Source organism: Lysinibacillus sp. FSL P2-0066 (genome assembly GCF_037969495.1).
GTDB lineage: Bacteria > Bacillota > Bacilli > Bacillales_A > Planococcaceae > Lysinibacillus > Lysinibacillus boronitolerans.
On sequence record NZ_CP150202.1, the window covers coordinates 468530 to 526200 of the forward strand.

65 protein-coding genes, 1 riboswitch and 1 other annotated feature (1 of these 67 cut by a window edge) are annotated in these 57671 nt (G+C 37.4%); of the genes, 48 read left to right on the top strand and 17 right to left on the bottom strand.

Annotation, left to right across the window (positions count from 1 at the left end; genetic code table 11):
- Positions 1-266: 266 nt before the first annotated feature.
- The 11 genes from MKZ14_RS02240 to MKZ14_RS02290 all read left to right on the top strand — a co-directional run bounded on the left by MKZ14_RS02240 (position 267) and on the right by MKZ14_RS02290 (position 11743).
- On the top strand, positions 267-1850 hold the full coding sequence (locus tag MKZ14_RS02240) for a glutathione ABC transporter substrate-binding protein (RefSeq protein ID WP_333006194.1): 1584 nt from the start codon (positions 267-269) through the stop codon (positions 1848-1850).
- A 66-nt stretch (positions 1851-1916) separates the two neighbouring features.
- The gene (locus MKZ14_RS02245; protein ID WP_016993406.1) at positions 1917-2840 is read left to right on the top strand and encodes an ABC transporter permease subunit; all 924 of its coding nucleotides are present in this window, start codon (positions 1917-1919) and stop codon (positions 2838-2840) included.
- A gap of 13 nt (positions 2841-2853) precedes the next feature.
- Positions 2854-3750: an ABC transporter permease subunit gene (locus MKZ14_RS02250; protein ID WP_052125378.1), complete on the top strand. Its 897-nt coding sequence runs from the start codon at positions 2854-2856 to the stop codon at positions 3748-3750.
- A gap of 11 nt (positions 3751-3761) precedes the next feature.
- Complete coding sequence (locus MKZ14_RS02255; protein WP_036078171.1) at positions 3762-4754, top strand: ABC transporter ATP-binding protein; 993 nt, start codon at positions 3762-3764, stop codon at positions 4752-4754.
- Positions 4747-5712 carry a dipeptide ABC transporter ATP-binding protein gene (locus tag MKZ14_RS02260; protein WP_036078174.1) on the top strand — a complete coding sequence of 322 codons (966 nt, stop codon included), beginning with the start codon at positions 4747-4749 and terminating at the stop codon, positions 5710-5712. The genes MKZ14_RS02255 and MKZ14_RS02260 overlap by 8 nt, the downstream gene beginning before the upstream one ends.
- Before the next feature lie 18 nt (positions 5713-5730).
- A complete protein-coding gene (locus MKZ14_RS02265) occupies positions 5731-6609 on the top strand; it encodes a sugar phosphate isomerase/epimerase (RefSeq protein WP_036078176.1) in 879 nt (292 codons plus the stop codon).
- A gap of 13 nt (positions 6610-6622) precedes the next feature.
- Positions 6623-7681 carry a Gfo/Idh/MocA family oxidoreductase gene (locus MKZ14_RS02270; protein WP_016993402.1) on the top strand — a complete coding sequence of 353 codons (1059 nt, stop codon included), beginning with the start codon at positions 6623-6625 and terminating at the stop codon, positions 7679-7681.
- A 1-nt stretch (position 7682) separates the two neighbouring features.
- Positions 7683-8564 carry a sugar phosphate isomerase/epimerase family protein gene (locus tag MKZ14_RS02275; protein ID WP_026023428.1) on the top strand — a complete coding sequence of 294 codons (882 nt, stop codon included), beginning with the start codon at positions 7683-7685 and terminating at the stop codon, positions 8562-8564.
- A gap of 14 nt (positions 8565-8578) precedes the next feature.
- On the top strand, positions 8579-9730 hold the full coding sequence (locus MKZ14_RS02280) for an ROK family transcriptional regulator (RefSeq protein ID WP_016993400.1): 1152 nt from the start codon (positions 8579-8581) through the stop codon (positions 9728-9730).
- A gap of 18 nt (positions 9731-9748) precedes the next feature.
- Positions 9749-10750, top strand: coding sequence for an asparaginase (locus MKZ14_RS02285; RefSeq protein ID WP_016993399.1), 1002 nt, complete (start codon positions 9749-9751; stop codon positions 10748-10750).
- Positions 10751-10762: 12 nt separating this feature from the next.
- A complete protein-coding gene (locus MKZ14_RS02290; protein WP_333006193.1) occupies positions 10763-11743 on the top strand; it encodes a BadF/BadG/BcrA/BcrD ATPase family protein in 981 nt (326 codons plus the stop codon).
- A 58-nt stretch (positions 11744-11801) separates the two neighbouring features.
- Here the strand turns inward: MKZ14_RS02290 and MKZ14_RS02295 are convergent, their stop codons facing one another.
- The gene (locus MKZ14_RS02295) at positions 11802-12968 is read right to left on the bottom strand and encodes an FtsW/RodA/SpoVE family cell cycle protein (RefSeq protein WP_339280599.1); all 1167 of its coding nucleotides are present in this window, start codon (positions 12966-12968) and stop codon (positions 11802-11804) included.
- Between the two features lie 244 nt (positions 12969-13212).
- On the opposite strand from MKZ14_RS02295, the gene MKZ14_RS02300 reads away from it, so the two are divergent.
- The 3 genes from MKZ14_RS02300 (at position 13213) to MKZ14_RS02310 (ending at position 17997) form a co-directional block, all read left to right on the top strand.
- Positions 13213-14883, top strand: a complete 1671-nt coding sequence (locus tag MKZ14_RS02300) for a methyl-accepting chemotaxis protein (RefSeq protein ID WP_016993396.1) — start codon at positions 13213-13215, stop codon at positions 14881-14883.
- A gap of 350 nt (positions 14884-15233) precedes the next feature.
- Positions 15234-16187, top strand: a complete 954-nt coding sequence (locus MKZ14_RS02305; RefSeq protein ID WP_004225462.1) for an L-threonine 3-dehydrogenase — start codon at positions 15234-15236, stop codon at positions 16185-16187.
- 190 nt (positions 16188-16377) lie between these two features.
- Positions 16378-17997, top strand: coding sequence for a long-chain fatty acid--CoA ligase (locus tag MKZ14_RS02310; RefSeq protein WP_333006191.1), 1620 nt, complete (start codon positions 16378-16380; stop codon positions 17995-17997).
- A gap of 42 nt (positions 17998-18039) precedes the next feature.
- Here MKZ14_RS02310 and trpB read toward each other — a convergent pair whose 3' ends face one another.
- Together trpB and MKZ14_RS02320 are read right to left on the bottom strand one after the other, a co-directional pair.
- Positions 18040-19203: a tryptophan synthase subunit beta gene (trpB, locus tag MKZ14_RS02315; protein ID WP_016993395.1), complete on the bottom strand. Its 1164-nt coding sequence runs from the start codon at positions 19201-19203 to the stop codon at positions 18040-18042.
- Between the two features lie 58 nt (positions 19204-19261).
- Positions 19262-19461 (bottom strand) — a binding site (T-box leader).
- A 68-nt stretch (positions 19462-19529) separates the two neighbouring features.
- Positions 19530-20012 carry a QueT transporter family protein gene (locus MKZ14_RS02320; RefSeq protein WP_016993393.1) on the bottom strand — a complete coding sequence of 161 codons (483 nt, stop codon included), beginning with the start codon at positions 20010-20012 and terminating at the stop codon, positions 19530-19532.
- A 6-nt stretch (positions 20013-20018) separates the two neighbouring features.
- Positions 20019-20063, bottom strand: a riboswitch (PreQ1 riboswitch).
- A 321-nt stretch (positions 20064-20384) separates the two neighbouring features.
- Here MKZ14_RS02320 and MKZ14_RS02325 point away from each other — a divergent pair.
- The 3 genes from MKZ14_RS02325 (at position 20385) to MKZ14_RS02335 (ending at position 23308) form a co-directional block, all read left to right on the top strand.
- A complete protein-coding gene (locus MKZ14_RS02325) occupies positions 20385-21407 on the top strand; it encodes an ABC transporter substrate-binding protein (RefSeq protein WP_333006190.1) in 1023 nt (340 codons plus the stop codon).
- Positions 21408-21492: 85 nt separating this feature from the next.
- On the top strand, positions 21493-22482 hold the full coding sequence (locus tag MKZ14_RS02330; RefSeq protein ID WP_333006189.1) for an ABC transporter permease: 990 nt from the start codon (positions 21493-21495) through the stop codon (positions 22480-22482).
- A 31-nt stretch (positions 22483-22513) separates the two neighbouring features.
- Complete coding sequence (locus tag MKZ14_RS02335; protein WP_036078189.1) at positions 22514-23308, top strand: ABC transporter ATP-binding protein; 795 nt, start codon at positions 22514-22516, stop codon at positions 23306-23308.
- 100 nt (positions 23309-23408) lie between these two features.
- Here MKZ14_RS02335 and ilvA read toward each other — a convergent pair whose 3' ends face one another.
- Entirely contained in the window at positions 23409-24671 is a 1263-nt protein-coding gene (ilvA, locus tag MKZ14_RS02340; protein WP_258859124.1) for a threonine ammonia-lyase IlvA, read from the bottom strand.
- Between the two features lie 300 nt (positions 24672-24971).
- Between ilvA and MKZ14_RS02345 the strand changes: the two genes are divergently transcribed.
- The 3 genes from MKZ14_RS02345 to MKZ14_RS02355 all read left to right on the top strand — a co-directional run bounded on the left by MKZ14_RS02345 (position 24972) and on the right by MKZ14_RS02355 (position 27187).
- Entirely contained in the window at positions 24972-25715 is a 744-nt protein-coding gene (locus tag MKZ14_RS02345; RefSeq protein WP_016993388.1) for a TerC family protein, read from the top strand.
- 141 nt (positions 25716-25856) lie between these two features.
- The gene (locus MKZ14_RS02350; protein WP_333007006.1) at positions 25857-26285 is read left to right on the top strand and encodes a hypothetical protein; all 429 of its coding nucleotides are present in this window, start codon (positions 25857-25859) and stop codon (positions 26283-26285) included.
- The gene (locus MKZ14_RS02355; RefSeq protein ID WP_339281000.1) at positions 26225-27187 is read left to right on the top strand and encodes an IS3 family transposase; all 963 of its coding nucleotides are present in this window, start codon (positions 26225-26227) and stop codon (positions 27185-27187) included. Before MKZ14_RS02350 ends, MKZ14_RS02355 begins: the two co-directional genes overlap by 61 nt.
- Before the next feature lie 72 nt (positions 27188-27259).
- Here the strand turns inward: MKZ14_RS02355 and bshB2 are convergent, their stop codons facing one another.
- The 3 genes from bshB2 to MKZ14_RS02370 form a co-directional block, all read right to left on the bottom strand.
- On the bottom strand, positions 27260-27949 hold the full coding sequence (bshB2, locus tag MKZ14_RS02360) for a bacillithiol biosynthesis deacetylase BshB2 (RefSeq protein ID WP_016993387.1): 690 nt from the start codon (positions 27947-27949) through the stop codon (positions 27260-27262).
- 13 nt (positions 27950-27962) lie between these two features.
- On the bottom strand, positions 27963-28313 hold the full coding sequence (locus MKZ14_RS02365) for a YojF family protein (RefSeq protein WP_333006386.1): 351 nt from the start codon (positions 28311-28313) through the stop codon (positions 27963-27965).
- 562 nt (positions 28314-28875) lie between these two features.
- Entirely contained in the window at positions 28876-29157 is a 282-nt protein-coding gene (locus tag MKZ14_RS02370; protein ID WP_016993385.1) for a hypothetical protein, read from the bottom strand.
- A 195-nt stretch (positions 29158-29352) separates the two neighbouring features.
- Here MKZ14_RS02370 and MKZ14_RS02375 point away from each other — a divergent pair, with 195 nt between their 5' ends.
- Positions 29353-29901 (top strand): acyl-CoA thioesterase, encoded by a 549-nt coding sequence (locus MKZ14_RS02375; RefSeq protein WP_016993384.1) that lies wholly within the window; start codon positions 29353-29355, stop codon positions 29899-29901.
- A gap of 43 nt (positions 29902-29944) precedes the next feature.
- On the opposite strand, the gene thiD is transcribed toward MKZ14_RS02375, so the two are convergent.
- Positions 29945-30775, bottom strand: coding sequence for a bifunctional hydroxymethylpyrimidine kinase/phosphomethylpyrimidine kinase (gene thiD, locus MKZ14_RS02380; RefSeq protein WP_274771469.1), 831 nt, complete (start codon positions 30773-30775; stop codon positions 29945-29947).
- Between the two features lie 176 nt (positions 30776-30951).
- Between thiD and MKZ14_RS02385 the strand changes: the two genes are divergently transcribed.
- The 5 genes from MKZ14_RS02385 (at position 30952) to MKZ14_RS02405 (ending at position 33894) form a co-directional block, all read left to right on the top strand.
- Positions 30952-31629: a uracil-DNA glycosylase gene (locus tag MKZ14_RS02385; RefSeq protein WP_016993382.1), complete on the top strand. Its 678-nt coding sequence runs from the start codon at positions 30952-30954 to the stop codon at positions 31627-31629.
- 75 nt (positions 31630-31704) lie between these two features.
- Entirely contained in the window at positions 31705-31881 is a 177-nt protein-coding gene (locus tag MKZ14_RS02390) for a hypothetical protein (protein WP_016993381.1), read from the top strand.
- Entirely contained in the window at positions 31881-32147 is a 267-nt protein-coding gene (locus MKZ14_RS02395) for a YwdI family protein (RefSeq protein ID WP_016993380.1), read from the top strand. Before MKZ14_RS02390 ends, MKZ14_RS02395 begins: the two co-directional genes overlap by 1 nt.
- Before the next feature lie 27 nt (positions 32148-32174).
- The gene (locus MKZ14_RS02400; protein WP_016993379.1) at positions 32175-32555 is read left to right on the top strand and encodes a DUF423 domain-containing protein; all 381 of its coding nucleotides are present in this window, start codon (positions 32175-32177) and stop codon (positions 32553-32555) included.
- Between the two features lie 163 nt (positions 32556-32718).
- On the top strand, positions 32719-33894 hold the full coding sequence (locus tag MKZ14_RS02405) for a M20 family metallopeptidase (RefSeq protein ID WP_312124036.1): 1176 nt from the start codon (positions 32719-32721) through the stop codon (positions 33892-33894).
- A gap of 84 nt (positions 33895-33978) precedes the next feature.
- On the opposite strand, the gene gerQ is transcribed toward MKZ14_RS02405, so the two are convergent.
- Positions 33979-34314 (bottom strand): spore coat protein GerQ, encoded by a 336-nt coding sequence (gene gerQ, locus MKZ14_RS02410; RefSeq protein WP_004227629.1) that lies wholly within the window; start codon positions 34312-34314, stop codon positions 33979-33981.
- A gap of 22 nt (positions 34315-34336) precedes the next feature.
- Positions 34337-34762, bottom strand: a complete 426-nt coding sequence (locus MKZ14_RS02415; RefSeq protein WP_004227631.1) for a cell wall hydrolase — start codon at positions 34760-34762, stop codon at positions 34337-34339.
- A gap of 246 nt (positions 34763-35008) precedes the next feature.
- On the opposite strand from MKZ14_RS02415, the gene MKZ14_RS02420 reads away from it, so the two are divergent.
- Entirely contained in the window at positions 35009-35179 is a 171-nt protein-coding gene (locus MKZ14_RS02420; protein WP_016993377.1) for a hypothetical protein, read from the top strand.
- 256 nt (positions 35180-35435) lie between these two features.
- Entirely contained in the window at positions 35436-35618 is a 183-nt protein-coding gene (locus MKZ14_RS02425) for a hypothetical protein (protein WP_016993376.1), read from the top strand.
- A 43-nt stretch (positions 35619-35661) separates the two neighbouring features.
- Here MKZ14_RS02425 and hemQ read toward each other — a convergent pair whose 3' ends face one another.
- Positions 35662-36411: a hydrogen peroxide-dependent heme synthase gene (gene hemQ, locus MKZ14_RS02430; protein WP_016993375.1), complete on the bottom strand. Its 750-nt coding sequence runs from the start codon at positions 36409-36411 to the stop codon at positions 35662-35664.
- Between the two features lie 156 nt (positions 36412-36567).
- Here hemQ and MKZ14_RS02435 point away from each other — a divergent pair, with 156 nt between their 5' ends.
- Positions 36568-37401, top strand: coding sequence for a lipoate--protein ligase family protein (locus MKZ14_RS02435; protein WP_274771477.1), 834 nt, complete (start codon positions 36568-36570; stop codon positions 37399-37401).
- 36 nt (positions 37402-37437) lie between these two features.
- On the opposite strand, the gene MKZ14_RS02440 is transcribed toward MKZ14_RS02435, so the two are convergent.
- Positions 37438-38088 (bottom strand): RsfA family transcriptional regulator, encoded by a 651-nt coding sequence (locus MKZ14_RS02440; protein WP_004227650.1) that lies wholly within the window; start codon positions 38086-38088, stop codon positions 37438-37440.
- Positions 38089-38322: 234 nt separating this feature from the next.
- On the opposite strand from MKZ14_RS02440, the gene MKZ14_RS02445 reads away from it, so the two are divergent.
- Positions 38323-38547, top strand: a complete 225-nt coding sequence (locus MKZ14_RS02445) for a DUF1450 domain-containing protein (RefSeq protein ID WP_004227652.1) — start codon at positions 38323-38325, stop codon at positions 38545-38547.
- Positions 38548-38750: 203 nt separating this feature from the next.
- Positions 38751-40058: an HD domain-containing protein gene (locus tag MKZ14_RS02450; RefSeq protein WP_036078208.1), complete on the top strand. Its 1308-nt coding sequence runs from the start codon at positions 38751-38753 to the stop codon at positions 40056-40058.
- Positions 40059-40136: 78 nt separating this feature from the next.
- Here MKZ14_RS02450 and MKZ14_RS02455 read toward each other — a convergent pair whose 3' ends face one another.
- Positions 40137-40322 carry a 2-hydroxymuconate tautomerase gene (locus MKZ14_RS02455; RefSeq protein ID WP_004231516.1) on the bottom strand — a complete coding sequence of 62 codons (186 nt, stop codon included), beginning with the start codon at positions 40320-40322 and terminating at the stop codon, positions 40137-40139.
- 166 nt (positions 40323-40488) lie between these two features.
- Here MKZ14_RS02455 and MKZ14_RS02460 point away from each other — a divergent pair, with 166 nt between their 5' ends.
- Entirely contained in the window at positions 40489-41007 is a 519-nt protein-coding gene (locus MKZ14_RS02460) for a YwhD family protein (protein ID WP_016994179.1), read from the top strand.
- Between the two features lie 351 nt (positions 41008-41358).
- Here the strand turns inward: MKZ14_RS02460 and MKZ14_RS02465 are convergent, their stop codons facing one another.
- Positions 41359-43413, bottom strand: a complete 2055-nt coding sequence (locus tag MKZ14_RS02465) for a PBP1A family penicillin-binding protein (protein ID WP_333006389.1) — start codon at positions 43411-43413, stop codon at positions 41359-41361.
- A gap of 315 nt (positions 43414-43728) precedes the next feature.
- Between MKZ14_RS02465 and speB the strand changes: the two genes are divergently transcribed.
- Positions 43729-44601 carry an agmatinase gene (gene speB / locus MKZ14_RS02470; protein WP_004231519.1) on the top strand — a complete coding sequence of 291 codons (873 nt, stop codon included), beginning with the start codon at positions 43729-43731 and terminating at the stop codon, positions 44599-44601.
- A 47-nt stretch (positions 44602-44648) separates the two neighbouring features.
- On the opposite strand, the gene MKZ14_RS02475 is transcribed toward speB, so the two are convergent.
- Positions 44649-45854: a site-specific integrase gene (locus tag MKZ14_RS02475; protein ID WP_333006390.1), complete on the bottom strand. Its 1206-nt coding sequence runs from the start codon at positions 45852-45854 to the stop codon at positions 44649-44651.
- 75 nt (positions 45855-45929) lie between these two features.
- The gene (locus MKZ14_RS02480) at positions 45930-47180 is read right to left on the bottom strand and encodes a hypothetical protein (RefSeq protein ID WP_333006391.1); all 1251 of its coding nucleotides are present in this window, start codon (positions 47178-47180) and stop codon (positions 45930-45932) included.
- Between the two features lie 143 nt (positions 47181-47323).
- Here MKZ14_RS02480 and MKZ14_RS02485 point away from each other — a divergent pair, with 143 nt between their 5' ends.
- The 6 genes from MKZ14_RS02485 (at position 47324) to MKZ14_RS02510 (ending at position 50541) form a co-directional block, all read left to right on the top strand.
- Positions 47324-47527 (top strand): hypothetical protein, encoded by a 204-nt coding sequence (locus MKZ14_RS02485; RefSeq protein ID WP_333006392.1) that lies wholly within the window; start codon positions 47324-47326, stop codon positions 47525-47527.
- 20 nt (positions 47528-47547) lie between these two features.
- Positions 47548-47817, top strand: coding sequence for a hypothetical protein (locus MKZ14_RS02490; RefSeq protein ID WP_333006393.1), 270 nt, complete (start codon positions 47548-47550; stop codon positions 47815-47817).
- Positions 47818-47875: 58 nt separating this feature from the next.
- Positions 47876-48193 carry a hypothetical protein gene (locus tag MKZ14_RS02495; RefSeq protein ID WP_333006394.1) on the top strand — a complete coding sequence of 106 codons (318 nt, stop codon included), beginning with the start codon at positions 47876-47878 and terminating at the stop codon, positions 48191-48193.
- A 39-nt stretch (positions 48194-48232) separates the two neighbouring features.
- Positions 48233-49225, top strand: coding sequence for a DnaD domain protein (locus MKZ14_RS02500; protein WP_333006395.1), 993 nt, complete (start codon positions 48233-48235; stop codon positions 49223-49225).
- Between the two features lie 181 nt (positions 49226-49406).
- Positions 49407-50015: a hypothetical protein gene (locus tag MKZ14_RS02505; RefSeq protein ID WP_333006396.1), complete on the top strand. Its 609-nt coding sequence runs from the start codon at positions 49407-49409 to the stop codon at positions 50013-50015.
- A gap of 58 nt (positions 50016-50073) precedes the next feature.
- Complete coding sequence (locus MKZ14_RS02510) at positions 50074-50541, top strand: ERCC4 domain-containing protein (RefSeq protein WP_333006429.1); 468 nt, start codon at positions 50074-50076, stop codon at positions 50539-50541.
- Positions 50542-50624: 83 nt separating this feature from the next.
- Here the strand turns inward: MKZ14_RS02510 and MKZ14_RS02515 are convergent, their stop codons facing one another.
- Complete coding sequence (locus MKZ14_RS02515; RefSeq protein ID WP_333006397.1) at positions 50625-50903, bottom strand: group-specific protein; 279 nt, start codon at positions 50901-50903, stop codon at positions 50625-50627.
- Positions 50904-51081: 178 nt separating this feature from the next.
- On the opposite strand from MKZ14_RS02515, the gene MKZ14_RS02520 reads away from it, so the two are divergent.
- The 9 genes from MKZ14_RS02520 to MKZ14_RS02560 all read left to right on the top strand — a co-directional run.
- Positions 51082-51375, top strand: coding sequence for a hypothetical protein (locus MKZ14_RS02520; protein WP_333006398.1), 294 nt, complete (start codon positions 51082-51084; stop codon positions 51373-51375).
- A 474-nt stretch (positions 51376-51849) separates the two neighbouring features.
- Positions 51850-52464: a BRO family protein gene (locus tag MKZ14_RS02525; RefSeq protein WP_281115431.1), complete on the top strand. Its 615-nt coding sequence runs from the start codon at positions 51850-51852 to the stop codon at positions 52462-52464.
- A 200-nt stretch (positions 52465-52664) separates the two neighbouring features.
- Positions 52665-52976, top strand: coding sequence for a hypothetical protein (locus tag MKZ14_RS02530; protein ID WP_281115430.1), 312 nt, complete (start codon positions 52665-52667; stop codon positions 52974-52976).
- A gap of 22 nt (positions 52977-52998) precedes the next feature.
- On the top strand, positions 52999-53430 hold the full coding sequence (locus MKZ14_RS02535; protein WP_333006401.1) for a hypothetical protein: 432 nt from the start codon (positions 52999-53001) through the stop codon (positions 53428-53430).
- A gap of 4 nt (positions 53431-53434) precedes the next feature.
- Positions 53435-54064: a hypothetical protein gene (locus MKZ14_RS02540; RefSeq protein ID WP_333006403.1), complete on the top strand. Its 630-nt coding sequence runs from the start codon at positions 53435-53437 to the stop codon at positions 54062-54064.
- Between the two features lie 55 nt (positions 54065-54119).
- Positions 54120-54935: a hypothetical protein gene (locus MKZ14_RS02545; protein WP_333006404.1), complete on the top strand. Its 816-nt coding sequence runs from the start codon at positions 54120-54122 to the stop codon at positions 54933-54935.
- A gap of 65 nt (positions 54936-55000) precedes the next feature.
- Positions 55001-55192, top strand: coding sequence for an XtrA/YqaO family protein (locus MKZ14_RS02550; RefSeq protein ID WP_333006405.1), 192 nt, complete (start codon positions 55001-55003; stop codon positions 55190-55192).
- Between the two features lie 135 nt (positions 55193-55327).
- Positions 55328-55579 carry a hypothetical protein gene (locus MKZ14_RS02555; protein WP_333006407.1) on the top strand — a complete coding sequence of 84 codons (252 nt, stop codon included), beginning with the start codon at positions 55328-55330 and terminating at the stop codon, positions 55577-55579.
- On the top strand, positions 55580-57671 hold the 5' portion of the coding sequence (locus MKZ14_RS02560; RefSeq protein WP_333006408.1) for a hypothetical protein. It continues 116 nt past the right edge of the window; 2092 of the gene's 2208 nt are visible here — the first part of the coding sequence; the start codon lies at positions 55580-55582; its stop codon lies beyond the right edge, outside the window.

Consider the following 57671-nt stretch of genomic DNA (forward strand, 5'->3'; position numbering starts at 1 on the left):
GGGAATATTTTTTTAATCACTTATTTTCAGCAGTGGAATAAATATACCTTGTATTTTGAACTATACTTTCTGAGTTAAAAGCAATTGTGATAGTTGAGGAAGCAATATCTTTCCTGAATTGAATTGTCTAATCTTAAGAAAATATAGTTTATTTTTTGCCTATTTATTTTCATCAGTGGAGAAAATAAATTCATTTTGGTAATTATATTTCTTAATTTAAGTTATAAGAAATATTTTTATATATTTTTACAAAGGGAGTAGATGAGATGAATTATGTTAAAAAATTGGTTTTTGTAATTCTATGTACATTGCTTTTAGCGGCATGCTCAGAGAAAGACAATTCTAACGCATCAAATACTGGGGACAAGTCTACTACAGAATCAGGTACAGCTAGTTCAAAAAATGAACTTGTTATCGCTGTAAATGAAAACTTTATTTCAATGGATCCGCATAACACTGGGGATACAAATTCGAGTTCTGTACAGGAGACAATGCTAGAAGGATTGTTAGGCTTCGATGCAGATGGTCAAATTATTAAGGTTTTAGCAGATGATTATTCAATTAGTGAAGACGCTCTTGTCTATACGTTCAAACTTAAAGAAGGGGTTACTTTCCATGACGGGGAACAGTTTAATGCTGAGGCTGTAAAGGCCAACATTGAGCGAATCATGAATGATGAAAGCTTACGTTTATATTCTCGTGGTTTTAGCTTAATCAGCAATGTTGAAATTCTAGGCGACTATGAAATTAAGGTTACTTTAAAAGAACCTTATGGACCTATGATTACTCGATTCGGAGTTGCCAAAATGATTAGTCCAAAAATGATTAAAGAAAATTCAGCAGATATACCTAAAAAACCTGTTGGTACAGGACCATATAAATTTGTTGAATGGGTACAAGGAGATCATTTAACAATTGAGAACTTTGACGGCTACTGGGATGGAGGAGAACGTGTTGCTAAAATCACCTATAAACCAGTGCCAGAAAATGGCTCACGTGTAGCGATGCTAAAAGCGGGTGATGCACAGGTTATCTATCCAGTGCCAGCACAAAATATTGATGAGCTTTCTAATAGTAAAGATGTAGAGGTAAATAAGGTCCCTTCTACAATTGCACACTACGTTTCATTAAATACCTATAAAAAACCTTTGGATGATATTAAAGTTCGACAAGCCTTTAACTATGCGGTGGACAAGGATGCTTATTTAAAAGTGGTGAATGCTGGGCTAGGTTTACCATTAGACTCCATTATTTCTTCCAAAACCGTTTATTATAAGCAGCAAAAAATGTATGAACACAATATTGAAAAGGCAAAAGCATTATTGGCTGAGGCAGGCTATCCTGATGGCTTCGATATTGAAATTTGGGGGAACACAAACTCAGATACGATGAAGGGTATGCAGTTTATTCAACAACAGTTAGGTCAAATCGGTGTAAAAGTAGAAATTAAATCAATGGAAGAAGGTACTTTATCAGACGAAATCTATGGTGCACAAACACCAGAGGATGCGAAATTACAAATGTGGTATGTGAGCTGGTCAGCCTATGCTTCGGATATAACGAATGCGACAAAGCCTCTTTTCCATAGCGTATCATTCCCACCGAATGGTGCAAATACAGCTTACTATCATAATACAGAGGCAGATCAATTAATGGATGAAGCTAACTCCATTTCAGATGTTGATCGCCAAGCTGAATTATATGAAAAGTTACAGGAAATTGTTTATCAAGATACACCTTGGATTTTCTTAGGGGTAGATGAGGTTGTATATGGTGTACGTTCAAATGTCAGCGGTGTGCAAGTAAACCCTACAGGTGGACTTGATGTGAAGAATGCCAAAGTCGAGTAATGAACAATAAAAGGAATTGATAGTCGTCAATTCCTTTTCTATAAAAATAGAAAGGAGGAAGGTAGCATGTGGAAGTATATAGCAAGAAGAACTGTTGAAATGATACCAATATTAATCGTCATTTCCATATTAACATTCTTATTTATTCATTTCATACCAGGTGACCCTGCAAGGTTAGTAGCTGGGAAGGATGCCACGCTAGAAGATGTTGAAAACGTACGCCATGAGTTAGGTTTAGATAAACCCATTCTTAAACAATACGTGGATTATATGAAAAATCTTGTGACGGGTGAGCTTGGAACATCTTTAACAACAGGACTACCTGTCATAGATATGTTTAAAACAAGGTTTATGCCTTCTCTTCATCTTACTTTCCTTTCCATGTTTTGGGCTACATTAATGGGTTTGGTAATTGGTGTTGTTTCAGCCATCAATAAAAACAAATGGCCTGATTATTTTGGAATGGTAACGGCTGTTTCTGGTATTTCAATTCCAGGATTTTGGCTGGGCTTATTATTGATTCAATTATTTTCCGTGCAGCTAGGGTTATTTCCAACAGGTGGATTAGATGGCTTTTCTAGTTATATTTTGCCGTCCTTGACCTTAGGGGCTGGCATTATGTCAATGATTGCTCGATTTACTCGCTCTTCTATGCTGGAAACGTTACAAGCAGATTTTATAAGAACAGGGAGAGCAAAAGGACTGAAAGAACACTCTGTTATTGTGACCCATGCTTTAAGAAATTCCTTAATTTCTGTGGTAACAGTAGCCGGCCTACAATTCGGATTTCTATTAGGAGGATCGGTGGTAGTGGAGACAGTCTTTAGTTTTCCAGGGATGGGACGACTTCTAATCGATTCGATTGCCTTTCGAGATTATCCCGTCATTCAATCTGCACTGCTGTTATTTGCATTTGAATTTATTTTAGTCAATTTAATCGTTGATGTGCTTTATACCGTGTTAAATCCAAAAATCCAATTAAATTCTTAAGGGAGGGAACAAAATGACTTCACCAACTACTATGCAAAATAGCCAAGTGCAAAATACACAAAAAAAATACTCTCCTCTTAAAGAATTTTGGAAGTCTTTTAAAAAACAAAAGGCTGCTTTGGTAGCAAGTATCTTTATAGTGTTGTTAATTGTAGTCGCTTTTATTGGTCCTTATATCGCACCGTACGACCCTTTTGAACCGAATTATGATGCTTTATTAGAGGGACCAAGTGCAAGTCATTTGGCAGGAACTGACGAGTATGGTCGAGATATTTTTAGTCGTTTGATAGTAGGTGCAAAAATATCCTTGATGGTGAGTTTTAGTGCCGTATTTTTAGGCTTAATACTAGGAACTATTTTAGGTTTAATTAGCGGTTACTTTGGTGGGTGGATTGACAAAATCATCATGCGTAGCTGTGATGTATTGTTTTCATTCCCAGATTTATTATTAGCAATTGCCATTGTAGCCTTATTGGGTCCTGGTATTAATAATGTCATCATTGCTGTGATGATTTTTAGTGTGCCATCTTTTGCACGTTTAGTCAGAGGTGCTACATTGAATGCGAAAGAGAATGTTTACGTAGAAGCAGCACAATCAATGGGAGCTTCACATGTTAGAGTGCTGTGGAAACATATTTTCCCTGAAACCATTAGTGAATTAATCATTTTTGTCACAATGCGTATAGGAACAGCCATTTTAGCAGCTTCTGGTTTAAGTTTTTTAGGCTTAGGTGCAAGCCCTGAGATGCCTGAGTGGGGAGTAATGCTAAGTAGTGGGCGCGACTATTTAGGGACATCTTCGCACGTAGTCATCATGCCAGGCATTGCCATATTTTTAACCGTACTAGCATTTAACTTAATAGGTGATGGATTACGAGATGTCTTAGATCCAAAAATAAAAAATAATTAAGGAGAATGCTTATGCCAGAACATGTATTGCGAGTAAGTGACTTAGAAACGTCCTTTACGCGTGATAAAAGGGAAATCAAGATTTTAAGAGGTGTCAATTTTTCCATCCGTAAAGGAGAGATATTAGGCTTAGTGGGAGAATCGGGTAGTGGAAAAAGCTTAACATCGTTATCCATCATGCAATTATTTCACGGTACTACAGGCAAAATCGTCAATGGCTCTATACATTTCAATGGACATGACTTGACGAAAATGTCCGAATCAGAAATTCGGAAGATTCGTGGCAAGCAAATGGCCATGATTTTTCAAGAGCCCATGACCTCTTTAAATCCTGTCTTAAAAATAGGCAAGCAGTTAATGGAAGCAATTGAGATGCATTTAAAGCTGCCGAAGAACGAAAGTAAGCATCATGCAATCCAAATGCTAAAAAGCGTTGGCATAGGAAGAGCTGAGGAAATCATTTATGAATATCCACATCAGCTATCAGGAGGAATGCGCCAGCGAGTTATGATTGCAATGGCTATGGCCTGCCATCCTAATTTACTTATTGCTGACGAACCAACCACTGCGCTTGATGTCACGATACAAGCTCAAATTTTAGAGCTAATGAAAAAGCTAAAGGAAGAAAATGAAACAGCTATTTTATTAATCACACATGATTTAGGTGTTGTTGCGGAAATGTGCGATAGGGTAGTCGTAATGTATGCAGGGCAGGTTGTAGAGGAAGCAGATGTCTTTGAGTTATTTGCTAGCCCCAAGCATCCCTATACAAAAGGTTTAATTGCATCCGTACCGAAAATTGGTGATAACAAAGAAGTATTAGAATCTATTAATGGTCAAGTACCATCCCCACAAAATATGCCGAATGGTTGTAAATTTGCTCCACGATGTAATCAAGCGATGTCTATATGCCATCAGGAGAGTCCACCGACAGTAAAAATTTCAGCTACTCGCCAATGTAGCTGCTGGCTATATGTGAAAAAGGATGTGGAAGTAAATGCCTAACAGTATATTAAAAGTGGAGAATTTAAAAAAGAGCTTTCAAATAGCAGGAGGGCTATTTCAAAAAAAGCAATATGTTAACGCGGTCATAGATGTTTCCTTTGAAATAGAAGAAGGTACGACGTTTAGTTTAGTTGGGGAAAGTGGTTGTGGTAAATCTACTACAGGTAGATTAATCACTAGATTAATAGCACCAACGAATGGAAGTATCATTGTGGACGGGAAAGAAGTAGCAACTGCAAAGCAATCTGAATTAAAGCATTTAAGGCAAACTGTTCAAATGATTTTTCAAGACCCATATGCCTCTTTGAATCCAAGAATGAAGGTCAAGGAGCTTATTGGGGAGCCTTTAGAAATTCATACAAAACTTTCAAAAGCAGAGCGTGAAAAACTAGTGCTTGAAATGCTGGAAGTCGTTGGATTAAATGCTGAACATGCTGATCGCTATGCGCATGAGTTCAGTGGAGGACAAAGGCAGCGTTTAGGTATTGCACGCGCATTAATAACAAAGCCAAAATTAATTATTGCTGATGAGCCCGTTTCTGCGTTGGATGTATCTATACAATCGCAAATATTGAATCTATTAAAGCAATTGCAGCAAGAATATAAAATATCTTATCTCTTTATTTCTCACGATTTAAGTGTTGTAGAACATATTAGCCATTATATAGGGGTCATGTATTTAGGGTCTATTGTAGAAATCGGGCGTAAAGAAACCATATTTAATGAACCAAAGCATCCCTATACAAAAGCGCTCATTGCATCCGTACCGATCGCAGACCCAACATTACGAAAAAAGAAGATCGTTTTAACAGGTGATATTCCAAATCCTAAAAATCCGCCAAGTGGTTGTACCTTCCACACAAGGTGCCCCTTTGCATCAGATATATGTAAGCAAGCTATTCCGGAAATGAAAAAAATTAACGAAGAGCAAAGTGTCGCATGTCACTTTGTCAACTAATCGAAAGGGTGTATAGAAATGAAAATAGGGTTAAGCACATATAGTATGGTCAAAAAAATGAGACAGGGGGAAATGAATGTACTGGATGTCTTACAATGGGTAGCAGACAACGGTGGACAGCATGTAGAATTAGTACCCTATGAATTTACCGTTGTAGATAACTATGAACTTGCAACTCAAATAAAAGATAAAGCAGCAGAGCTAGGATTAGAGCTATCCGCCTATTCGTTACCAGCTAACTTTATTCAGGATACGGAGGAAGCTTTTTTAGAAGAGGTTGAACGTTTAAAGAAGCATGTTGATGTCGTACATCATATGGGCATTCACATTATGCGCCATGACGTTACTCTCTTTACTTTACCAAAGGAGCAAACGTCCATTCATTATTACAACGAGCACTTCGAAGAGATGGTTAGAGGCTGTCAGTTAATTGCAGATTACGCGAAACAATTTAATATTACGACAACGATTGAAAATCACGGCTTTAATGTTCAAACAAGTGATCGTGTACAACAATTAATTCATGCGGTAAACAGAGACAACTTTAAAACAACTTTAGATATCGGTAATTTTTTATGTATTGATGAAGAACCTCTAATTGGTGTTATGAAAAACGTCCCTTATGCTGCTACGGTGCATTTTAAAGATTTTTATATTCGTCCTTATTATGAAAATCCAGGTGAGGGCGAATGGTTCCGTACAGTTCATAACAACTACATCAGAGGTGCTATTGTGGGACATGGCGATATAAATATTCGAGAAATTATTAAACTCGTAAAAGGCAGTGGATATGATGGCTATCTTACTATTGAGTTTGAAGGGATGGAAGATTGCCAAGTTGGTTCAAAAATAGGGATGGATAATGTACGTCGTTTATGGGACGAATGCAAGCTCTAAAGGAGGAAAGAACATGGACAAATTAAAAGTTTGTGTCATTGGCACAGGTTCTATTTCAGATTTTCACTTAGGTTCCTATTCGAATAATCCATTCGTTGAGTTATATGGCGTGTATGATGCTTCTCTTGAAAGAGGCAAAGCAAAAGCAGTTCAATTTGGAGCAACACATGTTTTTTCTTCAAAAGAAGAGCTATTCGCAGATAAAAATGTGGATGCTGTAAGTATTTGTACATGGAATAATACACATGCCGAATTGGCGATTCTTGCTTTGGAAAATGACTTACATGTTCTAATAGAAAAGCCGCTATCTATGACTTATGCAGAGGCTCTAAATATCCAAAAGGTTGCAGAAAAGCATCAGAAAGTATTTCAAGTGGGCTATGTAAGACGGTTTGCCACAAATACCAAAGTACTGAAAAGCTTCATCGACGATAACAAATTGGGCGATATTTATTATGCTAAGGCTTCCTGCCTAAGAAGATTAGGTAATCCAGGAGGCTGGTTTGCTGAAATTGATAAGTCTGGCGGCGGACCTTTAATTGATCTAGGGGTACATGTAATTGATATATGCTGGTACTTAATGGGGAGACCAAAGGTGAAACGTATAACAGGTCATACTTACAATCAGTTAGGAAACCGAAATCATATAGAAAATTTATCCTTCTACAAGGCTGCAGACTATGATGCAACTAAAAACACAGTAGAAGACTTAGCAAATGCCCTCATTACATTTGAGAATGGAGCGTCACTAATGGTAGACGTTTCCTATACACTACATGCTTTAAAAGATGAAATAAGTATTAAGCTATATGGCACGAACGGTGGTGCAGAGCTAGAGCCAGAATTAAAAATTGTAAGTGAAGAGCATAATACGATTTTAAATATTCATCCTCAAATTAACGATTTAACATTTGATTTTGCGACAGCCTTTCAAAATGAAATCAATTCATTTGTTGATTGTTGCCTTCATCATTATGATTCAGTTGCACCTGTAGAGGATGGAGTAGAAATTATGAAAATCTTAGAAGGTATTTATATTTCTGCAACTGAAGGAAAGGAAGTTGTTTATTAAAATGGTGAAATTGGATAATAAAATCGGTGTGATAGTAGACAGCTTTCGTTTACCTATTCGTGAAGGTTTGTTAAAGGCGAAAGAAGTTGGTGCACAGGGGGTACAAATGTATGCCGTTTCAGGTGAGTTGGACCCCGATAACCTAAATGCTGAACAAAGAGCAGAATTGAAGGCGTATATCTTAGGGCTAGGTCTAGAAATCTCCGCATTATGTGGAGATTTAGGTGGTCATGGCTTCCAAGACAAAGCAGAAAATGCCAGAAAAATAAAAAAATCAAAAGAAATACTGCAATTAGCCAAAGACCTAGGAACATCCATTGTTACAACTCATATTGGTATTATTCCTGAAGATGAAAATGATCCAATCTATCAAACAATGCTGGAAGCCTGCGAAGAATTAGGACAATATGCTACATCATTAGATGCTTATTTTGCGATTGAAACAGGGCCAGAAACGAGTAAAACATTAAAAGGGTTTTTAGATAAGCTATCAACGAATGGTGTATCGGTTAATTTTGATCCTGCCAATATGGTGATGGTAACAAAAGATGATCCTGTAGCTGGAGTCAAACTATTAAAGAAATATATTGTACATACACATGTAAAGGATGGTATTCAACTGCAACCAACGAATCCTAAAGATGTGTACGGGTACTTAGGATACGATTCTGGAACATCTCATGATAAAATAGAAGAAATGGTGGAAAATGGAGAGTTTTTCAGAGAACTTCCATTAGGTCATGGAGATGTCAATTTCGAGCTTTATTTTTCAGCTTTACAAGAAATCGGATACAATGGCTATTTAACTATTGAACGAGAAGTGAGATCAAATCCCGAAAAAGACATCAAAGAAGCTGTACAATTCATAGAAAAGTTTAAATAGGGGTTGAATCTAATTTGAAAAAGCAAGATCAAGTACAAATGCGAAGACAAAATAAATATATTGTGCTTGACGCAATAAGGCAGATGGCGCCAATTTCAAGAATTCAATTATCAAAATATACAAAAATGAGCCCTACAACCATTACGCGTATTGTGCAAGAACTAGAAGCTGAAGGCTTTATTCTTGAAGGGGTATCGGAAGAAACAGCCATTGGTAGACGTCCTACGTTAATTCATATGCGCGAAGATGCTTTATATACGATTGGTATAGAAATTGACTGTTTTACTATTCGAATAGGTATATTAGATTTCTTAGGGAAGCTTATTGCCTTTCAGGAAATCAAATGTAACATCAAGCATCAATACGAAGAAGCTATACATCTACTAAAACGATCTATAGAAAATATCATGACAGAATATCAGATTGCTCACGATAAATTACTAGGCATTGGGATAGGAATTCCAGGAGTAATCAATAACGAGGAAGGGATAATCGTTTCCTCTGAGCAATTGAAGTGGGAAAACTGCCATATAAGAGAAGATTTAAATGGCGTTTTTGGTTGTGAAGTCATCGTAGATAATGAATTAAAAATGCAAATCATTGCTGAAATTGGTGATATCTATACACCACTGTATTCAAATTGTATTTTAGTCGGAATCGGAACAGGAATAGGAGCATCTATATTATTAAATGGAGAAGTGTATCGTGGCATTCAAAATAAAGCTGGAGAAATAAGCCATATAACGATTAATCCCTTTGGTGAGATGTGTCACTGTGGTAAAAGAGGGTGCTTATCCATGTATGTTTCTGAAGTTACGCTGTTAAAAAGAACACCTAAAAATCTTAATATTCAATCAATAGAAGAGATTTTGCATTGTGTTGATCAAGGCGAGCAATGGGCGGTTGATATTCAGCAAGATGTAGCTACTTTTCTAGCTATTGCCATCAATAATCTAGTTTGTTTATACGAACCAGAGGCTGTCATCGTCAGTGGAGAAATTATTGAGCACAATGTGACATTTCAAAAACTGCTTAGTGATAAGTGTAAACAGTATATATGGAAGGAATTACAACCCTACTTTGATTTACAGTTTTCCAATCAATTAAAAGAAGGGGTTGTTAAAGGAGCGGCATTACAAGCACAAAAGCAGTTGCTGTCTGTTTAAAGAAAGGTTGGTTGATTCGTGGCTTACTCAGAATTTTTAAAGGAGTATCGTTCAGGATTAATGGAAAATGTGCATTATGGACAAATAAGTGCTGTGAATCTAACGAAGGAAGAATTCGTCTCTGTAGGTCAAGATTATGAGCCTGTGTATTTTCGTTCTGCAGCAAAACCATTTCAAGCCATTCCCATTTTTATGACTGATTTTATAGAAAAGTACGGGATTACTTCAAAAGAAAGTGCATTATTTCTAGCTTCACAAAGAGGCGAAATATATCATCAAGAGGCATTAGTCTCTTTGCTGGAAAAACTTCCTATTAATGAAAATGAGTTAATTTGTGCAGCATCCTATCCATTAAATGAGGAACCTAAAACAAAGTATATTCAACAGGGGTTTGAAAAGAGGAAACTATTTCATAATTGCGCTGGCAAGCATTTAGGATTTTTAACTGCATGTTTAGCAAATGGCTATGATGTCAAGCAATATTGTCATCCAGAACATCCACTGCAACAGATGATAAAAAAATATATTGCTTATTTAAGTGAATATGAGGTAGAGAAAATTCGTACAGGGATTGATGGCTGTGGTGCGCCCGTCTTTGCGATTCCGTTAAAAAACATGGCCATTGCTTATTTAAAGTTAGCAAGACCAGAATTAATTGATGATCGACTGATTCGTGAAGCAGTAATAAAGCTTACGACAGTAATGAATCAAGAGAATCCTATCATTGCAGCACAAAATTTTATTTGTACGGCATTATTAAAGGACCCCAATATTGTGGCAAAGGGCGGGGCACAGGGCGTATACTGTTTTGCTCTTAGAAACGAAGGATTAAGTTTTGCCTTGAAAATTATGAATGGTTCAGAAAGTCCATGGCCGAATGTAATTGCTTCTGTATTGGAACAAATTCAGTATACAAATCAAGAAACAATTGACCGTATTAAAGCATTGTCTCCTGCATTTGTGCGTAATGATGCAGGGGTTGAGGTAGGAGAAATTGTTTCTACAATTAAAATCGTATAGAGGTGAAGGCACTTGTATGTTTTGGCAATTGATGGTGGTGGAACAAAAACACTTGCGACAATCTCAACGTGTCGTGGGCAAATTATGGCGCTAGCAGAAACAGGAAAAAGTAATCCCACATCCATGAGCTTCGAGCAATTTACTGAGACGATAACAGAATTAATAAATGATTTAAAAAGACAACAACCTCACGAATTTCAACACATTACAAAGTGCCATGCGGGCCTGTCTGGTGTAACAGAAAATAATAATGAAGAAATTACCCATGCATTATTAACCTCGCTTTTACCGAAAGACTGTCAACTATCACTATCGAATGATGGGTTGAACGCGCTGTATGCGGGAACATTGGGTCAGCCTGGCATTGTGCAGATTTCTGGTACGGGTGCGATTACACTCAGTATTGATTATTCGGGAAGAATTGAGCGTACAGCAGGATGGGGTTATATTTTTGATGATGAGGGCAGTGGCTATGATATTGGCATTCGTACATTAAAAGCGGTATTTAAAGCATTTGATAAAAGAGGTCCTGAAACGCTTCTAACAGCAGCAGTATTAGAATATTTTCAATTACAATCCGTTCCGCAGATAATTGAAGTGGTCTATGGTGAAGCACATCCGCGTGATACCATATCTCCTTTAAGTAAGATAGCAATTGAATGTGCTAAACGTGGTGATGGAGAAGCCAATACAATTATTGATCAAGTGTGCTATGTTTTTTATCAAAGTATAGATGCTTGTTACAAAAAAAATCCATTCACAGATAAGCGAGTCAAAGTAGTCTTAGCTGGTGGCGTTTTTAATGAATTGGAGCTATTTATTAAAAAGTTAATCTCTATTGATAAAAAGAATAGTAATCAGTATGACTTCGTGGGTGCTTATAGCTTACCTGTAGGTGGTGCCGCTTTAGCTGCATTAAAATTACCAAGTAAGGAAGCCCAGCTATTTATCGATCAATATAATGCGAGTATGAAGGAGTTTTTAACGAATTAATCCCCCCTTTAATCTAGCAAGTAGAGAATGCATGAATTTTTCTCTACTTGCACTTTTGTTAGTCCCCTACTTTAAACATATAACCCTTATATGAATTATGAATAATCATGACGATTCCAATAAGCATAAAATTGGATAGTAACGAGCTTCCACCATAGCTTAAAAAAGGTAGGGTGACACCTGTGACAGGTAAAAGCCCAATGGTCATGCCGATATTTTGAGTAATTTGAAAGGCTAGTAAGCTTGAAATACCTGCACCCATTAAGGTCATGAAGGGGTCTCGCGCTACTACCGTAATAACAACAATACGATAGATAACAAAAAATAGTAGAGCTATTACAAATGCTCCTCCAACAAAACCCAGCTCTTCTGCAATAGCGGAGAATATAAAATCGGTATGTTTTTCTGGTACATAGACATTGTTATGTAGATAGCCCTTGCCCATAAATTCCCCTGATCCGATGGCCATAAAGCCTTGGCGTACTTGAAAAGAAGAATCAGTATATTCATAAGGCTGAAGCCATCCATAAATTCTTGAAATCTGATGTCCTGATAGGGCACCTAAAACCTTCTCTGTAAAAAATTCATTAAATCGGACATAGAGCACTACTAGCGTACTGATAATAACTAGAGGAACAGCCGTAAATACGACTAGAAGCTTTCTATGAATACCTGAAAAGAAAATCATTGGTAAAATCATCGCCATATACAACATAACCATACCTGTATCGGGTTGCCTATAAACAAGTAGTGTAGGAGGAAGGACAATTAGCCCGATTTTTACAAGTAGCCAAAAATCTGCTAGATAAGAGGGGCGGACATTTTTTTCTTGATGAGCAATAATGACCTTACTCACAACTATTAAAAAAGCGAATTTTAAAAACTCTGATGGTTGGAGAGAACCTAAAAACGGGATTTGATACCATGATTTTGCCTGATTGATCGTCCGAGCAATGCTCTCAGGTGCAACAATAAGCCCAGCCGTTAAAGCAACTATTAGGAAGTAAAAGGGCCATCCAATCTTCTTTAGCTGTTCAATATCAAGTAAGGATATTCCAAACATGATGGTTAATCCGATGAGATAAAATAAGAATTGCTTGATAATAAAGGAGCTTGCATACTGTTCAAAATTTACACTACTAGAATGGACAAAAAGGCAACTAATAGCGCCGAGTATTAGAAGACTTATTACTAAACTCCAATCTAACTTCTTCAATTGCGTCAAATGTAACACCTCCATTCTCTATTATCAACGCTGACAATGTATGGAAGGTTGCGGATGTTTTTTCAAATAATAGTATGAATAAGAAGCTATAGTATGGCTAATTTAGCGAGTTAAATTACCTAAAAAGAACTAAATGATGGGTATAAATTCTTAATATTTCGATCAAAATTTACAAAAACATAACACTGGCTTTATATCTCTATACTATCATTATTGGTAAGAGTTGGAGGAGGAGCCAAGGACCATGCATTTTTTCCGTTTCATTAAGGTGAAGGACAAGTTACTTGTACTCATGATTGTTTGTGTATTATCGAATGTATTGCTAGGTGTATTCAGTGTAGATTATTTAAGGAAAATGTCGTGGCATGCAAGTGAGAGTTACACACAGGGACTTGTCCCAATTGGATGGCTAAATGAGCTTGAAGAATCACAGCGCCGATTAGATTTTATAGTAGATTCGAAAGGTGACGATAAAGAAATGACAGCCATTTTACAAAACATGGCACAGCCTTTAGAGCAACTAGATAGCCATGAAATTGATAAAAAGATGAGTCATCAAATTAAGAAGTATAAGTCATTGCTTAAGAAGCAGGAAGAAGCCATTGAGGATTTTAAACAATTGAAACATGATGAGCTAGATCCATTTTATTTGCAAATATTCTTACCAATTAGTCAGGAGAGTCATGCATTATTAGAAGATACGCAAAATTATTTGGTTCAAAGAGCAAAAGACCAACAGCAGGCTTATCAAAAAGATGTGCAATTCGGTTATTGGTTATTAGGTGGTGTATGCTTAGCGGTTGTCTTGCTTGTTATCCTTATAGGCTTTATCGCAACAAAGGCAGTTAATGTACCAACACGTCAGCTAAAATCATTATTAAAACGTGCAGAACAAGGTGATTTCACTGCCAATGCAAGTTATGTGGCTCATGATGAGCTTGGTGAAGTTGTTTTGTCTTACAATCAAATGGTAACAGAGGTGAAACGACTACTCCATACTGTGACAGACAGTGCCTATGAAGTAGAAGAAATGACAGGGAAATTGCAGAAATCCTCTGAGCAATCATCAACAACGACATTAAAAATAGCGAAGGATGTACAATCGATTTCAGAATCAACGTCTGCTTCTTCTAATAAATTAGCTTCGAATACTGCTTCCTTAGAGGAAGTTTTAAATGATGTACAGGTTATTTTAGAAAAGGTTCAGGTTGTAGAAAGTTTTGCACAAAAAACGGCCAGAGATGCAGAAAGTGGAACTGAAATTGTACAGGCCAATTTAACACAAATGCAAGCTATTAAGCAGGCAGTTGAAAAATCTAATACAGCTATCTTTAATTTAGTAGAGCGGGCTGCATCGATTGATCAAATGATTGAGGTAATAGAAAGAATAACAGCACAAACTAACTTACTGGCTTTAAACGCATCTATTGAAGCCGCAAGAGCAGGAGAGCATGGTAAAGGCTTTGCAGTAGTGGCTAATGAGGTTCGCAAGCTTGCTGAGCAAACTGTTCAATCGACACAAACGATTACATCCATTGTACAGAACATCCATTTAGATTCGAGTTATGCGGTACAAATGATGGAAGGCGTTTTAGTAGCGACTGAAAAAGGTGTAGCTGTCACAGGACAAACTGCGTCAAGTTTTGATCAAATTTTAGAAAAAGTACATACGATTAAGCCTTATATTATGGAAGTATCTGCTACAGTTCAAGAGATTGCCAATCACACGAAGAAGGTAAGTGAGGATGCAAGTATGCTGACAGCTTTATCCGATACGAATGCCGTGTCTACTAAACATGTTGCTGCATTAACAGCTGATCAATTAACAGCTCAACAACAGTTCCATAATTATATTAAGGAATTGCGCAAAGTATCAAAAGTTTTGCAAATAGCTGTCAAACGTTTTTCGATATAATTTAATAGTAAAGAATAATATTGAAAAGGGGTCTTCTTTGCAAAAAATAGCAAAGAAGATTCTTTTTTGCATGGCTACAAAACTAGCTTATGAGAGCGTAAATGTTGTGTATTTTTGAGGTGTACAATTGTGTTTTGTATATTTTTGTAGCACAATATTTTTTATGGCCTCATATACTGTGGATAAGGGATTGTATGTTCTTTGTAAGGAATATTATTAATATAATTGTTGTATTTTCAAAACGAACACATTATAATGAATTTCATTGAAAGTGTTATTAAATCAATGTTTATCAATACATTTTTGTACTTTCTGGAAGTACAATTGTTCACATGTGGAGGTTTTGGGAAATGAAAAAGATTATTGTTACTGGAGCACTTGGTCAAATTGGTTCTGAGCTTGTAGAAAAACTTCGTGGTATTTATGGAGAGGACAATATACTTGCTACAGACATTAGAAAGCTTGAACATACTAAGGGCCCATTTGAAATATTGGACGTGACAGATGGACAAAGAATGCATGATTTAGCAAAGGACTTCGGTGCAGATACAATGATGCATTTAGCTGCGCTATTATCAGCTACAGCAGAAAGAAATCCATTGTTAGCTTGGAATTTAAATATGGGCGGGTTAATGAATGCGTTGGAGGTTTCACGTGAGCTAAATATGCAATTTTTCACGCCAAGCTCAATTGGTGCGTTTGGTCCGTCTACACCTAAGGAAGATACACCACAGGATACTTTGCAAAGACCAACAACCATGTATGGTGTAAATAAAGTAGCGGGTGAGTTATTATGCGATTATTATTTCAATCGTTTTGGTGTTGATACACGTGGAGTACGCTTCCCAGGATTAATTTCTTATGTAACGCCTCCAGGTGGTGGTACAACCGATTATGCAGTAGAAATTTTCTATGAAGCAATCGAACAAGGCAAGTATACATCGTATATTCAAGAAGGTACGTTCATGGATATGATGTACATGCCAGATGCTCTACAAGCTATCGTAGATTTAATGGAGGCAGACGGTAGTAAGCTCGTTCATCGCAATGCTTTTAATATTACAGCTATGAGCTTTGAACCTTCGCAAATTGCGGCAGAAATTAAGAAGCACTTACCGAATTTCACAATGAGCTATCAGGTAGATCCAGTTCGTCAGGCAATTGCAGATAGCTGGCCAAACTCTTTAAATATTGAAGCGGCTCAAAAAGAGTGGGGCTTCAAAGCTGAGTATGATTTAGCTAAAATGACGGTAGATATGTTAGAGAAATTAAAAATTAAACTGCATAAAAAAGCAATTTCATAATAGATGGACAACGGGTGAAGAACTAGACTTCATCCGTTTTTTATATGTTATAAAGAAAATTATTGGAATATATAGATTAAATTATAAAATTAAAATATAATAATATTCGGAATATTAATAGTATTCAGTTAAATTGATGCTATGAAGATTTCACAAGGGGAAATTCACAAATGAAGGGATGATGTGTTTTATGATGCAAGCACCATTAGTTTTAACTAGTTTTTTCAAACGAGCAGAGAGCTATTTTGCAAGAAAATCAATTATTTCACGGACAAGCCCACACAAAATACACCGTTTAACATATGGACAGTGGGCGAAAAGAACGCGTTGTTTAGCAGATGCCCTTACGAAGCTTGGGATGACAAGAGGAACAAAAGTCGGCTCCTTTGCGTGGAACCAGCATCGGCATTTAGAAGCCTACTTTGCTGTACCTTGCTCAGGGGCAATCTTACACATGGTAAATATTCGTTTATCAGAAGAGCATTTGATCTATATTATTAATCATGCAGAAGATGAGATTTTAATGGTCGATGTTGATTTATTACCGATCATTGAAAATATTGCGCCAAAACTTAAGACAGTGAAACACTATATTATTATGACGGATGAACCAGCTTTACCCAAGACTACACTACAAAATGTTTTATCCTATGAGGACTTGTTAGCTACTGCTGATGAAGAATTTCAATTTCCAGAGGATATTGACGAAGAAGCACCTGCCGGTATGTGCTATACAAGTGCCACGACAGGGAATCCAAAGGGAGTTGTCTATTCCCATCGGGGTCTAGTATTACACAGTATCATGCTGAGTATGTCTGACTCTATGGGGATGGCGGAAAGAGATGTGGTGATGCCAATTGTACCAATGTTTCATGCAAATGCATGGGGCTTACCTTTTGCTAGTGTTAATGTTGGTGCTACACAAGTTTTGCCAGGTCCACAATTTACATCAGAATTAATAATGGATTTAATCGAACAAGAAAAGGTTACATTAACTGCTGGTGTACCAACCATTTGGATAGGCGCCTTACAGGAGCAGGAAAAGAAAGAACGAGATATTAGTTCTTTAAGAGCGATCTGCTGTGGTGGATCGGCTTCACCAACTCGACTCATTCGGACATTTGAGGAAAAATACGGAATACCTTATATTGTTGTCTACGGCATGACGGAAACTACACCAATCGTGGCATTGTCCAATTATATGTCGTGGATGGATGATTGGCCGATTGAAAAACGTATTGAAGCTCGAGCGATGCAAGGGATGACAATGGCAGGTATCGAATCTAGTATTATTAATGAGGCGGGTGAGGTTCCTTGGGATGGCGAAACGATGGGGGAATTACGTTTAAAAGGCCCATGGATTTCCGACGAATACTATCGTGATGAACGAACAGCAGATGCCTATCGAGATGGTTGGTTATATACTGGTGATATTGCAGTACGAACAGAGGATGGCTTTATTAAAATCACGGACCGTACAAAGGATCTTATAAAATCAGGTGGGGAATGGATTTCCTCTGTTGATTTGGAAAATGCACTAATGACGCATGATGCAGTTTTTGAAGCAGCTGTCATTGCCATGCCTCATGCTAAATGGCAGGAGCGTCCTTTAGCTTGTGTTGTATTGAAAGAGGGACAATCAGTAACTGAACAAGAGCTTCTTACCTTTTTAGAAAATCAATTTGCCAAGTGGTGGGTACCAGATGCAGTCGTATTTCTAGAAGAAATTCCAAAGACATCTGTCGGGAAATTCCTGAAAGCGAAGCTGCGAGATAATGTAGCTGAAATTTATCCTAAATCATTGGTATAGGTGAAAGAGCGATTTCCATAAATGGAAGTCGCTCTTTTTTTATTATTTAGCTAACATGTGGAAAACTTGTTCAACGTCTTTATCGCCACGACCAGAGATATTAATAATAATGCTTTCCTCAGGTGATAAAGTTGGTGCTAATTTTAGAGCATGGGCAACTGCATGTGAGCTTTCAAGAGCAGGAATAATACCTTCTACCTTAGAAAGTACTTGGAAGGCTTCTAAAACTTCTTCATTTGTCACGGTCACATACTCAGCACGGCCAATTGTTTTCAAATGGCTATGCTCAGGCCCAGCACCTGGATAATCTAAACCAGCTGCTATTGAATAGGTAGGAAGTGGATTACCTTCTGCGTCCTGAAGAACTAAACATTTGAAGCCGTGTAGCTCTCCTGGTGTTCCTTCGTTTAAGGTAGCAGCTTGATCCGGTTCTATTCCAATCAGACGAACATCTTCGTCTGCAATATAGTCAGCAAATGCCCCAATTGCATTACTACCGCCTCCTACACAGGCAAGAACAGCTGTTGGCAGCTTTCCTTCCTTTTCTAAAATCTGTTCACGACTTTCGCGGCTAATCACTGATTGAAAATGTTTAACCATTGATGGGAAGGGATGTGGTCCAACTGCCGAACCTAATAAATAGAAGGTTGTTTCATAGTTTTCTACCAAGTCAGCAAATGCTTCATCTACTGCATCCTTTAAGCGGCCTTGCCCTTTATCAACCGCTACGACTTTTGCGCCGAGAAGTTCCATGCGAAATACGTTCAATGCCTGACGTTTTGTATCCTCCAAGCCCATATAAATCGTGCAATCCATTCCAAACATGGCACACGCTGTAGCTGTTGCTACACCATGTTGACCTGCACCAGTTTCTGCAATTACACGGTTTGCGCCCATACGTTTGGCTAGTAAAATTTGTCCTAATACATTATTGATTTTATGGGAGCCTGTGTGGTTAAGGTCTTCCCGTTTTAAATAAATTTTTGCGCCACCTAATTGCTTTGTTAAATTTTCTGCAAAATAAAGAGGGGATTTACGACCGACATATTCACGGAAATAGTAATCTAATTCTTGTTTAAAGTCATCATCTTCTTTATACTTTTGAAAATTCTCATCTAGTATATTTAAAACATTTTGAAGCTCCTTTGGAACAAAGCTTCCACCAAATTCACCGAAATATCCCTTTTTCTCTACTACTGTACTCATCTTTCCTCGACTCCTCTATGCTAATTTTTCCAAAAAAAAAGCCACTCCAATCCCTTATAAAAAGGACGAGTAACCGTGGTGCCACCTTCATTCGCAATTTTTGCGCGCTTTCCTGCTCCGGTAACGGGGAGCGAAACGGCCTTACATTTGATAAGGCTGCTCTGAAGTCCATTCACAAGTTTGTACTACTGGTTTGCACCAACCACCAGCTCTCTTGAAGTAACAATGCTTGCTACTACTCTTCTTCCTTGCATTTATTAGAAAGAATTGTAGAGTATTTTCAGAATAGTGTCAAGAAAAAAGACGAATCTAAAAAGACCCGTCAGTTAAATCAAACTTTTAAAGTGAAGGCGTTTGTTTAATACATACATAATCGGTGCACCTACAGCTAATACAACAAATTCACCCGCCGCGACTGTTAGCCAAGTCCAAAAGAATGGTAGCTCTAAAGCCAAGTTCAGCTCAAAGGCAATAATAAACATAGTACATGTAAAGAGCAATGTATTAATAATTAAACGTGCCCAAATATTTTTGACAAATTTGCAGATTAAAATAAACAGTCCGAGTGTAATCATTGAATGACCTACACCAAACACTAAATCGTAAATGCCAAGTGGTGAAAATAGGTTAGAGATCAATACTCCAATAATAATCCCTACGGCAAAGCGTGGATTAAAGGCCACTAAATGGTTAAACATCTCAGAAACTCGGAACTGAACCTCTGTAAAACCAAATGGTGCAACAAGCATGGTTACAGCTATATAGAGAGCCGCAATGATACCACTTGCTGCTAAAAATTTTATCTTCATATTCATTTCTCCTTAGTTTTTTTTCGTGGGATGGTTACGAACCACGGTGCTTTCACACAAGTAAATATTTTATTATAGATATCTAGTAGAAGTCAAATGTCAGACTTTGTCTATAATGTCCTATCGTCGCAAAATTGTCATAAATATTTTTTACTATGTTGAAAAAAGAAATCGAATAACTAAAACAGCGTAGTTTAGCGGTTTAAAGCGCCAAATTAAATGAAAAACTAAAATATTTTGTCACTTTTAAAAGTCAGAACATTCATAATGTTGTTGACGGAGCTCGATAATAACGATAATATAGCGATACATTCACACTTTGTTTGGATAAAGTGCGATAGATATTCGAGAATATAATCGGGGGGATTATTTGTGAAAAGCAATGTAAAGAAGTTGTCATTCCTTCTTTTTGGATTAGTGTTGCTTCTTGCTGCTTGTGGTAGCAGTGGCTCAGGTACAACAGATTCAAAAGGAAATGAATCAAACAATGCAAGTGAGAGCGGAAATGCAGATGATAAAACATATAAAATCGGGATTACTCAAATTGTTGAGCATCCATCGTTAAACGCAGCAACGGAAGGCTTTAAAAAAGCAATTGAAGATGCAGGCTTAAAAGTTGACTACGATCCACAAATTGCACAGGGGGATAATAGCCTTAACACAACGATTGCTAACAATCTAGTAAGTGCAAACGTAGATTTAATTTTTGCAAACTCTACACCTTCTGCACAAGCCGCTGCAACAGCAACAAGTGATATTCCAATTATTTTTACATCGGTTACAGATGCTGTTGGTGCACAGTTAATTGACTCAATGGAAAAGCCAGGGAAAAATATTACAGGCACAATCGATTTACATCCTGAAACGATTTCTAAAACAGTAGCATTCCTAAAAGAACTTGGTGCGAAAAAGGTAGGGATGGTCTACAATGCAGGTGAGCAAAACTCAGTTGCCCAAGTTTCAGAAGTGAAAAAGGTTATGGATGAACAAGGTTTAAAGGTGGTAGAAGCATCAGCATCCACTTCAGCAGATGTAAAACAAGCGACAGAATCTCTAATTGGTAAAGTAGATGCTTTCTATATTATTACTGATAACACAGTAGTTTCTGCATTAGAATCGGTAATTGATGTTGCCAATACGAATAAACTACCATTAATCGTAGGAGAACTGGATTCTGTGGCACGTGGCGGTTTAGCCGCTTATGGTTTTGAATATTTTGATATCGGCTATGAAGCGGGTCAAATGGCTGTGAAAATTTTAAAAGGTGAAGCTACACCTGCCGATACACCCGCACAATACCCACAAAATCTGAAACTATTAATCAATAAAAAAGTTGCAGATGATTTAGGAATCGAAATTAAAGATTCTTGGGGTGCCGAAATTCTAGAACAGTAAAACGAAGCGGGGGAGAACTATCCCCGCTTTATCTTCATTTTACAAGCGATATAAATAATAAAGAGATTTAGGAGATGATTCAACGATGTTTTTAGCATTATTTGGCGCAGTGGAGCAAGGAATCATCTATGCAATTATGGCACTTGGTGTATATTTAACATTTCGGGTGTTAGATTTTCCGGATTTAACGGTTGATGGAAGCTTTGTAACAGGGGCGGCAACGGCAGCAACAATGGTTTTGCTTGGCTACCACCCAATCTTAGCGACTTTAGTGGCAATTGTTGCTGGATTTATTGCTGGATGTATAACAGGAATTCTTCACACGAAGGGAAAGATTAATCCGTTATTATCAGGGATTTTAATGATGATTGCTTTATACTCGATTAATCTACGTATCATGGGGTTAACTGCAGAAAATACGATAGGTCGCCCGAATATTCCACTATTAAACTCTGAAACCATCTTTTCGAAGTTTCAAGCTTTTTGGAGCAATTTAGGGATCGATGCTGCTCTTAATAACCTATTAAAAGGCATAGGCTTTCAGCATGTACCAGGTACATGGAGTGTGCTGATTGTTGTATTAATCATCACGATTTTAATTAAGTTAATAGCAGACTGGTTCTTAAAGACAGAGGTCGGGCTAGCTATCCGAGCAACTGGTGATAATAAACGAATGATTCGCAGCTTCTCAGCAAATACAGATACACTTATCATTTTGGGGCTAGGACTTTCCAATGCACTTGTCGCATTTTCTGGAGCTTTAATCGCACAATACTCGAAATTCTCCGATGTTAGCATGGGGATTGGTATGATTGTGATTGGTCTCGCATCCGTTATTATTGGTGAAGCAATTTTTGGGACAAAAACTATTATCCGTACAACTTTTGCAGTCATTGCAGGAGCTATCATTTATCGTATTATATTAGCATTAGCATTACGTGTAGATTTCCTTGATTCAGGAGACATGAAATTAATTACGGCGATCATTGTTATTTTGGCGCTGATCTTACCGCAATTTATCAATAAGAATAAAGAACGTAAACGTAAAGCCAAACGAGCTGCAGAACTTTCGTAAGTAAAAACAGTAGAGAAGGGAGGAAAAGGCATTGCTTAAATTACATGGTATTAATAAGGTATTTAATGAAGGAACACCAGATGAGAAGATTGCACTTGCAGAGATAAACCTACATTTAAAGCCAGGTGATTTTGTGACAATCATTGGTAGTAATGGTGCAGGTAAATCAACGATGATGAACATGATTTCAGGTGCCTTAACACCCGATTTTGGGACAGTATTAATTGATGGTAATAATGTGACAAGTTTGCCTGAATATAAACGCTCTCAATACATTGGTCGTGTCTTTCAGGACCCAATGGCGGGAACCGCGCCTACGATGACAATTGAAGAAAATCTAGCACTAGCATACTCTCGCAATAAGCATAGAGGGCTACGTAATGGTGTGGATAAAAAGCGTCGGGAATTTTTTAAAGAATCACTAGAGATGCTTGGTTTAAATCTTGAGAATCGCCTTTCTGCTAAGGTAGGCTTACTTTCAGGTGGGGAACGTCAAGCTTTGTCGCTCTTAATGGCTACCTTTACAAAGCCATCTATTTTATTGCTGGATGAGCATACGGCTGCACTTGATCCATCACGTGCAGAGTTAATTACTCGTATTACGAAGTATTTAGTGGAAAAAGATAATTTAACGACATTAATGGTAACGCACAATATGCAGCAAGCATTAGATTTAGGCAATCGTCTTATTATGATGGACAAAGGCCAAATCATTTTAGAAGTCGGTGAAGATCGCAAACATGAATTAACAATCCCTGATTTAATGGCTGAGTTTGAACGTATTCGTGGTGAAAAAATGAATTCAGACCGTGCTCTATTAGGCTAATAACGAAACGCTCATACAAAAGTATGGGCGTTTTTTAGGGTAATAAAATGAAAGATAAACATAAAAAAGCCTCACTTGCAGTGAAGTGAGACTCTTCATTTTAAACGAGTAAGCCAAATAGTTGAATGTCGTTGTTTACTTCCTTGTATTTAAAGCCGAATTCATCCATTCGGGCAAGTAGTCCTTCATATTCAGCGCGATCACCTAGCTCAATACCGACTAGTGCAGGGCCACTTTCTTTATTGTTTTTCTTCGTATATTCAAAGGTAGTAATGTCATCGTTTGGTCCTAGTACGCTAGTGAGGAATTGACGTAATGCTCCGGCACGCTGAGGGAAGCTGACGATAAAATAGTAAAGTAAGCCTTCATGAATAAGTGACTTTTCTTTAATCTCCTGCATCCGTCCAATGTCATTATTACCACCACTGATGATGACTACAACTGACTTACCTTTAATTTCTTCTTTATAAAAATCAAGAGCTGCCACTGATAATGCTCCAGCTGGCTCAGCGATAATCGCGTGTTTATTATATAGATCTAGAATGGTCGTACATACTTTGCCTTCAGGTACAAGAACTATATCATCTAAATAGCGACGACAAACATCATAAGTGTGGTGACCGACGCATTTTACAGCAGCACCATCCACGAATTTATCAATCCAATCAAGGGCAACTGCGCCACCTTCAGCAAAGGCAGCCTTCATACTACCAGCACCAGCTGGTTCCACACCAATAATTTTGCTAGAAGGAGAGAGATTTTTAATGTAGGCAGACACGCCTGACATTAAGCCACCACCACCAATACTACCGAATACGTAGTCGATAGGCTCCTCCATATCATTCATAATTTCTACGGCTACCGTCCCTTGACCAGCAATGACATCGAAATCATCAAATGGGTGAATGAAAATTTTACTATGCTCTTCACAATAGCTTAACGCGCTTTCAGCAGAATCATCGAATGTATCTCCCGCCAAAATAATTTCTACATATTCGCGTCCAAACATACGCACTTGGTCTATTTTTTGCTTCGGCGTTGTTTGAGGCATAAAAATGCTTGCTTGAATTTTTAATTGGGCACAGGCATAAGCTACTCCTTGTGCATGATTGCCTGCACTTGCACAGACAACTCCAGCATTGCGTGCTTCATCCTCGATTTTTTTAATTTTATAATAGGCACCACGAAGCTTGAATGAGCGTACATGCTGTAGATCTTCGCGTTTAATATAAATATTAGCTCCGTATTTCTCGGATAAATAGTCGTTTTTTTGTAGTGGTGTATGCACAACTACATCTTTTAAAAAATGATGTGCAATCAAGACATTCTCCACTTGCACGGTTCTAGTATCAGCAACTTCCATAGTATTCATCCTCCGTTATACGTTTAAAACATTTATCTATGATAGCACACTTTATTTGCTTTTTGTGATTAATTTTTAGTAAATTCTAAATTTTCCGTGTCTATTTGAAGATGTAAGCGTTTTATCTTTATATAGCCTATTTTTTTGTCAAAAAAGCGATGTGTGAGACCTCCAAATAGTGCATTTTAAGTGAGGAAAATCATTCAAACTCTGTTGAATCAATCTTAAAAAATACAACTCTCATAACAAAAATGGTCAAGCATATACTAGATTAGCTTAGGCCAAGTAGGAGGGTATGTAGTGGAAATCATTCAAGGAATTTTATCAACATATTGGAAATTTTTTGATTTTGCGATGTGGCAAGAAGTATTAATGGACCCTGTCTCCTGGGGACTAATATCCTCATTAATTATTATAGAAGGTTTGCTGTCAGCAGATAATGCATTGGTATTAGCGGTACTAGTGAAACATTTACCAGATAAACAGCGAAAACGGGCATTAATGTATGGTATGTTAGGTGCCTATTTTTTTAGATTTTTATTTATTGGTATAGGAGTTTATCTCGTAGAATTTTGGTTTATTAAAGTATTAGGTGCTTTATATTTAGGCTGGCTTTGTATAGCTCATTTCCTTCATATAGGGAATGAGGATAGTGTGAAAGAGGTAAAGAGGTCAGGGTGGATGGTACGTCTTTTTGGCACGTTTTGGGCAACTGTCATTTCGGTTGAGCTAATGGATATTGCCTTTTCAATTGACTCAATTTTCGCTGCCTTTGCGATATCAGATCAAGTTTGGGTACTTTTAATAGGAGGGATGTTAGGGATATTAATGATGAGGACCATTGCAGGTGTTTTTTTAATCATTATCGAAAAAATTCCAGAGCTTGAAGCAACGGCCTTCATTATTATAGGTGTCATCGGCTTAAAAATGTTAGTGAGTGTCTTCAATGTCCATATACCTCATTATTTATTCTTCCTTTTCTTAGTGATTGCTTTTTCCATTACAATCATTGTGCATATGATGAAGAGAGTAAGAGCTGCCTAATTAAAAGTACTGTTCTCCAAAAATGAACTGAACCCCGAATAGTGGACACTTAAAAAAAGTGGACCTATTCGGGGTTTTTCTATTTTCATCACCGAAAAATCCCGTTATACTGACCATACGATTGAAGAACAGGAGAACATCATGAGTAAAATTATTTTTAATGACCATCAACGTAGACAAATTGAAGAGAATCCAAACGTGGCGTCTGTTTCGGATCGCTCTATTCAATATACAGCGGACTTTAAATTAAAGGCTGTTCAAGAAAATCTAGCTGGAAAAGGTCCTGTCCAAATTTTTCAGGAGGCGGGTTTTGATTTAGAAATGATCGGAATTAAAAAAGCTCAAAGTTCATTGGGGCGTTGGAAGGCTACCTATAAAACACAAGGTGAACAAGGATTTCTAGAAGAGCGTCGAGGGAAAGGCAGCACAGGTCGCCCTCGTGCCGAAAAATTAGCAGCGGACAAAAAATTAGAGAAAGCCGAAGCACGTATTCGACTACTAGAAGCAGAATTAACGCTCCTAAAAAAGCTCGACGAAATGGAAAGGCAGGCGAAGAAGAAACGTTTCTAAAACCTCGAGAAAAATACCAAGCAATCAACGAAACGATTCGTATGTATCAACTCAAAAACATGACACGCTATTTATGTCAAGTAGCGAATGTCAGCCCAAGTGGTTACTATAAATGGCTTCAAAATACGCAAAAGGATGCACTACGTGAAGAATCGGATTATCAAGATTACTTACTATTAAAATCGATTTATGATCAAGCGAAAGGAAAGATTGGCTATCGTGGATTTTATATGGCGTTAGTGGATATATTAGACCAACCAATAAATCACAAAAAGATTCTTCGTCTGATGCGTAAATTCAATTTATACGCTAAAATTCGCCGTGCGAACCCATATCGCCACTTAGAAAAAGCAACAGAGGCACACCGCCGTATTCCGAATCATTTAAACCGTGAGTTCAACCAAGATGAGCCAGGAAAAGTATTCTTAACCGATATTACGTACTTACAATATAGAGGTGGTCAAACGGCCTATTTATCCTGTGTAAAAGATGTCGCGACACGAGAAATCGTTGCCTATGTGTTATCAACAACCCTTAAGATGTCCATTGTTTATGAGACGCTTGAACAATTAAACATTCATTTAGATGGAAACCTCCATCCAGAAGCCATCATTCATTCAGATCAAGGTTTCCATTATACACATCCGGAATTTCAGCAACTTGTGAAAGAAATGGGGCTGAAACAGTCGATGTCACGTCGTGGGAACTGCCTCGATAATGCGCCAATGGAATCGTTCTTTGGGCATTTTAAGGATGAGGTAGATTACAAGGAGGCAGAAAGTTTTGCGGAATTACATACACTTGTCGTAGACTATATGAATCATTACAACCATACAAGAAAGCAATGGACATTAAAAAAGATGACTCCGGCAAATTACCGAAGTCATCTGATCGCAGCTTAAGAACAACTAAATCCCTTTTTATTAAACTGTCTACAAAATAGGGTTCAGTTCAAAATGAGAACAGTACTTTTTTTATTTTACATATTTATCTGGGTCAACAATATAGAACTTTTCAACATTTAGCCAGCTCTCACTCATTGGTTCGCCGTCATCAATACGTTTTTCAGTTTCCTGCATCATCCAACCAGTCTGAGATGCATGGGCTTGTAATGCTTTTAATTTGTCCATTCGCATTTCACGAATATCGTAAACAACATGTGGTTCTCCATTTTTTTCAATCGTATCATTGGCGAAGGCACAGCCGAATACTTGTGGACGAGCAGCCTTTGGCATACGACGTACAGCTTCAACTACCGCACGTGCTGTTGCTTCATGGTCTGGGTGGACAGCAAAGCCAGGTAAGAAAGTGAAAATTAAAGAGGGCATTAATTCTTCGATTAGCCCTTCCATTAGCTTTACCATCTTCTCATCATCTTCAAATTCAATTGTTTTATCACGTAGACCAAGCATACGTAAATCTTGAATACCCATTGCCTCTGCTGCTGCAACTAATTCCTTACGGCGGATTTCAGGTAAAGACTCGCGCGTTGCAAAGGGTGGATTACCTAAATTACGTCCCATTTCGCCTAATGTTAAACAGGCATATGTAACAGGTGTATTCATTTTCTTTGTATAGTAGGCGATGGTCCCAGCAACTGAAAAAGCCTCGTCATCTGGGTGAGGGTACACAATTAAAATATGACGTTGTGGTTGTAAATTCAAATAGTCGTCCCCCTTAGTAAGTAAATGGCGTTTCACTAATTTCAAGTGCAATCGCCAATTTTCCAGAGTAGTCTAGTCCAGCCATTAATAAACGGCCTAAATCATCTAATTCGAAATGTGTAATGCCCTGAGCATAAACCCAGCCATGAGGTAATTTTAAACCAACACGATGAGGTGCATGATCTACAACCTTAGCAAGCTCATAATTAATTGTAGCATTACGAATAAAAGCACCTGCATTAAAAAACTGTTCATCATAGTGTGCTGCATAAGATCCGTTTGTCGTCTCAAGATGAATATAAACGTCTTTGTTGGCGAAAGAATTCAGCAATGTTTGCAACGTCTCTACTTGTACTTCTTGCATCTTAACACTCCTCTCGATCATTTCTCCTTTAAGTATAGTAAAAAAAATTCACAAAGGGAAATTGATTGCTTTGATATGAAAAATTGATGATATGCATTTATATACCTCAGCGCCATGGGGGTCGGAATTTTTTGAGCGTGTGAAATTTGATCCTAGCATCGAGGGAAATAAATCATCATCTCTAAATCTATGACAAGTTCCTAAGCAATATTCTTGAAAAAATTATTGTAATGTATCAATATAGGGAATGTGGAAATAAATATGTACAAAATGTGTCGTTTCGTATTGTATCCGTTTTCACATCTGAAAAGATATTGCAACCATGATTTCTTCCTAATTCGTGTGTGTAGACAGCTCCAATTGTTGAAGGGAGTATTATTTCAGAAATAACGAATTCTATCTTGGTACAATAGATGACGTTCCTTGAACAGGCTATAATTGGTAGCTGTGAAAAAGGGAAGAAAGATGAAGCTCATTATCATAGTATAATAAAAACCGCGACTCTCTTTTATGACGGAGAGTCGCGGTTTTTTATTAAAAATTAGTGTAGGCTATGTATTTGTTAGTATCGATTAAGCTTTCGTTCTATTGTATCTAAACGATTATTAACATTTTGTAATTGTTTAAACATTTGCTTCATATAAAGATTTTGATCCTGTTTTTCATTATTTTTGGCATGTGCCAATTCTTCCTCCTCCTGCAGAGCTAATATTGTGGCAAGGGTGGATAAAGAGTAACCGAGTGTTAATACGATGGAAGCAATTACTTCAACTTTTGAAGAGGTGATTTCTCCAGCTAGTAAACCTGATTCTTCCGTTAAGTCCTCTACCTTATTTTTTTTCATTTTTTCCCCTCCCATACAGCTAATATATGGGGTGGGAAGCATTAACGTATCTTGTCCTATTTTAATCTTTATCTGATAGATGCTAATCATTAACGGATTGTTTAATGTTTGTAATTTTCTAATAATTACATTGATTTTTCCATTTAAATATAGCATTATAGTAGGAATAAACAAACGTTTAGAGGGGGAAATGATGTGAATAAGGACTTTAAATATTGTAAGGAATCAAGAGTGATGCGTACAAGTCGTGTGTTTCCAAACGATGTGAATAATCATAATACATTATTTGGTGGACGGTTGATGAGCGATATTGATCAGGTTGCTTCTATTTCGGCTGCAAAGCACAGCAGGAAAGATTGTGTCACAGCTTCAACTGATTCTGTTGATTTTCTACATCCCATTCGCCCTACAGATTCGGTTTATTTCGAATCCTATGTAACATGGACTGGAAGATCTTCTATGGAGGTTTTTGTCAAAGTTATTTCTGAAAACTTGAAAACTGGAGAGAGAAAGGTGGCAGCGACTGCATTATTAACATTTGTGGCATTGGATGAAAATAATAAACCAGCGCTGGTCCCACGAGTAATTCCTGAAACAGTAGAAGAGACAAAATTGCATGAAACAGCTTCAGAACGAGCGAAGGCACGTGCTGAACGTAAAAAGGAAAGTAAAGCGTTAGCGCAATTTATATCTATGAATGATCCATGGGATTATCGGCTAGAAATGATGGAGAATTATATGTAAAAAGAGGGATGTCTCAAATGACTTTGAGACATCCCTTTCATCTTTATATTTCTGTTACTGTTACGTGTGGAGCGCCGAAGCGAGATTTCGCTCCATGCATGACAGGCCCTACATAATCATTTAACGCCCAACCATGTGCAATAGCAGCAGATACAAACTCTTTTGCTTCAATGACTGAATCTTTAATAGTAAGACCGTTAGCAAGATTGGCTGTTACAGATGCAGCAAATGTACAGCCTGCACCGTGGTTATTTGTAGATGCAACTTTTTCAGATTCTAATAAGTAGAATGCTTCACCATCAAAGAATAAGTCTGTTGCTTTTTCTGTAGCTAGGGCCTTTCCACCTTTAATGACAACAGCTTTAGCCCCTAGCTCATGGATTTTGCGAGCGGCCATCTTCATGTCGTCAATGTTTTTAGGTGTACCTATGCCAGCTAATTGTCCAGCTTCAAAAAGGTTTGGTGTTGTTACCGTTGCTAGTGGTAAAAGATGCTGAATCATGGCATCTGTATTACCGGGATTCAGTACTTCATCGTCCCCTTTACATACCATAACAGGATCGATGACAACATTTGTAGTGCCTGAATTTGCGATAGCCTCTCCAGCAATACGGATAATTTCCTCTGTTGAGAGCATCCCTGTCTTAATGGCATCAATTCCTGTTGAAAGAGCTGTGTCAATTTGTTTTTGTAGTAAATCAGTTGGCAAAGGTGTGACGTTGTGTGTCCAGCCATTCGGGTCCATTGTTACGACAACTGTTAATGCCACCATCCCATATGTACCATGCTCCTGAAATGTTTTAAGGTCGGCTTGCATCCCTGCACCGCCTGATGTATCTGAACCAGCAATTGTTAATGTTTTTTTTAGAGTCATTTTTAAAGATCTCCTTTATTGTCTAGAGTTATAAAATTACCATCTAGTATAGTCTGATTCTGATTCTATAAAAATAGCCAGAATACTATATTTTTATATGGTCAGTTTCAACTGATGCTTGAATTCATCGTTAATTTTTTGTACCGTTGTAAGAAGAGAAAGGGGCTTAAAGAGCGATGAAACAAGTATTCCCGAATGATTGGCAAGAAGTACTCAAAGATGAATTAGAAAAACCTTACTATCAAAAACTACGTCAATTTGTCGCAAATGAATATTCGACACAAACCATTTATCCACCTATGAATGATGTAATGAACGCATTTTATACAACAGCATATCATGATGTGAAAGTTATTATTTTAGGACAAGATCCTTATCATGGACCTAATCAAGCTCATGGGCTAAGCTTTTCTGTTAAACCAGGTATTCCACATCCTCCTAGCTTACGGAACATGTTGCAAGAGCTACAGGATGATTTAGGCTGTCCAATTCCTCAAAATGGAACACTAACAAAGTGGGCTGAACAGGGTGTTATGCTATTAAATACGGTGCTTACAGTTCGAGCAGGACAAGCGAATTCCCATAAAGAACAAGGGTGGGAGCAATTTACCGATGCTGTTATCGATCTATTAGCTGCAAGGGAAGAACCACTAATTTTTGTATTGTGGGGTAAACCAGCACAACGCAAAAAGCAATTAATCCGAAAATATAAAACACCTCATGTCATACTCGAAGCGCCACACCCAAGTCCATTAAGTGCTTATCGAGGATTCTTTGGCAGTAAACCTTATTCAAAGATTAATCAGCAATTAGTAGAGTGGGGCAAGCAGCCAATTGATTGGTGTTTAGAATAGATTGGCACAAATCGTTTGCTTTATACGCTTTAGCAATCATGTTACATTTAATATAGAAGAAAGTGAGGGACATTGATGAAGGTGAATTGTTTTAAGTGTCAATTTTTTAAAGTAACCTGGGACCCTCAAACCCCACGCGCATGTTCAGCTTATGGCTTTAAAACAAAGCAAATACCATCCGTTGTTGTGAAGCAATCATCGGGTGTAGATTGTTTAAAATTCGTACCAAAAGTAGAAAGTGGGAGAATGTAATGATTTCTTATCAAGCTGTTATACAGCAACTTGAAAAACAATTATCTAACGCCAAAAATGCGGGAAATGATCAGCAAATTCGTGAGGCGCTTACAGCCATTCGAGCATTATGTGATGTGGTGTTAGATTCTTCAGGTGATGCACCATCTATCACTCCCCATAAGCACGTACCGCAGATGCTTGTGTCAGAGACAAAACCATCCTCTTTATATACAGCAAAGATCGAAGAAGATGGAGCAAATGGCGATTCGATTTTTGATTTTTAATCCATTTTAAAGGCAGGGTAACGAAAAATGAAAAGATTTATCGTGACAGGTGCTCTTCATGGCCTATTAGCAGTAGCATTCGGTGCATTTGGTGCACATGCTTTAAAGGAAGTTTTAGATGAATATAGTCGAGGTATTTGGGAAACGGCTGTGCAATATCAAATGTTTCACGCTACAGGATTATTAGTTATCGGTCTGTTAATGAGCTCTAAACTATTAGGTGAAGTGAAACAATTAAATCTAGCAGGTATTTTCTTTAACCTTGGGATTGTTTTCTTTTCGGGGAGCTTATATGTTCTGGCGATAAGTGGAATAAAAGTATTGGGAGCTATTACACCAATCGGTGGTGTACTATTTTTAGCTGGATGGCTACTTATTATTTTTACTGCTCTCAAGCATGCACGTTAATTTTAAGTTGACTCTCTTACATTATTTGTAGGAGAGTTTTTCTTTGTGATCAGTCATAATTTTAAGATAGGGATTTAAATCCTATCCATTTTGTAAGAATTTATAGTACACTACTACTATTACTTGCAATATTTCGAAAATACCAAAAGTGAGGTTATGTAGTATGGAAAAACTATTTACATTACTAGATGCTAACTATGATGAGATGGTAGGGATTCGCCGCCATTTACATGAATACCCTGAATTGTCCTTTGAAGAAGTGGAAACGCCATCCTATATAGCTACTTTTCATAGAGAATTAGGTCATGAGGTTCGAGAAGGAGTGGGAGGGCGCGGTGTCGTAGCGATATTACGTGGCAAAAAGCCTGGTAAAACGGTGGCATTGCGAGCGGACTTTGATGCATTAGCGATACAAGAAGAAAATGATGTACCTTACAAATCTAAAATAGCTGGGAAAATGCATGCATGTGGACATGATGGACATACAGCTACATTGCTTGGGCTAGCTAAGGCATTAAATGCGATGAGGGACGAAATTGAAGGCAATGTCGTATTTATTCATCAGCATGCAGAGGAAGTGGCACCAGGTGGAGCTAAGCCGATGATTGAGGATGGTTGTTTAGAAGGAGTAGATGTTATTTTTGGAACGCATTTATGGGCACCTACACCATTAGGAGAAATTTTAGTGAAAGATGGAGCCATCATGGCTGCCGCGGATAAAGTAGAAATAACGGTTCAAGGAAAAGGTGGACATGGCGCAGAGCCGCATCATTCCATTGATGCTGTTACCCTTTCCTCCCAATTCGTCGTCAATGCTCAACAGCTTGTCTCAAGACGTATTGACCCATTGAAATCAGCTGTTTTAACAATCGGTCATTTTGAGGCGATTAATCCGTTTAACGTTATTGCTGATCGGGTAGTATTGGCGGGGACAATTCGTACTTTTGAAGAAGAAGTACGCACACAAATGGAACAAGAGTTAGAAGCAGTATTAAATGCGACCTGTCTGGCATTTGGGGCAAGTTACGAATATCGTTACACAAGAGGTTATCCACCCGTTTATAACCATCAGAGCGAAACCGAGTTTGTGGCACAGATCGCGTCGACTATACCAGGGGTAGATCAAGTAATAACATGTCCTCCGTTTATGATTGGGGAAGACTTTGCGTATTATTTAGAAAAAGTACCTGGCACATTTTTCTTCACAGGTGCTAAAAAGCCTGAATGGGAAAAGGCCTATCCGCATCATCATGCACGCTTTGATTTTGATGAACGTGCAATGCTCATTGCAGCGAAAACCTTAGGTAAGGCAACTTTAACGTATTTAAAAGAAAATTGAGCATAGTGAATGATAAAAATCCGCATACGCCCATCGACTTTTGGTCAGTGAGTGTATTGCGGATTTTTACTCTAGAAGATAGAATTATGGATTTTGATTAAAGTAAGCCATTTCTTCATCATACTCAGCAAAATCGAAATAAATCATAGGGAAAAGAAAACGATGATTAGACTTAAGCTCACGAATAATGACATGATCTCGACCAGCAGCTTCTACCACACCACGAACAGTTTTTGTGTTTTTTCCCTGCTCTACTGCGTGCTCAAAAGAAAAATGGAAGGTAGCTGGTTTTCCACGATTCAAACGCAAAATATTTTCTATATAGGACTCCTCACGGCCTGGTGGTCGTCCGCTCGGGAGTGTGACTGGAGGAGGAGTCATTTGTTGTTGCGTTGTTGGTGTCCAATAATAAGGCATCATCAATTATCAACCTACTTTCTTTTTAAATTTGAGGACAATCTTGTTCAGTTGGCGAGAAAAAACAATGGGATTTGAATCTGCCAGTATTCCATTGGCCATACCATTGGGCAGGACAATCACCTGCTGGCATGAAAAACCACAAAGAGCGGGTAGCTGGATGAAATCTTTCACCCTGAATCACCCTTTTAGCTAACCGAATATCTTGATCACGTGCTCGTTGATAAAAATAACCCTTTTGTGTTGCCTCAAAGCCTCCCGGACGCTGATAAACCATTTGTTCAATTGTTCGAATATCACCAAAATCTAAACAATCACCTCTTACACGATTAACGCCAACATTCCCAACCATCAGCATGCCTAATTCTCCTTCACCTTCTGCTTCGGCACGCATTAGTCTTGCGAGTAGGGCTGTCTGTGCATCATTCGTCTTAATAACAGCGATTTTCATACCTCCTCGCAGACAGTATATGCATGAAGGTATTGTAGACATGTTCAATTTTGTTAAGAAAGACATTCACACATTAAAGTTACTATGCATATAGTAGTAATAACGACAAGTACGTAGAAATTACTTCGAAACCCTGCAAGATCCGATAGTTTTTTTATCAAAAAGGGTAAATAGAAAAAAATAGAATTAGGGGAACGTGAGATCAATGAATTGCATGTGTATCTAATACATGTGAGGTGATGGCTTATGGAAATTGGCGTTTGGTTTGGGATTCTATTAAGTGCAGTACTGGCTTTTCTATTAGGGGAGTTTTATGGACAGCCACTCCATTGGTATCTCTTTATTGTCATTATAGTGATTGGGTTTTTTATTCAAACGGTAATCTTAATTTTAAAAGTAAAGGACGAGAGCTCTTAATGAAGTGTACAAAAGAAAGTGTTGGGGTTAAGAAAGTGTCATCGCTGAAGGATGGCACTTTTTTATATTGAGTATAAATGTTCTAGTGTGGAAAGCAAAGCATCAGGAAAAATGACTTTTCCTTAATAGGCGATGAATGCTTGTTTTAGCTGCTATTTCAATGAGACGTAATTATTCTTACCTTGCAAGTATATTAAAAATATACCGAGACATACTAAAAATGACTTAATTTTTGCTTTTATGAAGGAGCGTTTTCATGCGTATTTTTAGTATGTTTGTAGCGATCATCATCAGCGCTTTTCTGGCAGTTGGAATAGCAGAATATTATCATCAACCATATAATTGGTATTTAGTTTTTCTTATGATGCTAACTGGATTTTTTATTCACATTATTATTTTAATCTTCGAATCCGAAAATGCAGAAGAAAACGAAATTTAAAAATGCGAGTCCGCCAATATGGACTCGCATTTTTAATTAGATATTAAACAGTTAGGAATTTAACCAATTTTTCTTTATCAAGTAGGTTGCCGACGAAGAATTCCCCGAACTCGCCATAGCGTGCCGACACTTCGTCAAAGCGCATTTCGTATACTAGTTTTTTGAATTGTAGTACGTCATCAGCAAATAAAGTGACGCCCCATTCGTGATCATCGAAGCCTACAGAGCCAGTGATAATTTGTTTTACTTTACCAGCATAGCCGCGACCAATCATCCCGTGAGAACGCATTAATGATTTACGCTCATCCATTGATAACATGTACCAGTTATCGTTCCCTTGACGGCGTTTATCCATTGGATAGAAGCATACATATTTAGCACGTGGAAGTTCAGGATATAGACGCGCACGTACATGTGGATTTTGGTAAGGATCTTCATTTGATTCGCCAGCTAAATAGTTTGAAAGCTCTACAACAGATACATAAGAGTATGTAGGAATTGTAAAATCTGCAATAGCTAATTTATTGAATTCCGCTTCAAGCTCTTGTAACTCATCCATCGTTTCACGCAATGTCATAATCATAAAGTCTGCTTTTTGACCAACGATTGCATAAAAAGCATGAGCACCTGTTTTAGCTACGTCTGCTTCGTTCAGTTTTTCTAAATAAGTAATAAACTCCTCTACTGCTGCTTGACGTTCCTCTGCAGAAACAAGTTTCCAAGATGCCCAGTCGATTGAGCGGAAATCATGTAAAGCGTACCAACCATCTAACGTAATTGCTGCTTCATTCATTATTGAAAACACTCCTTTATAAGTGAATACCATTCAAAAATTAGTTTATCATAGTTTGTACAAAATCCCTAAGTTCATGATAGTTATTCACGAATTTGACACCAACTAAAGATAATGTATTCTAAAGAGAAGAGATGTAATTAGAGGAGTACCAATATGAAACATATTTTACAACAGCCAATTTGGCGTTATTATGATCAATCCATTAGTGCGAAGCAAAGGTCACCGCTTGAATCTTTTGCGACGGACGATACGTTGTGCCAATTAGTTGGCCAATCGATGTCTCCGCCAACAATTCGTACATGGGTGCATGAGGCATCTGTTGTACTAGGTATCCAAGACCACCGTTTACCTTATGTTCAGCAAGGTATGGAATTACTAGAATCTAGAGGCTATCATCCTATTGTTCGTAATTCTGGTGGATTAGCGGTTGTGCTAGATGAGGGAATTCTCAATATTTCCATTGTATTGTCTGAACAAAAAGAGTCACTCAGTATAAACGATGGCTATGATGTGATGGTTGAACTTGTGAAGGGATTGTTCCCAGAGGTAGCAGAAAAAATTGAGGCTTATGAAATTGTGGGTTCTTATTGCCCAGGTTCTTATGATTTAAGTATTGAAGGGAAAAAATTTGCTGGCATTTCACAAAGACGCTTACGACAAGGGGTGGCAGTGCAAATTTATTTATGTATTGAGGGAAGTGGCTCGCAACGTGCGGCCCTTATCCGTGATTTTTATGAACATAGCTTACAACAAGAGGAAACAAAATTCACTTACCCTCAAATCATGCCCGAAGTGATGGCTTCGCTATCAGAGCTTGTAGACCCAAATTTAACTGTAGAAGCGGTTGTTATTCGTCTACAACAACTACTTAATTATTGGGCCGAGGAAGTACGTCCACAGTCCTTCTACGATGAAGAATTAGCGTTGTATGGTTTTTATTTACAGCGTGTTTTTGAACGCAACACCAAAATGCTTGAACGAAAGTAAATGGGTTGATTATATGAAACAGAAAAAGCGATGCGGCTAATTTAGCGCATCGCCATTTTCTGGTTGATAAATAGAACTGCTAGTTACAAGATTTCCGTTCTTCTCCATTTTAAAAACGGGTGCAATTCGCTCTTCCTCTTCATCAAGCGTAACAAGACGTCTAGCACGGTTCATAATTTGAACAAATTGCTCGTAATCTTTGCGAATCGCTCGATTTTCTTCTTCTAGTTTTGTAATGGTTTTCTCTAGTTTTTTATTTTTCTCAGATGTTACATGGACAAGTTGTCGCCATTTTGAAGATTCATTTCCTACTTCACCAGAATGCTGTAAACGTAGTAAATAAGCTATGACAATATCAAGAGAAAGGGCAGATAGCGGAATTGATTTTCCTTCTGCGGCACTATTATTGACAGTAAACATACTAGAAGCACGGCGTCTTGCTGGTGCTCCCAACACTCGCATTCTCTCTTTTCTTTCCTTTTTAGCTTCTGCTAGTTGCTCCTCGTATTCTTTACGAACAACAGCATTCCAACGAAAACCACAGGCTGCAGCAGTACGATTTAATGCATCGCCTGCTTCTTCAAAGGCATTAAGCTGTGTACTACCTTCTGTTACATGACGGATTACAGCCTCTGCTAGTAATTCATCATTTTCTTTTAACCAAGCATCTTGTCTTACTTTACTCATATTAAAATCCTCCCACCTTTATCTGGAACTTGTTATTTAAGACTAGCATGACCAATCTTTTAACCTTTTATTCATCTATGTAGAAGGAATTATGCTTGAATAGAAGGGGAAAAGTACGATACAATACCCGATGTAGGTTTGTGCACATGCTGCATACTTAAATATGTGAAGGTCATGTGTTCAATAGAGCGATTATGTTTTGAAAAATACTATATAGAAAGGGTTGTTGACAAAATGGCAAACGAATTTAAAGTTTGCGATGAATGTCAGGCCGTTAACTTAAAGACGTTAATTCCAAAATTAAAGGAAATCGATCCTGATGCAACCATCGAAATTGGCTGTCATTCTTACTGTGGGCCAGGACGTAAAAAGACATTTACCTTTGTAAATAGCCGACCTGTTGCTGCATTAACAGAAGATGAACTAATGGAAAAGGTTTTAGCAAAATTAAAAAAGTAAAACTAAAAGCTATCTCTACTTGGGGGATAGTTTTTGTTTTGCTCATTTTTATATGTTGAGAAATTAGACCAATGTAGACTTAAAAATAATGATGAAAGTAATTGAAATAGGTTGTTAATATCTATAGAAAAATGGCAATAAGTATGCTAGTCCTAGATTTATCGCATATAATAGAACTATAACAAAATGGGGGTGCTATCCAAATGACATATGCAAACGCTAAATTAGAAGAAGAAAAGGTATTTAAAGACCCTGTACACCGTTATGTACATGTTCGAGATCAAGTGATATGGGATTTAGTGGGTACAAGAGAATTTCAGCGTTTACGTAGAATTCGTCAGCTAGGTACCACATTTTTAGTATTTCATGGAGCAGAACACAGTCGCTTTAGTCATTCTCTAGGGGTTTATGAAATTGTACGCCGCATAGTAGATGATATCTTTGTAGGTCGTCCAGATTGGGATGAAAGCGAAAGATTATTAGTATTATGTGCAGCCCTTTTACATGATTTAGGTCATGGACCATTTTCCCATGCTTTTGAAAATGTATTTGAGCTTGATCATGAAGATTATACAAGGCAAATTTTGCTGGGGGATACAGAAGTAAATGCGATTTTAAAAAAAGTGGCAGATGATTTTCCAGAAAAGGTATCCCAAGTAATTGAAAAGACATATCCAAATAAGCAAGTAATTAGTTTAATTTCGAGTCAAATTGATGCAGATCGTATGGATTACTTACAACGGGATGCTTATTTTACAGGAGTTAGCTACGGTCACTTTGATATGGAGCGGATTTTAAGAGTGATGCGTCCACGAAAAAACCAAGTAGTGATCAAAGCAACAGGCATGCATGCGGTGGAAGACTATATAATGAGTCGCTATCAAATGTACTTACAAATTTACTTTCATCCTGTTTCACGAAGTGCAGAGGTAATTTTAAATAATATATTAAAAAGAGTAAAACAATTAAGCTTAGAGGGCTATACATTTAAGCATGAGCCTACTCATTTCCTGGCATTCTTCCGAAATACTATTACATTAGAGGATTATCTTGCGTTAGACGAGAGTATACTTTTTACATATTTTCAGTTATGGATGCAAGAAGAGGATGCAATTCTAAGTGATTTAAGTCGCCGCTTTGTCAATCGTAAGCTATTTCAATACATTGATTTAGATCCGGGGGTGGAGCTCAATAAATATCAAAAACTCCAAGAGCTTTTTAAAAAAGCAGGATTAAATCCCGATTATTACCTTGTACATGATACAACGGCAGATCTGCCATATGATTTTTACAGACCTGGAGAGGAAGAAGTGCGTGTACCGATTTTTTTAGAAATGAAAAATGGTGAGCTACGGGAGCTTTCACGTGAATCAATTATTGTTGATGCCATCTCAGGGCGAATGAAACGAGATCATAAAATCTATTTCCCATTAGATTTCTTAGAGGACGACTCTTCACATCCAACGATCAAACAACAAATACTAACATTGTTAAGAAGAGACGGAAAGTAAGTTGTTTCTGACAACATGATTTCCATGAAATCTTATAAAAAGGGTAGGGCACTCTAATGTGCTCTACCCATCTTACTATTATTTGTCGCTAAAACGAACGCCTGCAACGCCGTAATGGTTTTTAGACATTTCTTCAATAAAAACTGTTACATTTTCTGCAGGTGCATTAACTGTGCGAGATACTGCTTCCGTTACTTCTTTTACAAGAGCACGTTTTTGTTCCTCTGTACGACCTTCAAGCATTTTCACTGTTACGTATGGCATAATATTGCCTCCTTTATAGAATAATGTTGTATAGTTAGTTTATAAGAAAGTATAAACTTCTTACTTGCGTTGAGGCATATGCGCAATGGCGAAAATAGTGATTGTTTCGATAAAATATGCGTTGATATGCTTTCCTTTATAATAGCAGAATGGAGGATATTTAAGTATGACAAATGAAGAAAAACCAAAACAAAAAATGGGTTTTACCATTATAAAAAATGATCCAACAGATGGACATAAAGGGTTTGGTATCGGTTCACTTTCATTAGAGAATGTATCGCCCGTCATTATTGATGTAGAAGAGGGAACGGCTTCTGTTGAAATTGGTGCCATGCATGCACGAAGTGATGTAGAGCGTGGGATAAAATTTACAATGGACCGTGCTGATTCAGAGGGAGGAAAACCGTATTGGCTCGTGTGGGTGACGATAGACCATAAAGAAAATGGGCCATATTATGCGGGGGTTACAGCCTGTGAGATGGTTGTAAATCGTGAAAAAAGACGTGGCTATAAAATTCTAGCTGATCATGTGAATAAAATGGATAAATCCATGAAACGTCATATTATTGTAGAGCATATGGATGCATCATCTAAAAAAGTGTTAGCTACTTTCCTTGAACAACTTAATCCTGAAATGTGGGAACGGAGTGAGGAGCAATTGCGTCAAGACTTATTTGTCGAATAGACTCGTAATGATTGAACAATCTGTGACATTTTGCGATCGCTTTCGATATTAGGTTGAAAGTGGGTTTGAAACAAAGTACACTTGAGGCAGAGCTTACATTTTAGTAAGCTAGGACACTTGGTATCGCGAATGTGATGAGCGCTATGCGGCATTTGAATAACCCAAACCCAAGCCAAATGCCCCATGATGCTCATACTTCGCGGACCATAAAAAAGAAAAGCTTTCTGTTCCCACGGACACGTCTCCGGGGAAGAGAAAGCTTTTCTTTTTTTCGTTATCAGTTACTTTGTCGAGAGCCTTCATAGCTTAAAACGTATTAGGTTTAAAAAGGTTTCCGAAATTATTTTGTTTTTAGTCCTTAAATATAGAGAAGGGTAGCATATTCCAAAATTCTCCCCATGTATTACTGTCGAGAATATCGAAGTTTGTACATTTTTCAGTTGGTACATCCTTGGACTCTACATAGACAAGACGTTGTTTAGGACAAGCGTCAGTCGCTAATTTACCTGTTTCAATATCAATGACAACGCCTTCTACACCTTTAGGTTTTTTGAAATCCTCATTTTTTGTACCTTTGTTGACCGTTTCCATAAAGTCAATCCAGATTTGCTTTGTTGCAGCAGTATCTTCTTTTGTCGTAAGATTTTTACCCTGATCATACCCATTCCATACACCAGCAGTAAGTCTTGGTGTAAAACCAATTAACCATTGATCACTATTGGTAGAACCTGATTTAGCAGCATATGTGTGTGTCATACGTGAACGAATACTGATTCCTGTAGCAGGTGAATAGTCACTGAAAACCGGATCAAAAATACCTGTCATCATTTCTGTTAAGATATATGCATTTTCTTTAGAAATGGCTGTTTCAGCTTTGCTTGCAACATCTTTGTTTTCATAAATAACATCACCATGTGCATTTTTAATAGAGACAATGGTTGTTGGTGCTGTTTGCTGACCTTGCGATGCCAAAATATTATATGCATTTGTCATTTCATATAATGTCGTTTCAATTGTTCCCAGTGCAATGGATAAATTATCCTTCGCGCCAATCCCTACATTAAAACGGTTTGCCATATCATGAAACGCTTTGAAGCCAATATCCTCTAAGGTTTTTACTGCGTAAATATTATCTGAGATAGCAATAGCTTGTGCCATCGTCATATCATGATCTGCAAATTGACCATTAACGTTTTTAGGTGCATAAGAGCCACGCCCATTATCATAAGTAAATGTTGTTTCACCAACATCTAAAAAAGTTAGTGGAGTGTAACCATTTTCAAGCGCCGCTGCGTATAAGATCGGCTTAATGGTAGAACCTGGTTGACGTTTAGCTTGTGTAACTCGGTTAAATGAGCTTACTGAATAATCACGACCACCGACTAATGCAGTGACAGCTCCAGTTTTAGATTCCATACTCACGAACGCAGATTGCAAATCATTGGCAGGCATGTTTTTGGCTACCGCTTCTTCAGCCGCTTTTTGATGCTCCAGATTAAGCGTTGTTTGAATCGTCCAACCACCTTCACTAATATCAAGGTTTTTTGATTTTAAGATTTCACTGGCTTCTTGCCAAGCCACATCAAGGAAATAAGGGGCAACAGATTTGGTTGCAACCCAGCTATCATTTTTTAAAACAAGCTGTTCATTTTCAGCACGCGTTTTTTCTTCTTGTGTAATGGCGCCTTGGTCTGCCATAAGTTTTAAAATAACGTGTTGACGATTGGTAGCCTTATCTAAATTGGCAATTGGTGAGTAAATACTAGGTCCTTTTGGTACGCCTGTTAGCATTGCTGCTTCAGCAAGCGTTAAATCACTGGCAGATTTTCCGAAATAGAAACGACTGGCAGCTTCTACGCCATACATGCCATGACCATAATATACTGTATTTAAATAGCCCTCTAGTATTTCGTCCTTGTCATAAAAAACTTCTAATCTATAAGCATACAGGGCTTCGTTTAATTTACGTGTCCAAGATTTTTCATGGGAAAGGTAAAGGTTACGAGCATATTGTTGCGTAATGGTACTAGCTCCTTGAACCTTACCACCAGCCTTAATGTCCACTAAAATGGCACCAGCAATACGTGAATAGTCGAAACCACCGTGCTGATAAAAGTCTTTATCTTCTACAGCAACCACTGCTTCCTTTAAATAAGGTGACATCTCATCGAGGCCAACCCAATAACGTCGTTGATTTGTAAAGTGATCCCCAATTTGGTTCTCATTTTCATCTAAGAAAATAGAAGCCTTTGGTACGGTTAAAGGCGGTGCACCAGCCACTTGAACATAGATGCGGAGTGCGACAAATGCTACGACAATTGCAGATGTAAAGGCCACAAATAGCGTAAGGCTTTTGCGAGTGCGCTTTACACGCTGTTGCTTTCGATGATAGCTTTTTCGTTTCATCCGACTTCACCTCGTTTTCTCACAACTTCGAACTTAGCTTTAGTATGTGTTCGAACATTCATCTTTAATCGAAATTCTACCTAAAAACTATTGCACTTTATTCAAAAACATCTATACTTTTTTTGTACTACTTGAAATGCTGGCATTCGACAAAAAAATCGCACCTTGTAGATTTTAATCGAATTTTGCTAGGCGTTCCAATAATGTATACGAGGTTAAAAGGATACAGGTTTCATTACAATCCTGTAAGCCATAATAGAAGAAGATGAAAAAATGATGATCAACACAATATTTTAATTATACGGAGGACTAGCAATGAGATTTGATGAAGCTTATTCAGGAAATGTTTTTATAAAAAGTCATCCTACATATGACGATGCACAGGCAGTAATTTATGGCATGCCAATGGATTGGACAGTAAGTTATCGTCCAGGATCACGTTTCGGTCCACAGCGTATCCGTGAGGTATCAATTGGTCTTGAAGAGTACAGTCCATATCTAGATCGTGAGCTTGAGGAAGTAAAGTACTTTGACGCAGGTGATATTCCACTACCATTTGGAAATGCACAACGCTCATTGGATGAAATTGAGAAATTTATTGAAAAATTATTAGCGGATGGCAAGATTCCTGTTGGCATGGGTGGGGAGCATCTAGTGTCTTGGCCAGTAATGAAGGCTGTATCAGCTAAATATGATGATCTTGCTATTATTCACTTTGATGCACATACGGATTTACGTGTGGAATATGAGGGAGAGCCTCTTTCACACTCTACACCAATCCGTAAAATTGCAGAACATATTGGACCAAAAAATGTCTATTCATTTGGTATCCGTTCAGGTATGAAAGAGGAATTTGAATGGGCAAAGGAAAACGGCATGCACATTTCAAAATTTGAAGTGCTTGAACCATTAAAAGAGGTCCTGCCAACGCTAGCTGGACGCAATGTGTATGTAACAATTGATATCGATGTGTTAGATCCAGCACATGCACCAGGCACTGGCACAGTGGACTGCGGTGGTATTACTTCCAAAGAATTGCTAGCTTCCATCCATGCTATTGCAGCAAGTGGTGTAAATGTAGTAGGCTTCGACCTAGTTGAAGTAGCACCAATCTACGATTCTTCAGAAATGACAGCAAACACAGCTTCAAAATTATTACGAGAAATGATCTTAGGCTGGGTAAAATAAGTAAAGCTTTATAAAGGTTGATATGAAGCGGTTTGAGTGGGGTTTAGCTATAAGCTAGCCCCACTTTTAGCCCCAACTGCCTTTAAACTTTCACTAAATACGGATACTGTTCGTGCCTCCATCTCTTGGAGAACGTGACCATAAACGGTGTGGATCATCTCTGGAGTATTTCCTAATCGTTCGGCTATTGCCTTGACAGGAATACCGTTATTCATAAGTATGGTGGCATGTGTGTGCCTTAATCCATGTATCGTTGTCGCTGGTAGTCCAGCCGATTCTACAAAGCGGTTAAAAATTGAGTTTAACCCTGTGGAAACAAAAGGCTCTGCTGTGTGAGGCGATAAAAAGATAAATGAACCATCTTTGGTTAGATCACTATGCAGTCTACGACCATGTGAAAGTAACAACGCTTTAACAGCCGTTTGATAGCTCTGTAGCTGCTGCAACACTATATCGTCTACTTTTATGGTACGCTCACTGTTCTTTGTTTTAGTGGAGCCTACACCGTTATTTCCTCTGGTTCTCTCAATGGTAATCGTTTGATTGGCAAAGTCGATATTTCGCCATTGAAGCCCCAATGCCTCACCTTTACGCATACCTGTATAAGCAATCGTTAAAAATAAGCTGTAGTATGCAATATCCCCATGCTCCTTAATATGATTCAGTAATATACTAAGTTGGCCAGGTGTGAGATAGTTCTTTTCTGTTTCCTTATCTCTTAGAGAGGGAAGGGCGGTTCCCTGTAACTTATTGCGAATTAGGATTTCTTCCGCAACGGCTGCATTCATAGCAATCCTAAAAATCGAATGCAAAGCACGAATCGTAGAGGGCTTTAGCTTGTCCTCTAACACATTGATAAACGACATTTGATAAATCACTTTATCAAGCTTCTGCAACTTGTAGGAGCCAAGAAGGGGCTTAAAATAAAGCTTTATGAAACCCTCACGCTGAGTAACAGTAGAAGGTTTCCATTTACCTTTATTCATGTCAAACCACATATCTAGCCATTGAGAGACGGTTAGGTTATCATGTTCTATATGTTTTGTTTCACCACGCAGCGTTGCAGCCTTCACTTCCAGTAGGGCTTTCAATGCTGCCTTTTCTGTTTTAAAGCCACTTTTCTTCTTCTCACGACGCTTTCCAGCAGCATCATAATACTTATGTCGAAACATCCATAGTTTTTCTTTATTCGCATTGAAATAGTGATATATTTCAGGTTCTTTTGCCGATTTATATAATTTCACCTTGTCCATTCCTTTCATGCTTGGCGGCGTGTGTACAGGAATAGGTGAGTTGAAATACTCCAAAATAATTAAAGCTTATTTCTTTCAGTTTACTTTATTGATTATCCACTGCTGAATCGTTTCTGGTGATTCATTAATAATTTGCGATATTTCTTCAATACTATTTCCTAATTCTACTAACGATAGCGCTCTTTCCTTATTTCTTTTAAGTCGTTGGTTATAATTATTTTCACAGCTACTTCTCTTTTTAAATGGTAATGGTGAACAAAATCGTTGTTTTCCATGAGTTGATTCAAAAATATGACCACAATTTTCACAACGTTTTAATTCAGTATTGTTTAACAAGGAGTCCTTAATTTGATTATAGGCAACTTCAAATAAATTGTTATATAGTTTAACTTCGAAAAAATCCCCATCAACTGAATCCGTTATTTTTGTATTTATCGCAACCTTCTCTGTTATAGCTTCTGTTAGATATTTTCTACATTGAGCTAATGAAAATTTATTATTATTATCTAAAATGTTTTTTTCATATTCCCTCTTAAGAGTTTGTATTTCAGGAGATCTATTTATGCTAACGCTACTTATTTCTGATACTGCTTGAATAAATCTTTTTCTTTCATATATCTTATTAGCTAATTGCTCATCATTAGTTTTTACTGCTACAAACATATTGAATATATTTTGATATTCAACTAATTCTTTATAAATAAGTGCGGTTGAAGCAGCTCCGAAATACAGAAATGTATTATATTGCTTCAAATCCATGAGAGCACCATATTCGGACTTTTTAGAAAGATCTACTCCTATTGGAATACCGAAACTCTTTGTAAACTTCTTCAAACTAGATATTTCAAATAGTTCTAACTTTGCTAATTCGGTGAAAAGACCAATTCCTTCCTCAGGAAAACGAAATGACTTTACCGAGTTATCCTCTTTCCTAAAAACATAGTTTGAAATTGCTTCTTTTGAAAGGGTAATGATAGGTGAATTATTTAATGGAATTTCGTCTAAGATGTCCCGCGGATTATCGGTCCAATATTTAGAAACTAATTTCATTAAGTAATCCTCTAGAGAAGTATCGAAATATTTTTCTGAAAAATCAGCCCATTTTGTTATTGTGTCATCATTTATACTCTCTAATATGTCTTTCGCAAAGAAGTACGAAGTATAACCTCTAGAAGAATTTTTATCATAGAAACTTTCCAGAATTGAATGATCAATTTCAGCTTTAGATATAAAATTATCTAAATTTTGGAAATGGAAACCATGTTCATAGATCTCGTAGGGGTTAATTACATAAATTATCGTATTTCCAATGATATTTGAATTCATAAATATAGTTCCTTTCTTTAAAAAATAAGCATAAAATGATTATTTTATGTTGATATTTTCATTTGTTGTTGCTATTCTTTAGATAGATTATAGCAAAATAAGCATAAAACAACAACAAAATGCTTATGCAAGGAGTGTGGAAAATGAAGATCGTCCATTTAAAAAAGATAATTAAAGATAATGGTCTTAAGCAGTGGCAAGTAGCAGAATTTTACGGCTTGAATGAAAGTAATTTTAGTCGTTTGTTAAGAAAGGACTTACCTCACGATAAGGAAGAAAAAATGCTTGCAGCTATAGAAGCAGCAATAGTGGAATACGGTGAGAAAGAGAGAATAGAAATTATTTAATAAAGAAGGAAGGGAAGTAAATGATACCAACAAAAATTGAACTTCAATTAGATAAAAAGCAGATTCAACAACATATAGAAAAACAACTCGATGAGTCTATTCAAGCGCAACTTTGGTTTGTATCAGTAGAGCGACTTGCGTTACTAACAGATATGTCTAAACGCTGGTTAGAGGATGAAATACTTTGTGATCCGCGTATGAGGGCAATTGAACGTAAAAAGAATCGAAAGCGTTGGTATTTGGCGCAACAGGCTTTTGAAGTAATAACTGAAATTACAAGCGAATGGTAAAACACAGCTATGGCGGCGTGTGTATGGGAGTAAGTCAGAAAACAGGAGGATTAATGACATGTATGAAAGACTAACAAACGATGAATTACGTGTATATCGCATATTAGAAGACTTAAGAGATTCAGAGAGTTTAACAGGTTCACAAATAATGGAGCGATTAATGATTAAGGATCGCCGTTATTTTCACCAACTTATTTTTGAATTGCGGTTGAAGGGAATACCTATTGTAAGTATTAAGAGCGGTAATCATTCGGGCTACTGGCTAGCACGAAATAGAGATGAGCTTGCCTCCTATTTACATGACAAGGAACTGTATATAGCCACTCATAAGAAAATCATTGAAGCCATGAGGGGAGCTGCGGAAGTAATATTTTAGCTTCAACATTATGAAAAGGGAAGGGAGGTGTATTAATGGATGCTTGGTTGGATTAGTTTACACAGGAAATTGCAAGAACACGAAATATATGCTGATCCTTATATGTTGAAATTATGGATCCATTGTTTACTAAAGGCATCCCATAAAGAACGAAATCAATTGATAGGAAATCAGGTTGTTAATTTAGAAGTGGGGCAATTCATAACAGGTAGAAAAGCACTTGCGAATGAGTTTAACAAAGGCGCTAAAGATACCCATATTATTTCAGAAAGTACATTGTGGAGATGGTTGTTATTATTTGAACAGTTGCAAATGTTGAACATCAAAAAAACTACGAAATATAGCATTGTTACTGTGGTTAACTGGTATGAATATCAAAGGACTGAACAACAAATGAACAGCAAGTGGACAGCAGATGAACAACAGATGAACAGCATTAGAACAGCAAGTGGACAGCAACTGGACAACAAACGAACAGCAGATGAACAACAGATGAACACAAACAATAATGTTAATAATTTTAATAATGTTAACCATGATAATAATTCAAATAATAATAACAACGACAACAATGTTGACTATGAAAATAATGTTAATAAAAGAGAAAGACCGACAGACAAAGATCTTAAAGACTCTTTTCCCGCCTCTAGTATTACTAATAGCGTAGATAGAGAGACGGTAGAAGAGACAAAAGAAAAAACAGTTGTTGGTCGGTCTGTTCCTTCACTCGATGATTCTTTTGAGAATAAAAAGTTTGTAAGTAACCTTAATCGTTCAGAACAAATAGCTAGTATCGAAAAATCTATTCGTTTTACTTTCGATAACGCTGACGAACAAGTTTATAAAGAAATACAAGGATGGCTTATGATGCATAGTTACGAATTAGTAAAAGAAGCAATAAAAGTAACAGCTCAATTAGAAGATCCGCCTAGTAAGCTAAGTAGTCATATTTTGACTATGTTAGCAGATTGGAAGAATCAAGGTATTAGCACTTATGAGCAATTACAAGAAAGACAGGAACAGACAGCATAACCTACTAGAAGTTTCATCGAATAACCTTGTTAGGACAGAAAGCCTATAGATGTGTTTTTATTATGAATTCGATGAAATTTTATAAGGTTGATAGTTAAAATCGCTTCTATGGCTTCTTAAATAGCTTAAATTGGATGTTTGAAACAGAAATTAAAAAAATAGTAAGGGAGTTGAGCATGATATGAGAAAACGTAGACCTGAAAAGCATGCATTGTATGAGCGTGCTTACATGAGATTATTAAATAAATACAGAGCTGACCAATCACAAGATCAAGGTACTTATCTTGTGAAGATGGCATGGCTTGGTGTGAAGATAGTAGGCTCACAACCTGATGCCAGAACGAGAGAAGAAGTGGTGAAACAATTTGAATTCATCGAAAATATTCAAGGATGCCTTTCTACGTTAAGACCTAAGCAATTCGAGCAATTATTCCCCATTGAAAAGAAATATGATGGTGAAAAATATGAGGTGAAAGATTACTTTTACACTCGCAAATATATGGACAAGCTACCACAGGATGAACCGATTGGACAAAATATTTCAGAATTGCTTTGGGAGTATCAAAACTGGGATATAAATTTCTTCACCGTAGAATCAATGGGAGCTATAAGCGCTATGAGACGTTTTGACGGTCATTTAGGATTGTTTGAAGAGTTTATAGCACAACAAGGGAAAGACACGACCAACACTTTCAAAAACAGTAAAGGACAGGCTTATTATGTGCGACATGGAAAGCCACAAAAAATAAAAACGAGCAAGTCGGACCACTTGCGTCTAGTAAAGGGGTGATAAGTTGTTAGCAACATTCAAATATACCGATACTGAATTGAAAAAGCTATTAGCTTCTATGATCGTGCTGGTAGACACAAGAGAACAGGTCAACCAGCACATTATAAACTATTTTCAACTTCATAATATCCCATTTACAGCTATAAAGCTAGATACAGGGGATTACAGCGCGATGCTTCCGCAAAATTTCGAGCTGGGTATATACCGAGATACCTACTTTCCATTCACTGTGGAACGTAAGAACAGCATTGATGAATTGGCTAGTAGCATCAAAGAGGAACGGTTCGAACATGAGTTAATTCGCTCACAAAAATCACATTTTACGCTTTTGATAGAAGGTAGTTACTCTGACTTGGTGCATGGTAACTACAGGAGCCAGTTCAATCCAAAAGCATTGCTCGCACGAATCAAAACATTTGAAGCACGGTACAGCTTCTCTACAACGTTTTTGAATGATAGGCAATTAAGTGGCAACTGGATATACAACCATCTTTATTATCATGTTCGAGCAGCGTTGAAAGGATAGAAAGTTTAGTTCTGAACAATTTAAATCTCCTAAAAAAGGTAGTAATCGGACAAATCAGACACCTTAAAAAGGGAAGCGACTATCTAAGACCGAGGTTGTTGTTTCAGCCAAGTGTTTAGATATTCTTCAGTTTCTTTAGATGGCATAAGCCACTTTGTACCGACTTTATATTTAGGGAAATCAGGATGATAAAAGAACTGCTCGAGAATGAATGATCTGCTCATACATGTTCGACGACATAGCTCCTTTAAGTCCCAGAAGATTAAATCTGAATTAATTTCTTGAATCTGTGCCTTGATTTCTTTCTGTACAAGACGTTCCATTTTAGCTTTATCGATAGAAACGGTGATTATTGAGTTCATAATTATATCTCTCCTTTGATAGTAAATCTCACAGTTGATAATTAGGCTGTGAAAAGGGCGTATTTTTATGTAGTAATACACTCAAAGGTTGCAAAACATTGCAATAATTACAATTTCAATGGGTACACATAAAGCAAGGAAAGTAATTTTATACGTTTTCAGTGAAGGAGTGTCTATTGTGAATCTTAAATATGATTGGAATTGGATGCGAGAATATTACGCACGTTCTCAGAAGAATAGCCGTACATCGTTAAAGGATGTTTCCCAGATCTTTGAGGTACCTTATCAAACTGTTAGGAGAGTAGCAGCAAAAGAAAATTGGATAGGCAATGTAGCTGTTTGCCAATGTGCTGAATTGATCGAATATTTTCCGAGTACGGAATACCAAGAAAAATATTTGAAATTTGCTGTGTCACTAGCACATCGAGATTATGAGAAGTTGGAAGAAATGTACCGGTTTGATGAATGGTAACGTTACGAAACAAACAACGTTCCTTTTGAAAGGCTACAAAAGCTAATATAAATTACACTTTTTAATGCTCTGGACATGTTGAGAAATGTTAAGGTTGCAACGTTTCCAAAACGGAACTCAATTCACTTCCCAAACGGAACAGGACCGTAAGAAAACGTAAGGTATTTGTGATGTTAGAGCCTTGCAAAACCTAACATTTTTACGGAGTACTCCATTGCAGTACTCCAAACATTTCGTTGTAGTACAAAATTGTATAACCATAGAAAAAACAGCTACTTCATAGCGTTATTTTGATAGTTGATTGGAACGTTCCAAAACAAAACACAAATACTTTTGCAAAACAAACAAACCCCAAGAAAACCCATGAATTAGAACGAAAAGTATGCATCCAAAAGTGTGTGTATCCAAGAAAAAAGGATGCAACCTTTTCATCCGATGGTTGCAATGTTTGAAAAATGAGAGGAGGAAAACATAGTGGACATCAAAACAGAGAAATGGCTCGATTATGAAATACGTTTTGTTTGGTATAAAGAAGAATGGTGGGCAGTGGCCAAGGATGTGTCAGATGCGCTGGGATACACAAGGACAAGTAATATGCTCCGAATGCTTTCTAAAGTACAAAAGGATACTCACTTAATGAACACCCTTGGTGGAGAACAAAACATGTCAATTATATCTGAACTTGGCATTTATAAAGCAATTATGCGGTCAGAAAGACCAGAAGCAGAAAAGTTTGAAGTTTGGGTATACAAAATTCTAAAACAACTCCGTCAGTCATCAGGTTTAGAAGGTTTTCAAATCTTTAGGATGCTAGACAAAGTACATCAAAAGGAAACAATGGCTAAGTTGCAACAATCATTGCTAGAACCAACAACGGTGAGCTTTATAAAAGCAAACACAATTGCTAACAAAGCTGTATCAAGTCGTCATGGGCATGTGAAATCTCTAAAGAAGAATCAAATGACACCTGAGATGTTGATTGAACGAGAGCCAATCTTAGCCGATACAGTTGATTTAATGATCGCAAAAGAGAAATTCCGACTTGATTTGTCAGTCAGTAAGAAAGTCTATGAAAAGTATGTGCATTAACAGCAGTAAAGCTTATTAATATGTGCACCTAGAATGCAACCATGCTAACTTTTGCTAACATTTTTTCGTATTAAGGATGCTAAGAAATGCTAAGGTTCCATTTTATAAATGATAGCTTTTGATAACGTTTTCTGTGTAAAGATGTGACTTTGTTTTACTCAGATTTTTTCCCGAACGAACACCGTGAATGAGGTGATACTATGCAACGCCAAAGAGACGAACGAGGGCGCTTTGTAAGAGGTAATACAGTGGCAGTAGGTAACAAAGGAAACCGTCATTCAAAATATGGCAATGAGAATGCAAAAAAGCACGGAATGTATTCTAAATTGTTATTTGCTCAAGAAATAGTTGGTGATGAACTTATTTTGCATGCCTTTCACAAAGGCGTTTCTATCCGCTTCTATGAAGGTGAATGGATTAATAACGGAGACAGCTTCATTATTCTTGGTGAAAAAGGAGAACAAGCTAAAGAATTGTTAGGAATGCCATTTAAAAGAGTGAAAGTTAAATAGCACTTAAAAGGCGGTGGAAATATTGACTTTAGATGAACTAAAACGCTTCTTCAAAAAGCAAATACCTGCAGCATACGAATCATTAAAAGAAGCGGAGACCATGCCAGAAGGTGAGGTAAAGCGTTATAAAATATCCGCTGCTATTGAGGTAATTGAAAAGGCACAGGGTATTCTTGAAAGTTGCTGTACCGATTTGAAATTTAAGGATGAGCTTATCCTAGCTCATAGGGTTGAGAATGTGCCAAGAGAACGTACAGCCATGATTTTCTTTGATTACGTAAATACCGAACCCACAAGAGCTATTAAAAATTTAAAAGCATTAGAGGATTTAGCGTACAAAAAGCTACTTAATCTTTTAAACAATCAGGAGATCTGTTCAGAAGATTTATCAAACACTACACAACAAAGTATGGCTGACCGCTTAAAAGCAAGAGAACAACGAATGAAAGGGTGATAGCATGCTAACAGACAGTCAATTTTGGGCGTATTTACATGCACAACGAGAATTAGAAGAAATCGAACGAGTATATCAAGCGGAGCGACAAGAAGCCTATGAAGGTATTGCTCCGACGATAACAGGTTTCGATTATGGCAGCGGACGCATCTACAAATTGGCTTGTCACGTTGAAGATTATGCTATTTACCTGGTAGAGCTTTATGAAAAACGAAATCAGCGTATGAATCGAATGAAAAAGCGTGTTGAAGTATTAGAAGAAGCAACTTCCCTTCTCTATGATGACGAGCGAGCGCAGTATGAGGCTTGGAAAGTAAATCCTGTTGATTTATACCCTGATATATTAAAAACGCTGAGAGAGTGCTTAAACTACGTTTTAGAGCGGGAGCAAATAAAAGAATGTGCTCATGAAATGTCAGTGACTGAATGGGATGCGCAGATAGAGGCTATGGATGATGAAGAACTGTTTTCAGATTACTGGGATTGTGATGGTTCATTCGATCAGGACATTATGAAAAGACGGGAGAAAGAAAAACAGTATGGCCGGGTTGAATTATCGGAAAGCTCGTTACAGAAGTATGCTGAAAAGTTTACGATAAAAGACTTCTTCCGTAAGACAGCAGCGTGTTATTAGCATTGTAGGTACTATGTATGTTCTGTAAGTAACTACATAGAAAGGAGAAGCGTATATGTTTTGTGTCATTCAGAAAATGCAAAAGAAAAAGCCAGATGCGTATGGCGCACGCAAAGAAATCATTGTCACTGAAACAAAATTCGGCTTTGTTGGTGAGGAACCGAAAACATCATACGGTTACACATACAGCGATAAACGTTTTGAACGCCCTGTATTAGATGCTTATAAAATTAGTATACATCACAGCTACCGAGAGAATGGCAAAGTGAAAAAGAAACAATGGGTTATACGTACCGTGAGTTATTACGACTTGATAGAGTATTCGCTTTATGATTGCGCTGATAGTAGCATAAGAAAAGTCGCAAAAGAAATGGACAAAGAGGAAGATTTTCTTTACGATCTGATTTATGAAAAGTTGAATCCCATCATTGAGAAAATCGAAGCAGAGTTCCAACAGACAGAAGAATATAGGGCTAAGAAAGAACAAGAAGCGATTCTTAGAGCACATAGAGAAGCGGAGGCGGCATTTGAAAAAGAATATGGTCAGGGCGAATATCAGTATTGCTATGACGTATTTGGTGCATTGCGTAATCCAACTTACTTAGAGGAATTAAAGGTTAAGAAAAAGGCGAAAGAAGAATATGCAAAGCGTAGTTACGAGGAAAGTTTCAAACGTAACTACAGCAATTATTCGGATGCAAGCGGTAGTAGTTACTCAAGTGATGGATCTAGTAACTACAACGAGGATGAAAAGAAGATACTTCACGAACTTTACCGATTGGGTTCCAAGAAGTTTCATCCGGATGCATGCGGTGATGATGGTAACAAGATGAAATTCTTAACAAAATTAAAAGAACAGTGGGGACTATAAGTTAGTAAAGGGCAGTCTATAGCTTAATATGACCACTGTTAGTAAAATAAAAAGGGGGTAGCAGGGTGTATCCATTAAAATTAGATTTAAATGGCGCTTTATATATACCAGTTGAAAAACTAATTGTTCCTTGTGTAATTGTGGTATCTGATGGAAAGGCGAAATTGCAACCATTACAAGCTTTTGGAACATTGGAAGTTATTGTACAAGATAATAAGGTTTCTCGTATAAATAACAAGGAATCTATTGTGTTTTAATGTATCATTGAAGTAGAAAGATAGAATAAAAGTCTATCGGAAGAACCGAGGACAACAAGCGAAATTGGGCAATACACCCTTTTTCCGTTTGTTGTCCTTTTTATATGCAAAAACGAAAGAAATGAGTGATGAAAAGTGGACTCAAAGGAATTATTTACGGAAGAACAAAGATTATGGTTATCCAAAATTAATTTACTGCAAGAGGAAATAAATCATTTCAACTTAAAAACCAAACGATTAAAGATTGACTTGCAATTATGTACAAACAATAAGCGCTTAAAACGCATTAAAAGAGCTTACAAAAAGCACTTGGAATCATGGGAAAAACTCAAAGAGAAACTTAAATTCTTAAGGGAACAGTATGAAGGGCTAACAAGGGGTGATTAAATGACCAGTGCTAGTATGCGTGATATGTATGTTGGTATTTATTTTAGGGACGGAGCAACAACAACTTTACAGCATTTAAATCAGGTCATGGATAACATTGGAGATGAAATAGTCAATGTTGGTCAAGGATTAACTCATACGACACAGGGCTTTAACCATTTTGGTCATGCAGGTATATCAGCTTCACAAAACGTTGCACACGGATTAAATAACGCCGAAACGGAGGCTGGACAATTAAATCAAGAAGTACAACATGTTAGTAAAACATTAAATGGTTTTAAATCAATGATGCGTGGTCTTACAGGGATAGTTGCTGGTGTATTTGCTGCTAATGAGGTTAAAGAGTTTGGACTTAGTTCAATCGAGGCAGCAGCTGGAACACAAGCTATAAGTGCCCAATTTGAACAAGTTTTTGGGCAAAGCCAATCATTGGCACAACAGACGGTGAATCAAATGGGGAAAGATTTTGGTATGGTTCCTAACCGAATTAAACCAGCATTTACGAAAACAACATCTCAATTTCTGGGGTTAGGAATGAAAATAGAATCTGCCATGAAAAAGGCTGAGCAAGCTACTTCTATAAGTGCAAATGCTGCGGCATTTTTTGACGTTTCAATGGAAGATGCTCAAGGTTCTTTAAATAGTTTTATCAAAGGGAACTACGAAGGCGGTGAAGCTATTGGGGTATTCGCGAATGAAGCCCAATTAGCTGCTTTTGCAGTATCCAAAAAACTAGTAAAAACTACAAAAGAATGGTCAAATTTAGATGAAGCTACTAAACAAGCAACACGATTAGATTATGCAGAAAATATGTTGGCAGCCGGTGGAGCTATTGATGAAGTTGGGAAGAAAACTGGTCAAGCTAGTAGAGAAGCGAATTCTTATGAAAATCAACTAGGTAATCTTAAACAATCTTGGACGGACTTAAAGGCAGGGATTGGAGGACCTTTATTACAGCCGTTTGTTGATAGTATGGCCAGTGCATCAAAATGGATGGAAAACTTCGACACTGACAAGTTGGTCAATAAAATCGATCGTGTAGTTTCTTTTGCGGGAACTGCTAAGGATACCGTCATGTCTTTAGTGAATGACACAGGAAATGTATCTAACTTGTGGCAAAACTTCGGTATTTCAAAAGATGCGAGTGATGAGATTGCTTCAATTGCTGACACCATGAAAACTACATTCGTAGCAGGTATAGGTGTTGCAGAAACGGCCTTTAACGGATTTAAAACAGGTTTAGGCTGGGTAATCGATAATAAAGAGTTAGTTATATCAGGCATAGCTGGTATTGCAGGTGGCTTCACTGCATTTAAAACAATTAAAACGGGATTAGATATCTTTGAGAAGGTAAAGTCAATTGGGAGTATAGGTGGTATGGTAGCAAAGTTTTCTAATCCAATAGGTATTGCAACAATCGCTATCGGAGGTCTAATAACTGCGGGTGTTTATTTGTATCAAAATTGGGACACGGTCAAGGAAAAAGCTTTAGGACTATGGGAAACGTTGAAAAATAATCCTATGGCTGCATTGGTGGCGGGACCTATTGGTGGGCTTATTGCTGCAGGTATATCCTTGTACAATAATTGGGATGACATTAAAACAAGAGCCATTTCTTTATGGACTACAACTACAGAAAAGTTTACAGCTATTAAAGAATCAGTTTCAAACTTTGTGCAACCAGCAATTAGTTGGTTTGATAGTCTATCGACTAAATGGAGTGAATTCAAATCGTCTATATCCAACTTCAAAGTACCGAAATGGATATCTACTATAGGTAGCACAATTAGTGGTGCCGCAAGTACCGTTAAGGGTTGGGTCACAGGTGGTCCTGACGGATCTCATGCTACAGGCCTTGAACGTGTACCTTACAATGGTTATATTGCTGAATTGCATAAAAATGAGGCCGTCTTAACTGCCCAACAGTCTAGTACACTAAGATCAATGGGGATACTTTCATCAAACGGTGATGGGACACCAAGTTTAGATTTACAACAAAATACAACGCCTTCAGAACCAGTATCAACGACTTCTACTGTATCAACCACAAGGACTTATGGTGGTGTTCAAGTTATTAATACGTTCAATTTAA

Coding starts and splice junctions, on each gene's coding strand:
- MKZ14_RS02510 (WP_333006429.1), top strand. CDS start 50,074: ATGATCGTGCTGGTAGACACAAGAGAACAGGTCAACCAGCACATTATA.
- thiD (WP_274771469.1), bottom strand. CDS start 30,775: ATGACTCTAAAAAAAACATTAACAATTGCTGGTTCAGATACATCAGGC.
- MKZ14_RS02445 (WP_004227652.1), top strand. CDS start 38,323: ATGGCAAACGAATTTAAAGTTTGCGATGAATGTCAGGCCGTTAACTTA.
- MKZ14_RS02270 (WP_016993402.1), top strand. CDS start 6,623: ATGGACAAATTAAAAGTTTGTGTCATTGGCACAGGTTCTATTTCAGAT.
- MKZ14_RS02480 (WP_333006391.1), bottom strand. CDS start 47,180: ATGAATTCAAATATCATTGGAAATACGATAATTTATGTAATTAACCCC.
- MKZ14_RS02485 (WP_333006392.1), top strand. CDS start 47,324: ATGAAGATCGTCCATTTAAAAAAGATAATTAAAGATAATGGTCTTAAG.
- MKZ14_RS02400 (WP_016993379.1), top strand. CDS start 32,175: ATGAAAAGATTTATCGTGACAGGTGCTCTTCATGGCCTATTAGCAGTA.
- MKZ14_RS02245 (WP_016993406.1), top strand. CDS start 1,917: ATGTGGAAGTATATAGCAAGAAGAACTGTTGAAATGATACCAATATTA.
- MKZ14_RS02275 (WP_026023428.1), top strand. CDS start 7,683: ATGGTGAAATTGGATAATAAAATCGGTGTGATAGTAGACAGCTTTCGT.
- MKZ14_RS02405 (WP_312124036.1), top strand. CDS start 32,719: ATGGAAAAACTATTTACATTACTAGATGCTAACTATGATGAGATGGTA.
- MKZ14_RS02425 (WP_016993376.1), top strand. CDS start 35,436: ATGCGTATTTTTAGTATGTTTGTAGCGATCATCATCAGCGCTTTTCTG.
- gerQ (WP_004227629.1), bottom strand. CDS start 34,314: ATGATGCCTTATTATTGGACACCAACAACGCAACAACAAATGACTCCT.
- MKZ14_RS02500 (WP_333006395.1), top strand. CDS start 48,233: ATGCTTGGTTGGATTAGTTTACACAGGAAATTGCAAGAACACGAAATA.
- MKZ14_RS02310 (WP_333006191.1), top strand. CDS start 16,378: ATGATGCAAGCACCATTAGTTTTAACTAGTTTTTTCAAACGAGCAGAG.
- MKZ14_RS02435 (WP_274771477.1), top strand. CDS start 36,568: ATGAAACATATTTTACAACAGCCAATTTGGCGTTATTATGATCAATCC.
- MKZ14_RS02385 (WP_016993382.1), top strand. CDS start 30,952: ATGAAACAAGTATTCCCGAATGATTGGCAAGAAGTACTCAAAGATGAA.
- trpB (WP_016993395.1), bottom strand. CDS start 19,203: ATGAGTACAGTAGTAGAGAAAAAGGGATATTTCGGTGAATTTGGTGGA.
- MKZ14_RS02250 (WP_052125378.1), top strand. CDS start 2,854: ATGACTTCACCAACTACTATGCAAAATAGCCAAGTGCAAAATACACAA.
- hemQ (WP_016993375.1), bottom strand. CDS start 36,411: ATGAATGAAGCAGCAATTACGTTAGATGGTTGGTACGCTTTACATGAT.
- ilvA (WP_258859124.1), bottom strand. CDS start 24,671: ATGGAAGTTGCTGATACTAGAACCGTGCAAGTGGAGAATGTCTTGATT.
- MKZ14_RS02260 (WP_036078174.1), top strand. CDS start 4,747: ATGCCTAACAGTATATTAAAAGTGGAGAATTTAAAAAAGAGCTTTCAA.
- MKZ14_RS02420 (WP_016993377.1), top strand. CDS start 35,009: ATGGAAATTGGCGTTTGGTTTGGGATTCTATTAAGTGCAGTACTGGCT.
- MKZ14_RS02240 (WP_333006194.1), top strand. CDS start 267: ATGAATTATGTTAAAAAATTGGTTTTTGTAATTCTATGTACATTGCTT.
- MKZ14_RS02530 (WP_281115430.1), top strand. CDS start 52,665: ATGCAACGCCAAAGAGACGAACGAGGGCGCTTTGTAAGAGGTAATACA.
- MKZ14_RS02320 (WP_016993393.1), bottom strand. CDS start 20,012: ATGAAGATAAAATTTTTAGCAGCAAGTGGTATCATTGCGGCTCTCTAT.
- MKZ14_RS02540 (WP_333006403.1), top strand. CDS start 53,435: ATGCTAACAGACAGTCAATTTTGGGCGTATTTACATGCACAACGAGAA.
- speB (WP_004231519.1), top strand. CDS start 43,729: ATGAGATTTGATGAAGCTTATTCAGGAAATGTTTTTATAAAAAGTCAT.
- MKZ14_RS02370 (WP_016993385.1), bottom strand. CDS start 29,157: ATGAAAAAAAATAAGGTAGAGGACTTAACGGAAGAATCAGGTTTACTA.
- MKZ14_RS02415 (WP_004227631.1), bottom strand. CDS start 34,762: ATGAAAATCGCTGTTATTAAGACGAATGATGCACAGACAGCCCTACTC.
- MKZ14_RS02545 (WP_333006404.1), top strand. CDS start 54,120: ATGTTTTGTGTCATTCAGAAAATGCAAAAGAAAAAGCCAGATGCGTAT.
- MKZ14_RS02505 (WP_333006396.1), top strand. CDS start 49,407: ATGAGAAAACGTAGACCTGAAAAGCATGCATTGTATGAGCGTGCTTAC.
- MKZ14_RS02515 (WP_333006397.1), bottom strand. CDS start 50,903: ATGAACTCAATAATCACCGTTTCTATCGATAAAGCTAAAATGGAACGT.
- MKZ14_RS02490 (WP_333006393.1), top strand. CDS start 47,548: ATGATACCAACAAAAATTGAACTTCAATTAGATAAAAAGCAGATTCAA.
- MKZ14_RS02495 (WP_333006394.1), top strand. CDS start 47,876: ATGTATGAAAGACTAACAAACGATGAATTACGTGTATATCGCATATTA.
- MKZ14_RS02465 (WP_333006389.1), bottom strand. CDS start 43,413: ATGAAACGAAAAAGCTATCATCGAAAGCAACAGCGTGTAAAGCGCACT.
- MKZ14_RS02390 (WP_016993381.1), top strand. CDS start 31,705: ATGAAGGTGAATTGTTTTAAGTGTCAATTTTTTAAAGTAACCTGGGAC.
- MKZ14_RS02450 (WP_036078208.1), top strand. CDS start 38,751: ATGACATATGCAAACGCTAAATTAGAAGAAGAAAAGGTATTTAAAGAC.
- MKZ14_RS02365 (WP_333006386.1), bottom strand. CDS start 28,313: ATGCAAGAAGTACAAGTAGAGACGTTGCAAACATTGCTGAATTCTTTC.
- MKZ14_RS02455 (WP_004231516.1), bottom strand. CDS start 40,322: ATGCCATACGTAACAGTGAAAATGCTTGAAGGTCGTACAGAGGAACAA.
- MKZ14_RS02440 (WP_004227650.1), bottom strand. CDS start 38,088: ATGAGTAAAGTAAGACAAGATGCTTGGTTAAAAGAAAATGATGAATTA.
- MKZ14_RS02255 (WP_036078171.1), top strand. CDS start 3,762: ATGCCAGAACATGTATTGCGAGTAAGTGACTTAGAAACGTCCTTTACG.
- MKZ14_RS02305 (WP_004225462.1), top strand. CDS start 15,234: ATGAAAAAGATTATTGTTACTGGAGCACTTGGTCAAATTGGTTCTGAG.
- MKZ14_RS02330 (WP_333006189.1), top strand. CDS start 21,493: ATGTTTTTAGCATTATTTGGCGCAGTGGAGCAAGGAATCATCTATGCA.
- MKZ14_RS02350 (WP_333007006.1), top strand. CDS start 25,857: ATGAGTAAAATTATTTTTAATGACCATCAACGTAGACAAATTGAAGAG.
- MKZ14_RS02300 (WP_016993396.1), top strand. CDS start 13,213: ATGCATTTTTTCCGTTTCATTAAGGTGAAGGACAAGTTACTTGTACTC.
- MKZ14_RS02265 (WP_036078176.1), top strand. CDS start 5,731: ATGAAAATAGGGTTAAGCACATATAGTATGGTCAAAAAAATGAGACAG.
- MKZ14_RS02395 (WP_016993380.1), top strand. CDS start 31,881: ATGATTTCTTATCAAGCTGTTATACAGCAACTTGAAAAACAATTATCT.
- MKZ14_RS02460 (WP_016994179.1), top strand. CDS start 40,489: ATGACAAATGAAGAAAAACCAAAACAAAAAATGGGTTTTACCATTATA.
- MKZ14_RS02475 (WP_333006390.1), bottom strand. CDS start 45,854: ATGGACAAGGTGAAATTATATAAATCGGCAAAAGAACCTGAAATATAT.